At 73.4% G+C, this 57,435-nt stretch carries 47 protein-coding genes, 1 tRNA gene and 1 pseudogene (1 of these 49 running past the window's edge); 16 read left to right on the top strand and 33 right to left on the bottom strand.

What is annotated here, in order from left to right; translation table 11 throughout:
- The 3 genes in view from ABD324_RS35505 to ABD324_RS35495 are tightly spaced (at most 8 nt apart) and all read right to left on the bottom strand, a layout consistent with a single transcriptional unit that may run on beyond the window.
- Window positions 1–2,228: the 5' portion of an ATP-binding protein gene (locus ABD324_RS35505; RefSeq protein WP_344427739.1), read on the bottom strand. Its footprint begins 901 nt before the window's first position; 2,228 of the gene's 3,129 nt are visible here — the first part of the coding sequence; its start codon is at window positions 2,226–2,228; its stop codon lies off the left edge, out of view.
- On the bottom strand, window positions 2,215–3,039 hold the full coding sequence (locus ABD324_RS35500; RefSeq protein WP_344427737.1) for a hypothetical protein: 825 nt from the start codon (window positions 3,037–3,039) through the stop codon (window positions 2,215–2,217). The genes ABD324_RS35505 and ABD324_RS35500 overlap by 14 nt, the downstream gene beginning before the upstream one ends.
- 8 nt (window positions 3,040–3,047) lie before the next feature.
- Window positions 3,048–3,311, bottom strand: coding sequence for a hypothetical protein (locus tag ABD324_RS35495; protein WP_344427734.1), 264 nt, complete (start codon window positions 3,309–3,311; stop codon window positions 3,048–3,050).
- Between the two features lie 427 nt (window positions 3,312–3,738).
- On the opposite strand from ABD324_RS35495, the pseudogene ABD324_RS35490 reads away from it, so the two are divergent.
- Window positions 3,739–6,015 (top strand): annotated as a pseudogene (locus ABD324_RS35490) ((Fe-S)-binding protein); the annotation flags it as partial.
- 2,097 nt (window positions 6,016–8,112) lie between these two features.
- Here the strand turns inward: ABD324_RS35490 and ABD324_RS35485 are convergent.
- The 3 genes from ABD324_RS35485 to ABD324_RS35475 form a co-directional block, all read right to left on the bottom strand.
- The gene (locus ABD324_RS35485; protein WP_344427731.1) at window positions 8,113–9,744 is read right to left on the bottom strand and encodes a hypothetical protein; all 1,632 of its coding nucleotides are present in this window, start codon (window positions 9,742–9,744) and stop codon (window positions 8,113–8,115) included.
- A gap of 328 nt (window positions 9,745–10,072) precedes the next feature.
- The gene (locus ABD324_RS35480; protein ID WP_344427727.1) at window positions 10,073–10,687 is read right to left on the bottom strand and encodes a response regulator transcription factor; all 615 of its coding nucleotides are present in this window, start codon (window positions 10,685–10,687) and stop codon (window positions 10,073–10,075) included.
- A complete protein-coding gene (locus ABD324_RS35475) occupies window positions 10,684–11,832 on the bottom strand; it encodes a histidine kinase (protein ID WP_344427723.1) in 1,149 nt (382 codons plus the stop codon). The genes ABD324_RS35480 and ABD324_RS35475 overlap by 4 nt, the downstream gene beginning before the upstream one ends.
- Window positions 11,833–11,968: 136 nt before the next feature.
- On the opposite strand from ABD324_RS35475, the gene ABD324_RS35470 reads away from it, so the two are divergent.
- A complete protein-coding gene (locus ABD324_RS35470) occupies window positions 11,969–12,862 on the top strand; it encodes an ABC transporter ATP-binding protein (protein WP_344427720.1) in 894 nt (297 codons plus the stop codon).
- 1 nt (window position 12,863) lies between these two features.
- Window positions 12,864–13,574, top strand: coding sequence for an ABC transporter permease (locus ABD324_RS35465; RefSeq protein WP_344427717.1), 711 nt, complete (start codon window positions 12,864–12,866; stop codon window positions 13,572–13,574).
- 90 nt (window positions 13,575–13,664) lie between these two features.
- On the opposite strand, the gene dcd is transcribed toward ABD324_RS35465, so the two are convergent.
- Window positions 13,665–14,246 carry a dCTP deaminase gene (gene dcd / locus ABD324_RS35460; protein WP_344427714.1) on the bottom strand — a complete coding sequence of 194 codons (582 nt, stop codon included), beginning with the start codon at window positions 14,244–14,246 and terminating at the stop codon, window positions 13,665–13,667.
- 80 nt (window positions 14,247–14,326) lie between these two features.
- Here dcd and ABD324_RS35455 point away from each other — a divergent pair.
- Window positions 14,327–14,397, top strand: a tRNA-Gly gene (locus tag ABD324_RS35455).
- A 265-nt stretch (window positions 14,398–14,662) separates the two neighbouring features.
- On the opposite strand, the gene ABD324_RS35450 is transcribed toward ABD324_RS35455, so the two are convergent.
- The 3 genes from ABD324_RS35450 to ABD324_RS35435 form a co-directional block, all read right to left on the bottom strand.
- Window positions 14,663–14,971: a VOC family protein gene (locus tag ABD324_RS35450; protein ID WP_344427711.1), complete on the bottom strand. Its 309-nt coding sequence runs from the start codon at window positions 14,969–14,971 to the stop codon at window positions 14,663–14,665.
- 372 nt (window positions 14,972–15,343) lie between these two features.
- Window positions 15,344–16,159 carry a class I SAM-dependent methyltransferase gene (locus ABD324_RS35440; RefSeq protein WP_344427708.1) on the bottom strand — a complete coding sequence of 272 codons (816 nt, stop codon included), beginning with the start codon at window positions 16,157–16,159 and terminating at the stop codon, window positions 15,344–15,346.
- 43 nt (window positions 16,160–16,202) lie between these two features.
- Entirely contained in the window at window positions 16,203–16,517 is a 315-nt protein-coding gene (locus tag ABD324_RS35435) for a hypothetical protein (protein ID WP_344427705.1), read from the bottom strand.
- A 137-nt stretch (window positions 16,518–16,654) separates the two neighbouring features.
- Here ABD324_RS35435 and ABD324_RS35430 point away from each other — a divergent pair, with 137 nt between their 5' ends.
- Entirely contained in the window at window positions 16,655–17,161 is a 507-nt protein-coding gene (locus tag ABD324_RS35430; protein WP_344427702.1) for a hypothetical protein, read from the top strand.
- On the opposite strand, the gene ABD324_RS35425 is transcribed toward ABD324_RS35430, so the two are convergent.
- From ABD324_RS35425 to ABD324_RS35405, 5 genes are all read right to left on the bottom strand, one after another.
- Window positions 17,100–17,438, bottom strand: coding sequence for an MmcQ/YjbR family DNA-binding protein (locus ABD324_RS35425; RefSeq protein ID WP_344427699.1), 339 nt, complete (start codon window positions 17,436–17,438; stop codon window positions 17,100–17,102). The two genes, ABD324_RS35430 and ABD324_RS35425, sit on opposite strands and share 62 nt — an antisense overlap.
- A 50-nt stretch (window positions 17,439–17,488) precedes the next feature.
- Window positions 17,489–18,202 carry an alpha/beta fold hydrolase gene (locus ABD324_RS35420; protein WP_344427696.1) on the bottom strand — a complete coding sequence of 238 codons (714 nt, stop codon included), beginning with the start codon at window positions 18,200–18,202 and terminating at the stop codon, window positions 17,489–17,491.
- Window positions 18,203–18,230: 28 nt separating this feature from the next.
- Window positions 18,231–19,061 carry a hypothetical protein gene (locus tag ABD324_RS35415; protein ID WP_344427695.1) on the bottom strand — a complete coding sequence of 277 codons (831 nt, stop codon included), beginning with the start codon at window positions 19,059–19,061 and terminating at the stop codon, window positions 18,231–18,233.
- A gap of 59 nt (window positions 19,062–19,120) precedes the next feature.
- Window positions 19,121–19,405, bottom strand: a complete 285-nt coding sequence (locus ABD324_RS35410; RefSeq protein WP_344427693.1) for a hypothetical protein — start codon at window positions 19,403–19,405, stop codon at window positions 19,121–19,123.
- A 298-nt stretch (window positions 19,406–19,703) separates the two neighbouring features.
- A complete protein-coding gene (locus ABD324_RS35405) occupies window positions 19,704–21,770 on the bottom strand; it encodes an Hsp70 family protein (RefSeq protein ID WP_344427690.1) in 2,067 nt (688 codons plus the stop codon).
- Between the two features lie 290 nt (window positions 21,771–22,060).
- On the opposite strand from ABD324_RS35405, the gene ABD324_RS35400 reads away from it, so the two are divergent.
- The 4 genes from ABD324_RS35400 (at window position 22,061) to ABD324_RS35385 (ending at window position 27,419) form a co-directional block, all read left to right on the top strand.
- Window positions 22,061–22,912 (top strand): IniB N-terminal domain-containing protein, encoded by an 852-nt coding sequence (locus tag ABD324_RS35400; protein ID WP_344427687.1) that lies wholly within the window; start codon window positions 22,061–22,063, stop codon window positions 22,910–22,912.
- Between the two features lie 209 nt (window positions 22,913–23,121).
- Window positions 23,122–23,955 (top strand): IniB N-terminal domain-containing protein, encoded by an 834-nt coding sequence (locus ABD324_RS35395; RefSeq protein WP_344427684.1) that lies wholly within the window; start codon window positions 23,122–23,124, stop codon window positions 23,953–23,955.
- 126 nt (window positions 23,956–24,081) lie between these two features.
- Window positions 24,082–25,908: a dynamin family protein gene (locus ABD324_RS35390; RefSeq protein ID WP_344427681.1), complete on the top strand. Its 1,827-nt coding sequence runs from the start codon at window positions 24,082–24,084 to the stop codon at window positions 25,906–25,908.
- Window positions 25,905–27,419, top strand: coding sequence for a dynamin family protein (locus ABD324_RS35385; RefSeq protein ID WP_344427678.1), 1,515 nt, complete (start codon window positions 25,905–25,907; stop codon window positions 27,417–27,419). The genes ABD324_RS35390 and ABD324_RS35385 overlap by 4 nt, the downstream gene beginning before the upstream one ends.
- Before the next feature lie 95 nt (window positions 27,420–27,514).
- Here the strand turns inward: ABD324_RS35385 and ABD324_RS35380 are convergent, their stop codons facing one another.
- Complete coding sequence (locus ABD324_RS35380) at window positions 27,515–30,337, bottom strand: helix-turn-helix transcriptional regulator (RefSeq protein WP_344427675.1); 2,823 nt, start codon at window positions 30,335–30,337, stop codon at window positions 27,515–27,517.
- A 256-nt stretch (window positions 30,338–30,593) separates the two neighbouring features.
- Window positions 30,594–31,673, bottom strand: a complete 1,080-nt coding sequence (locus tag ABD324_RS35375) for a peptidoglycan recognition protein family protein (protein WP_344427673.1) — start codon at window positions 31,671–31,673, stop codon at window positions 30,594–30,596.
- A gap of 181 nt (window positions 31,674–31,854) precedes the next feature.
- On the opposite strand from ABD324_RS35375, the gene ABD324_RS35370 reads away from it, so the two are divergent.
- Complete coding sequence (locus tag ABD324_RS35370) at window positions 31,855–33,687, top strand: acyl-CoA dehydrogenase (protein ID WP_344427670.1); 1,833 nt, start codon at window positions 31,855–31,857, stop codon at window positions 33,685–33,687.
- A gap of 148 nt (window positions 33,688–33,835) precedes the next feature.
- Window positions 33,836–35,269, top strand: coding sequence for an MFS transporter (locus ABD324_RS35365; RefSeq protein WP_344427667.1), 1,434 nt, complete (start codon window positions 33,836–33,838; stop codon window positions 35,267–35,269).
- Window positions 35,270–35,288: 19 nt separating this feature from the next.
- On the opposite strand, the gene ABD324_RS35360 is transcribed toward ABD324_RS35365, so the two are convergent.
- The 4 genes from ABD324_RS35360 to ABD324_RS35345 all read right to left on the bottom strand — a co-directional run bounded on the left by ABD324_RS35360 (window position 35,289) and on the right by ABD324_RS35345 (window position 40,261).
- Window positions 35,289–35,714, bottom strand: a complete 426-nt coding sequence (locus tag ABD324_RS35360) for a CBS domain-containing protein (protein ID WP_344427664.1) — start codon at window positions 35,712–35,714, stop codon at window positions 35,289–35,291.
- A gap of 117 nt (window positions 35,715–35,831) precedes the next feature.
- Entirely contained in the window at window positions 35,832–38,498 is a 2,667-nt protein-coding gene (locus tag ABD324_RS35355; RefSeq protein WP_344427661.1) for a VanW family protein, read from the bottom strand.
- Between the two features lie 42 nt (window positions 38,499–38,540).
- Window positions 38,541–38,837, bottom strand: a complete 297-nt coding sequence (locus ABD324_RS35350) for a GroES family chaperonin (protein ID WP_425565978.1) — start codon at window positions 38,835–38,837, stop codon at window positions 38,541–38,543.
- 233 nt (window positions 38,838–39,070) lie between these two features.
- Window positions 39,071–40,261, bottom strand: a complete 1,191-nt coding sequence (locus tag ABD324_RS35345; protein ID WP_344427656.1) for an AAA family ATPase — start codon at window positions 40,259–40,261, stop codon at window positions 39,071–39,073.
- Window positions 40,262–40,497: 236 nt separating this feature from the next.
- Between ABD324_RS35345 and ABD324_RS35340 the strand changes: the two genes are divergently transcribed.
- Together ABD324_RS35340 and ABD324_RS35335 are read left to right on the top strand one after the other, a co-directional pair.
- Window positions 40,498–41,139 carry an SIMPL domain-containing protein gene (locus ABD324_RS35340; RefSeq protein ID WP_344427653.1) on the top strand — a complete coding sequence of 214 codons (642 nt, stop codon included), beginning with the start codon at window positions 40,498–40,500 and terminating at the stop codon, window positions 41,137–41,139.
- Between the two features lie 86 nt (window positions 41,140–41,225).
- Window positions 41,226–41,441, top strand: coding sequence for a hypothetical protein (locus ABD324_RS35335; RefSeq protein WP_344427650.1), 216 nt, complete (start codon window positions 41,226–41,228; stop codon window positions 41,439–41,441).
- A gap of 157 nt (window positions 41,442–41,598) precedes the next feature.
- Here the strand turns inward: ABD324_RS35335 and ABD324_RS35330 are convergent, their stop codons facing one another.
- The 5 genes from ABD324_RS35330 to ABD324_RS35310 form a co-directional block, all read right to left on the bottom strand.
- Window positions 41,599–42,081 (bottom strand): FxsA family protein, encoded by a 483-nt coding sequence (locus ABD324_RS35330; protein ID WP_344427647.1) that lies wholly within the window; start codon window positions 42,079–42,081, stop codon window positions 41,599–41,601.
- A 121-nt stretch (window positions 42,082–42,202) separates the two neighbouring features.
- Window positions 42,203–43,807, bottom strand: coding sequence for a dihydrolipoamide acetyltransferase family protein (locus ABD324_RS35325; RefSeq protein ID WP_344427645.1), 1,605 nt, complete (start codon window positions 43,805–43,807; stop codon window positions 42,203–42,205).
- Window positions 43,808–43,883: 76 nt separating this feature from the next.
- Entirely contained in the window at window positions 43,884–44,849 is a 966-nt protein-coding gene (locus tag ABD324_RS35320) for an alpha-ketoacid dehydrogenase subunit beta (protein ID WP_344427643.1), read from the bottom strand.
- A gap of 1 nt (window position 44,850) precedes the next feature.
- The gene (locus ABD324_RS35315) at window positions 44,851–46,065 is read right to left on the bottom strand and encodes a thiamine pyrophosphate-dependent dehydrogenase E1 component subunit alpha (RefSeq protein ID WP_344427640.1); all 1,215 of its coding nucleotides are present in this window, start codon (window positions 46,063–46,065) and stop codon (window positions 44,851–44,853) included.
- Window positions 46,066–46,356: 291 nt separating this feature from the next.
- Window positions 46,357–46,605, bottom strand: coding sequence for an antitoxin (locus ABD324_RS35310; protein ID WP_344427637.1), 249 nt, complete (start codon window positions 46,603–46,605; stop codon window positions 46,357–46,359).
- Window positions 46,606–46,775: 170 nt separating this feature from the next.
- Here ABD324_RS35310 and ABD324_RS35305 point away from each other — a divergent pair, with 170 nt between their 5' ends.
- Complete coding sequence (locus ABD324_RS35305) at window positions 46,776–47,276, top strand: hypothetical protein (protein ID WP_344427635.1); 501 nt, start codon at window positions 46,776–46,778, stop codon at window positions 47,274–47,276.
- Window positions 47,277–47,281: 5 nt separating this feature from the next.
- Here the strand turns inward: ABD324_RS35305 and ABD324_RS35300 are convergent, their stop codons facing one another.
- Entirely contained in the window at window positions 47,282–47,860 is a 579-nt protein-coding gene (locus tag ABD324_RS35300; protein WP_344427633.1) for a peroxidase-related enzyme, read from the bottom strand.
- A gap of 67 nt (window positions 47,861–47,927) precedes the next feature.
- Between ABD324_RS35300 and ABD324_RS35295 the strand changes: the two genes are divergently transcribed.
- A complete protein-coding gene (locus ABD324_RS35295) occupies window positions 47,928–48,257 on the top strand; it encodes a DUF3024 domain-containing protein (RefSeq protein ID WP_344427631.1) in 330 nt (109 codons plus the stop codon).
- Window positions 48,258–48,323: 66 nt separating this feature from the next.
- Here ABD324_RS35295 and ABD324_RS35290 read toward each other — a convergent pair whose 3' ends face one another.
- The 6 genes from ABD324_RS35290 to ABD324_RS35265 form a co-directional block, all read right to left on the bottom strand.
- Complete coding sequence (locus tag ABD324_RS35290) at window positions 48,324–50,165, bottom strand: hypothetical protein (RefSeq protein ID WP_344427629.1); 1,842 nt, start codon at window positions 50,163–50,165, stop codon at window positions 48,324–48,326.
- A gap of 228 nt (window positions 50,166–50,393) precedes the next feature.
- Complete coding sequence (mctP, locus tag ABD324_RS35285) at window positions 50,394–52,049, bottom strand: monocarboxylate uptake permease MctP (RefSeq protein WP_344427914.1); 1,656 nt, start codon at window positions 52,047–52,049, stop codon at window positions 50,394–50,396.
- On the bottom strand, window positions 52,049–52,318 hold the full coding sequence (locus ABD324_RS35280; RefSeq protein WP_344427627.1) for a DUF3311 domain-containing protein: 270 nt from the start codon (window positions 52,316–52,318) through the stop codon (window positions 52,049–52,051). The genes mctP and ABD324_RS35280 overlap by 1 nt, the downstream gene beginning before the upstream one ends.
- A 153-nt stretch (window positions 52,319–52,471) precedes the next feature.
- Window positions 52,472–54,298, bottom strand: a complete 1,827-nt coding sequence (locus ABD324_RS35275) for a phosphoenolpyruvate carboxykinase (GTP) (protein WP_344427626.1) — start codon at window positions 54,296–54,298, stop codon at window positions 52,472–52,474.
- A gap of 353 nt (window positions 54,299–54,651) precedes the next feature.
- On the bottom strand, window positions 54,652–54,990 hold the full coding sequence (locus tag ABD324_RS35270; protein ID WP_344427624.1) for a hypothetical protein: 339 nt from the start codon (window positions 54,988–54,990) through the stop codon (window positions 54,652–54,654).
- A gap of 679 nt (window positions 54,991–55,669) precedes the next feature.
- The gene (locus ABD324_RS35265; protein ID WP_344427621.1) at window positions 55,670–56,365 is read right to left on the bottom strand and encodes an alpha/beta fold hydrolase; all 696 of its coding nucleotides are present in this window, start codon (window positions 56,363–56,365) and stop codon (window positions 55,670–55,672) included.
- A gap of 53 nt (window positions 56,366–56,418) precedes the next feature.
- On the opposite strand from ABD324_RS35265, the gene ABD324_RS35260 reads away from it, so the two are divergent.
- Window positions 56,419–57,396, top strand: a complete 978-nt coding sequence (locus tag ABD324_RS35260) for a helix-turn-helix transcriptional regulator (RefSeq protein ID WP_344427618.1) — start codon at window positions 56,419–56,421, stop codon at window positions 57,394–57,396.
- The last annotated feature ends 39 nt before the right edge of the window (window positions 57,397–57,435 follow it).

Genomic DNA, 57,435 nt, shown 5'->3' with positions numbered 1-57,435 from the left:
GAGAGGAAGTGCGTCTCGTCCAGGGCCACGCCCTTTCGGAGGTTGCGGTCCGCGTCGTAGATCGTGCGTTGGGTGAGCCAGCTGGCCAGGTTGAGCAGCTCGACGGCGAGGGCCTCGTTGTCCGTCCACTCCTCGCGCGGGCTGCCGGGGCGGGGCAGCGTCATGCCCTGCATGGTCAGCACGGTGAGGCGGTAGTCGCGGTCCGCGGCCCACGGGTCGTCCCGGCTGGTGTCCGGGAACAGCAGCGCGGCCTGCGGGAGCTCGCGGCGTTCCTCGAGGAAGTCCGCGACCACGCCGGAGTGGTCCTCGCCGTCGCGCTGGTGGCGGCGCAGGGCGTCGATCACCAGGCCGGGATGGCGGTCGGGGGCGCCGCCGACCTCGCGCACCGCCCTGAGCAGCACGATCCGGGTGTGCGGCAGGCGTGCGACGTCGTACGGGAGCAGGCCGGTGAGCACGTCGAGCACCAGGCGGCGGCGGGTGGCCGCGGCCAGGGACTTCTCGCGGCGCCAGGAGCGCTCGGGGTCCTCGTCGTCCAGGAAATGCTCGGGGCGCGGCTCGGCGACCACCCGGTACGGGTTGAGGATGCCGGGATCGGCGCGGAGCAGGTTGATGTGCCGGCTGAAGCTCGCCAGCTCGGGCAGGCGGGTGAGCTCCGCCAGCGGGCCGGACGGGTCGAGCACGGTCCAGCGGGCGCCGGCCCGGAGCGTCTTGTAGACGATCAGGCCGGTCAGGAACGACTTCCCGGAGCCCAGCCCACCGACGACGGCGGTCAGACCGGAGGCCCGCCGGACCTCCTGCGCCAACCAGGGATCCCACGCCACCGGCCGTCTCGTCGCGGTGCAGGTCTCGCCCAGCATGATCCCGCGCCGGTCGCCCACGGACGCGGTCGCGGCGGGTACGCCGGCGGCAGCCCAGGTCACCGAGCCGCGGCGGCGGTAGGCGCTGGACGCCAGCTGCTCGCCGGGGATGAACTCGCGGGCGTAGCGGTACTGCGCCTCCGGGTGCTCGATCTGCACCTTGGGCGAGTAGAGGTCGAGCACCTGCTGGGCCTGCAGGATCGCCTCCGACTCGTCCCGGCCGGAGACGGCGATCCGCCACCAGCCGTAGAGCCGGGTGTTGAGCTGGGTGAGCCCGCTGGTCAGCTCGTCCTCGACCTCGAGCACCCGGTCCGCCTGGCGGGCCAGCGACATCGGGGGATCGAGGTCGTGGTCGTGGGTGTAGTGGCGGATCTGGCTGCGCACCTTGCCCATCTGGCGCTGCAGCTCCCCCGTCACCTCCTCGGGCTTGCGGACGTACATCCGCGCCGACCACTCCACGGGGAAGGGGAGGCGGTCGCTGTGCTGCATCCACGGGTCGTCGATCTCCGGGATGCGCAGGCCCTCCATCAGCCCGATCGACAGGACGGCGACGTGCCGGGACACGGCCTGGCCGCGCACCCGGCCGGTGACCTGCACGGTCGGGGCGTAGGGCTCCTGGTGGAGCTCGACGCCGTCGGTGAAGGCCGCGAGGTCCTCCTCCTCCCAGCGGGTGACGCCGACGGGGACGTTGGAGAGGCTGCGCGGCGCGGGCAGGCCGAGGGCGACCGAACGGTGCATCAGCCAGGACATGTCCGTGGCGCTCGCCGGGACGCCGTCGAGGCCGGGGCCGGAGACCAGGGCGTCGAGGTGGTTGAGCTCGGACTCCAGCGCGGAGAGCTCGGCCCGCACCGCCGCGGGCACGACCCTGCCGAGGACGGGTGCGGCACGCTCGACCCAGCGGTCGATCATGCTCCGCCCGGACACCTCGACGCCGAGGAAGACCTCCTTGTCGCTCATGGACAGGCCCATGAGGTGGCGCTGCTCGCCCTCGAGGAAACCGTCCCAGCCCAGGGCGCCGGGGACGTCCGGCATCCGGCCCAGGGCGTTCTGGTCGAACGACTCGGCCCACATGTGGACGGGGTAGGGCCGGGTGGTCACGCGCAGGTGCAGCCAGCGGCCCTGCAGCTCGCCGAGCTGCGCCGCGATCTGGCGGATGAGGATCTCGCGCTGGCCGTCGGAGCGGAAGCTCCAGGCCTGCGGGGAGAGCCGGTACCAGGCCATGACCTGGGTGCCGGTGCGGGTGACGTGCCCGTCGATGCTGCGCAACGCGATCGTCGGGCTGAACTTCGGGAGCTTCCCCTCGCCGCTCAACGCGCGCCCGGCCGGGCGGCGGCCGTCGCGGTACGGATCGCGCGTGTCACGCGACGCCATCGCGGCGGTCCTTTCCGGTGGCCCGCCGCTCGGCGGAGGTCTTCCACGGCTGGGGCGCGGGGCCCTGGTCGCGGCGCCGGACGGGGGTTCGCACGGGCGGGGGCTGCCGGCGCCCGGTCTCCTGACGCCCCGTGTCCTGGCGGCCCGTGTCCTGGCGGCCCGTGTCCTGACGACCCCAGTCCTGGCGCCCCGACTCCTGGCGGCCCATGCCCTGGCGGCCCATGCCCTGGCGGCCCGGGTCCTGGCGGGAGGGGTCCTGGCGGGACGGCGCCCGGTGCGGCGCGGTCTCGCGGGCGGGGATCCGGCGCGGGGTGGCGCGGGGACCTGCGGCGCGCTCCCGGTCCTGGACGTCCGCCCGCACGACCGGGCCCTGAGCCGGGACCGTGGTGACGACGGGGACCCGCTGCTGCGGCTCCGGCCGGGTGGGCGGGCCCGACGCGCCGCGGCGGCCGGGCAGTCCCCGCCGGCTCCGGACGTGGGCGAAGCGCACCGGACCGCCGGCCGGGGCGCGACGCCGCCGCGGGCCCGTCACCTCGTGCCGGAACAGGGCTGCGACCTGCCCCAACGGGCGTTCGTAGTCGATCCGCTTGCCGAGGAACCGGGTGAGCACCACGGTGAGCACCAGGGACCAGGCGACCGAGAAGAAGTCCAGCCCGATGCCGATCCGGCGCTGCAGGAACATGATCACGACCATGACGAGCAGGCCGAGGCCGTAGCTGACGTACCGCGCGCGCCACGGGAAAGTGGCGCGCGGCGGCCCCAGCCATACCGAGTCGACCCGGTAGACCTCGTCATCGGTGCGGACCAGCATCGCCTGCGTCAGCCCACGATGAGGTTGGCGAGGAAGGCGCCCACCCGGGGCCCGTTCCCGGACACCGCGATGCCCAGCGCGACGAGCCCGATGATCAGTCCGATGCTGCGTCTGGCCACGCCCGCGTTGTCCCCGCGGCCGCCGATCCAGAGCAGGATGATGGCGATTCCGAGCAGGATCAGCGGAACGATGTTGTTCTGGATCCAGCCCTGTAGGCCGTTGGTCGTCAGGTCCTGGGCGTACCAGAGGGCCGTCGCCCCCGGTCGGCTCATGACGGCTCCTTCTCCTACCGTGGTCGACGGCCTCGTACCCAGCCGCCCACCTTACGGACGCAACCGCACCGCACGGTGCTGGCGAGCAGCATGGCACCCGAACGGCTCCGGGTGACCACCGACCGTGAAGACGTACCCCTTGATGGGTGAGGGTGGCGTGAAACACAACCCCGTGTGACCGATTCCTCCCCGGCGCGGTGATCCCGCTCTCAGAAGGTAAGCCTCACTCGCCCGCCCCACGAGCCCTTCCACGATTCGGGTGTGCCACGTTGGTGCTCGTCACGACGCGAACGCCCTCGTGGATGACCTATTCTCCGCGCACGCAGTCGTATGTCGCGGAACCGCCAACGAGGCCTCGCACGGACCTACTCTCCAGTAACCGGCGGCCGGCCTCCGGTCGGAGCCATGACAGGGAGGTTCGGTCCGCATGACCTGGGTGCAGTGGGTGCTCGGCATCATCACGCTGGCGTCGCTGGTGGTCGCCGTGGTGCTGGTGTCCCGCACCGTGGCGAGGATGATCGCGATCATCAGGCTCGGCCAGCCGGACTCCTCGCGCAACGGCCCGTTCGGCGCGCGCACGAGGACCATGCTGAAGGAGGTCCTCCTCCACACCCGGATGATGAAGTGGACGCACGTCGGCGTCTTCCACTGGCTCGTGATGGTCGGCTTCGGCGGGCTGATCCTGGCGCTGGTCGAGGCCTTCGTCGAGGTGTGGGACCCGCACTTCCACCTGCCGATCATCGGCGAGTGGGGGCCCTACTCGCTGTGGGTGGAGATCCTCGGCGTCGGCACCATCGTCGGCATCGTGCCGCTGATCATCTACCGGCAGGTGCAGAACCCGCGCCGGCTCGGGCGGGAGTCGCGGTTCTACGGCTCGCGGATGGGCCGGGCGTACTTCGTCGAGTTCATCGTGTTCCTCGAAGGCGCCGGCATCCTGATCGTGCGCGGCGCGAAGGACGCGCTTGGCTACTTCGACGTGCCGTTCTGGTCCGCCCCCGTCTCGATGGGGCTCGGCGCGATCCTCCCGGCGTCGACCACGCTCGTCAGCGTCTTCGCCGCGGTCAAGGTCCTCTCGGCCATGATCTGGCTGATCGTCATCGCCGCCAAGCCCACCATGGGTGTGGCGTGGCACCGGTTCACGGCGTTCTTCAACATCTACTTCAAGCGCGAGGCGGACGGGCGCAAGGCGCTCGGCAACGTCAAGCCGATGACGTCGGCCGGTGTGGTCCTCGACCTCGACGAGGCGGACCCCGAGAAGGACGTCTTCGGCGTCGGGCGCATCGAGGACTTCTCCTGGAAGGGCCTGCTCGACTTCACCACCTGCACCGAGTGCGGGCGGTGCCAGTCGCAGTGCCCGGCTTGGAACACCGAGAAGCCGCTCTCGCCGAAGCTGCTGGTCAACGCGCTGCGCGACCACGCCTATGCCAAGGCCCCGTACCTGCTGGCCGGCGGCCGCACGGACGTCTCCGGCGAGGAGGTCGGGATCACGGGCGACGGCGCCGAGGCGCGCCTCGCCGCGATCCCCGCCGCCGCCCGGGCCGAGGCCGAGCGCCCGCTGATCGGGACCGCCGAGGCGCTGGGCGTCATCGACCCGGACATCCTGTGGTCCTGCACCAGCTGCGGCGCCTGCGTGGAGCAGTGCCCCGTGGACATCGAGCACGTCGACCACATCGTCGACATGCGGCGCTACCAGGTCATGATCGAGACCGAGTTCCCGTCGGAGCTCAACGGGCTGTTCAAGAACCTGGAGAACAAGGGCAACCCCTGGGGCTTCAACCAGAAGGACCGCCTGGCCTGGGCCGAGGAGCTGCCCTTCCCGGTGCCCGTCTACGAGGGCGAGCTCTCCGCGGACACCGAGTACATCTTCTGGGTCGGCTGTGCCGGCGCGTTCGACGACAACGCCAAGAAGACGACGAAGGCGACCGCCGAGCTGCTGCACCGCGCCGGCGTGAACTACGTGGTGCTGGGCTCCGAGGAGACCTGCACCGGTGACCCGGCCCGGCGCGCAGGCAACGAGTTCCTGTTCCAGATGATGGCGCAGCAGACCGCCGAGATGCTCAACGCCGTGTTCGAGGGCCGCGAGCCCGGCACGCGCAAGATGGTCACCACCTGCCCGCACTGCCTCAACTCGCTCTCGCGGGAGTACCCGCAGCTCGACGGGCACTACGAGGTCATCCACCACACGCAGCTGCTGAACAAGCTCGTCCGCACGGGCAAGCTCGTCCCCGTCGCGGACCCGGACTCGTCCAAGCAGGTCACCTACCACGACCCCTGCTACCTCGGCCGGCACAACGAGGTCTACGAGGAGCCGCGCGAGCTCGTCGCGGCCGTCGGCACGCTCACCGAGATGCCGCGCCACGCCGACCGCTCCATGTGCTGCGGCGCCGGTGGCGCGCGCATGTGGATGGAGGAGCGGATCGGGCAGCGGATCAACATCACCCGCACCGCCGAGGCCATCGACACCCTCGACTCGGTCGGCGGCGCCGGCACCATCGCCGTCGGCTGCCCCTTCTGCCGCACCATGATCGGCGACGGGCTCACGGCCAAGCAGGCCGAGGGCGTCGGTGAGGGCGTGGTCGTCCAGGACGTGGCGCAGATGCTGCTGGCGTCGGTCCAGCGCGGCGACTCGGCCGTCACGGTCGGGACGCCCCCGGTCACGGCTGGGGACGCGTCGGTCACGGCCGGGGACGTGGAGCAGACCACGGCCACACCACTGACGGAGAACACCCCGGCGACCGCCGCCTCCGCGGGGGCGGCCGGTGCGGCGGGGGCCGTCGCGGTCGGTGCGGCAGCGGCCGCTGCCGGTGCCGCCGCCTCCGGGACGAAGGCTCCCGAGGCCTCCGAGGACGAGGTCACGACCGCGGCGAACGATGCCGCCGTCGAGGCCTCGGCTCCTGCTGCTCCTGCCGCTCCGAAGGCCGCGCCGCCGAAGTTCGCGGTGCCCAAGGCGGCGAAGGCCGGCGCTCCCGCCTCCGCTGAGGAGGCCCCGGCCACGTCGGGTGGGGCGACGTTCTCGGTGCCGAAGGCCGCCAGGCCCGGCGCCGCCAAGGCGGCACCGAAGTCCGCGGGGGCCGAGGAGTCGGCTCCGTCGGAGGCGGCTGCTCCGGCTGCTCCGGCCAAGGCACCGGGGGCGAAGTTCGCCATCCCGAAGGCGGCGAAGGCGGGGGCGGCCACGCCGGCCCCGGAGTCGTCCTCGTCCGATGCGCCGTCGGAGGTCGCTCCGGCCGAGGGCGCTCCGGCCAAGGCTGCCGGGGGCAAGTTCACGATCCCCAAGGCCGCCAAGCCCGGCGCGGCCAAGCCGGCGGCCGCGGCTCCAGCCGACACCACGGACGCTGCTGCGGGTGCCGCTCCGGCCGCGGAGACGGCGGATGCTGCTCCGGCCGCCGAGACCACGAACGTTGCTCCGGCCAAGGCCGCGGGCGGCAAGTTCACGATCCCCAAGGCCGCCAAGCCCGGCGCGGCGAAGCCGGCCGCCGCGGAGTCGGCCGCGTCCGGCACGCAGGCCCCGGAGGCATCGGCGGCCGACGCTCAGGGCGGTACGGCCCCGGCGGAAGCCGCGCCGGCGAAGGCCTCGGGTGCGAAGTTCACGATCCCCAAGGCTGCCAAGCTCGGAGGGGCCAAGCCGGCCGAGCCCGAGCCGGCGGCGACACCGACCGAGGCCGCGCCTGCCGAGGCTGCGTCGGGCGGGGCTGCGTCAGGCGGGGCTGCGACGGACGGGGCTGCGACGGGCCAGGCTGCGGCGGCCAAATCGGCGACCGCAGCGTCCGACGCACCCGCCGCCGAGAAGCCCGCCGCTCCGGAGCCGGTGCCGGGTCGCCTCACTCCGAAGTTCGCCCTGCCCAAGAAGGCAGTTCCGGGGAAGGCGAAGCCCGCGGCGGCCCCGGCCGCTGCGGCATCGTCCGAGGCGAGCGAGGCGTCGGCGACCGCTGACGCCACGGCGTCCCGGAGCGACGCGGCGGACGCGGCGCCGTCCCCGGCCGCGTCCGCAGGCGCTCCGTCGACCAGCGCTGCGTCGACCAGCGCTGCGTCGACCAGCGCTGCGTCGACCAGCGCTGCGGCACCGGAACGCGGAGAGCCGGAGCCCGCGGCGGCGGACAGCGCTGGCAACGGAACCGCGACGACGGCGGCCGAGCCGGCGAAGGCAACCTCCCGTGCCGAGGCCCCGCCCGCTGTCCCGGGCCGCCTGACGCCGAGGTTCGCCCTGCCGAAGAAGGCGGTGCCCGCAACGGCGAAGCCGGCAGCGGCGCGGGCCGAGACCTCGCCCGCCGACTCCGCACCGTCGGCCGCCGAGGCCGCACCCCCGGCGGACGAGTCCACTCCGGCGGCAGCCGAGCCCCCGTCAGCGACCGCCGAGGCCGCATCGCCCGCCGCCGACGCCGCGGGGGCCGCCGGGGCCGCGGGAGCTGCGTCGTCGGCCGCGACCGGGGCGACAGCTGCCGAGCCGGGCGAGGCATCCGCCGGATCGGCGAGCACGACGCCGGAGACGAGCACGAACGGCTCCGGGGCCGCCTCGGAGAACGGTGCCGCGGCGTCCCACGGGAAGCCCGCCGGGGCCGCGGACTCCACCACGGAGAAGCCCGCGGCCAAGGAGGTCCCGCCCGCTGTGGAGGGCCGCCTGACCCCGAAGTTCGTGCCCGCGCGCAAGGCCGTCCGCAAGTCCGGCTGACGGTTCCTCGTACGGCCACGGCCCCGCGACCGCCCGGTCGCGGGGCCGTCGTCGAGAGATTGCGAGCGAGCCGCTCCACAGCGCCCGATGCACCGCAACCAACGTCACGGCGCCGCGCACCCTGCCGACCCGGTTTCAGGGCGTGGTGCAGGGTTTGAAGCCCGCGACCCGCCAGATGACCTTGGACGGCTCGTCGGTACGGACCGTCTCGATCACGCCCACGGTCGGGACGGCGCGGCCCCAGGCCGTGGCGCAGCCGTTGACCTCGAGGATCGTGCCGGAGGGTGGGGGCGGGCCGTTCGAGCCCGTGGCACGCGGGGTGGCGGTCGAGCTCCCCGCGGGGACCTTCGCCGAGGCGGCGGCCACCGCGGCGGTGCAGTCCGCGGTGCCGGTGGCGGCGGTGAGCTGGGCCTGGGCGGGGGCGTCGAGGAGGCGGCAGATCGCCTGGGTGTCCAGCGGGCTCAGGCCGTCGTTCAGCTTGCTCAGGACGAGATCGGGGCGGTCGTAGCCGAAGCCTTCGCGCATCTGGGTGCCGGCCTGTTGGGCGATCTCGGCCTCCTGCTGCCGCACCTCCGACGCCCGGAACTGGTACCCGACGAACGAGACGATGCACAGCACGACGCCGGCCACCGCCACCGGCCAGCGGGGCAGCCGCAGCAGCCCGGCGAGCAGCACGCCGATGCTCACTGCGAAAGCCCAGGACCAGGGGTTGTCGCGGGTCTCCAGGACGAGCCCGGCGAGGACCGCCAGGCCGGCGATGTGCCAGGTCCAGCCCTTGGTCAGGCGGTCGAGCCGGAGCAGCGCCAGCAGCACCAGCACGACGAACCCCGCCGCGAGCGGGAGCCACCAGCGGCCCTGCGGGTCGACGTAGAGGAAGCCGTAGAGCAGCAGGATCGCGGCGGCGATGCCGAGCCCGACCGCACCGCGCAGGCTGCGGGGCCGGAAGCGGGCGCGCTGCTTCCGTTCGGGCTCGGGGACGCGCCGCCGGTCGGCGCGCTCGCCGGGCGGTGGAGGGGCATCGGGTTCCCGGGCCGCGAGCTCCCTGCGGGAGCGACGGGTGCCCTGCCGCCAGGCGGGGAAGGTCCCGGGGCCGTCCTGCCGGCGGGCGAGGCCGGCCTGGCGCCCGGCCCCGGCGGTGTCGGCGTCGCTGTCGAGGTCCGGATCGTCGTCCCACACGTCCGGTCGCCGCCGGCCGGACCGCCCCTCCCGATCGGCGAGGCCACGACCGGCACGGTCCTCATCACTCCGGTGCCCGACGGCCCGGCGCTCGTCGGCATCGTCCTCGGCGGCCCGGCCACCGTCGTGGTCGACGTCCCCGAACTCGTCGTCGTCCAGGTCCGGGACGTCCTGCTCAGCGGCGTCCCACCCGTCGTCGTCCCACCCGTCGTCGCCCGGGCCGGAGTAGCTCCGGGCGGAGGTGCGGTACCCGGGACGGTCCGGCACCGGATCCTCCCGGCCGGAGTGCTCCCGGGCCGAGTGCTCGCGCGCTGCGGGGCGGTAGATCTGCTCGTCCGGGTCGTCGACCCAGCTGTCGTAGGCGGGGTTCTCGCGCTCCTGGCGCGTGCTCCCTCGACGCCAGCCCTGGAATGGCTCCTCCGGCGGCACCTCCACGGGACCGCTCTTGCCGTGACGGAAGACCGGGAAGGAGTCGTCGCGGACTCTGCGGGAGTCGAGCGGGATGATCTCCGCGCCCTCGTCCGGGGAACGCCCGTGCCGCCCTCGCTCCCAGGCGGAGGGCTCGTCGTCGGACGGGTCGCGGCGCACCATCGCGAGCCAGGGTAGCCATTCCGGCCCGGGACCGGGGCCGAACGCGCGGATCCCACCCGGCGAACGTCCCCCGTCCCGCGACGGCTGCGCAGCACCGACGGCCCGACGAGCGGCGCCGACCCCGCCCGAGTACCGGATCGGTGGCACGACGCGGGCAGGACCACGGACCGGGCCCACGGCCGGTGTCGCACGGTCGAGCGACCGACACCGCCGCCTCGCGAGAGGTCGAGGGAGACCCGCACCCGACCGGCCGCGATCTACCGAGATCGCACATTCGGCCTACCGAAAGTGCCGACTCGCGGGGAGGGGGCGGTGAGGGTGGGGTCGGTCAGAGCCAGCCGTGGTCGCGGGCGTGTTCCAGGGCCTGTTGGCGAGTGGGGGCGCCCAGCTTCTGCATGGCGGAGGACAGGTAGTTGCGGACGGTGCCGGCGGAGAGGTGGACGCGGGCGGCGATGTCGCTCGCCGTGCCGGACGGGCCGACGTCGCCGACGCTGCGGAGGACCTCCAGCTCTCGGTCCGTCAGGGGGCAGTCCTCCGTGGTCAGGGCGGTCATGGCGAGATCGGGATCGACGTAGCGGCCGCCGCCGTGGACGCGCCGGATGATGTCCGCGAGCTCGGCCGCGGGGGCACTCTTCGTCACGAAACCGCGGGCGCCGGCCGCGAGGGCGCGGCGCAGGACTCCGGGGCGGGCGTGCCTGGTCAGGATGATGCAGCGGACCTCGGGGGCGTGCCCGGCGACCCACTGGGCCACCTCGGCGCCGTCGAGGCCGGGCATCTCGACGTCGAGCACCGCGACGTCCGGGACGTGCTCCCGGATCGCCGCCACCGCCTCGTCCCCCGTCCCCGCCTGCGCGACCACGCGCAGGTCCGCCTCCAGGTCGAGCAGGGCGCCGACCGCGCCGCGGGTGAGCGACTCGTCGTCCGCCAGTACGAGACGGATCACGCGCCGAGCACCGCTTCGAGCCGGTAGCCGCCGTGGCCGTCGGAACCCGCGGCCAGGCGGCCGGTGTGCTCGTCGAGGTACCGCTCCAGGCCGGCCAGCCCCGTGCCCGTCCCGTCGCCTGGTGAGCCGACCCCGTCGTTGGTGACGACCAGACGGTCCGCGCGGATCTCGATGGTGCAGCGGGTGGGCTGGGAGTGGCGCAGCACGTTCGTCATGGCCTCGCGGAGCACCCGGCCGAGGACGTTGCGCGCCGCCGGATCGACCGCCGACGGGTCGCCGCGCACCTCGAGAGCCACTCCGGCGGACCCGAGGACGGCCCGGGCGCCGGCCAGCTCGACGGTGAGGTCGGTGTCGCGGGTGCTCCGCACCAGGGCCCTGACCTCAGTCAACGACTGCCGGGCCACCTGCTGCACCTCCTCCATCTCCGCCTTCGCGCGCGCGGGATCGGCCTCCTGCAGCCGTGCGGCGAGCTCGCTCTTGAACGCGACGACCTCGAGGGCGTGGCCGAGGATGTCGTGCAGGTCGTCGGCCAGGCGGAGGCGTTCGCGGGTGGTGGCGAGCTCGGCGGCGGTGCGGCGGGAGTCGTCGAGGTCGCTGACGGCCTTGAACCACCAGAGCCGCTCGACGTCGAGCACCCACATGCTGGCGACGTAGAACGCGGCGAGCCCCGCCCCGATCCACGGCGACACGGTCCCCCCGGAGACCCGCGGCGCGACCTCGACCCCCACGAAGTAGCCCGCGACGAGCACGACGGCGGTCGCGCCGAGCACCCATACGGCGATCGCGCGGGCCCGGCGGGCGACCACGACGTCGCCGAGCAGGATCCCGGACGCCACCGCCCACACCCAGCCCGCCCACGCCGACGCGATTCCCACCAGCGCCAGCGCCAGGCCGACCGCGCAGGCGGCGACCGTGAACGCCGTTGTCGCGGGGACGCCCGACGCACGGATGTGCTGGCGCATCCGCAGCACGTGCAGCGCCACGGCGGCGAGGAACAGCGGGATCAGCGCGGCGAGCCAGCCGGGCCCCGGGAGCCCCGCGAAGACGATCATCGCGGGCGCGAAGAGCAACCACGCCGCCGTCAGCACCAGGCCGATCCGGGCGAACCGGCGTGCCGCCCTGACCTGCCGTTCATCCCGGTCCACGCCGGAACCGTAACCGAGCTCCGGGCAGACCGCCGGAAACGGATGACAGCTGTCATGCCGGGCGGTGCGGGTGTCAGCCGGACCCGTGACGGCGGCGCCTACCGAGGGGCGCCCCCGGATCGGCACGGTGGGAGCCATGACGCAGACAGCCATCAGGACCGAGACCGCCGTGACCGTCCGCGATCTGCACGTCCGCTACGGGGACTTCGAGGCCGTCCGGGGGGTCGACCTCGAGGTCCGGCGGGGGGAGGTGTTCGCGCTGCTCGGCACCAACGGCGCGGGCAAGACCACCACGCTCGAGGTGATCGAGGGCTTCCGCAGGCGCAGCTCGGGCACCGTGTCCGTCCTGGGATTCGATCCCGGCACCCAGCGCGGCCCGCTGCGCGACCGGATGGGCATCCAGCTGCAGGAGGGCGGGTTCGTCGAGGAGATGACGGTCTCCGAGACGCTCGACCTGTGGGGGCAGCTCTCCGCGCGCGACGACCGGACCGGCCGCCTGCTCGACCGGTTCGATCTCGCGCATCGCAAGGACGTGCGGGTCTCGGCCCTGTCCGGCGGGGAGAAGCGCCGCCTCGACCTGGCGACGGCGGTGTGGGGCAGCCCCGATCTCGTGATCCTCGACGAGCCGACGACCGGGCTCGACCCGGGCGCCCGCCGCCGCACGTGGGACGCCATCCAGGAGCTGCAGGAGGCCGGCCGCACGGTGCTGCTGACCACGCACTACCTGGAGGAGGCCGAGGCGCTCGCCGATCGCGTCGCGATCATGCACGAGGGGCGGCTGGCGGTCTCCGGGACACTCTCGGAGATCCTCGCGAGCCGCCCGGCGGGGTTCTCGGCGACCCTGCCTCCCGGCGTCACGCCCCCGCCGGGCGTCGACGGACCGCACGTCCAGATCCACACGGACGACCTCCAGCGGGACCTGACGGCGTTCCTGACCTGGGCCGCGGCGCACGACGTCGAGCTCACGGACCTGCGCGCCGCGCCGGCCTCGCTCGCCGACATCTACCACGCGATCCGGGAGGAGAGCTGACATGAACCGAGTCGCCGCACTGACGTTCGCGGAGCTGAAGCTGATCGTCCGCAACCGGACACTGCTCGTCTCCACCCTGATCATCCCGCTCGGGCTGGGCCTGTTCATCACCTTCACCGGCGGGGTGAGGGACGCCGGGCCCTACCTGCTCGCGATGCAGCTCGTGTTCGTGCTGGGCATGGGGATCTACGTCTCGGCCACCCAGACCCTGGTCGCGCGCCGGCAGTCGCAGGTGCTCAAGAGGCTCCGGACCAGCGGGATCTCCGACTCCGGCCTGGTGACGGCCACGATCGCCCCGACCGCGATCCTCGCCCTGGTGCAGTTCGTGGTCTTCGCCATCTTCGACGTCGCCGCGGGCGTGCCCCTGCCGTCGTCGCCCTGGTTGATCCTGCTGGCGCTGGTGGGCGGCCTCGCGCTCGTCATCACCGCGGCCCTGGCCACGACGATCGTGACGCCGGCCGCCGAGCGCGCGCAGATCACCACGCTGCCGCTGTTCTTCGTGATGATCGGGACCGGGATCGTGCTCGCGATCCTGCCCCTGGAGGGGTGGTTCCAGGCGCTCGCGCTACTGCCCGGCGGCATGATCGGGACGTTCGTCCAGGCCTCGTTCGGCGGCGGGTTCCCGCTGCTCGCGCTGGTGTCACTGGTGCTGTGGCCGGTGCTGTTCGGGATGCTGGCGAGGCGGCACTTCCGCTGGGACGCCCGGGCCTGATCTCCGGCGGCCGTCCTCGAGAGGGTCCTCCGGGGACATCGTTCGAGATCTGACCGTCAGATGCCCTGACGGTCAGGTCTCTGCGCTTTCCTAGCGAGTGGTGTCGGCCCGGTGGAAGTTCTGCCAGGCCCGGCTCGGCGTCGGGCCACGCTGGCCCTGGTACTTCGAGCCGACGCCCTCGCTGCCGTAGGGCCGCTCCGCCGGGCTGGACAGCCGGAACAGGCACAGCTGGCCGATCTTCATCCCGGGCCACAGCGTGATCGGCAGGTTCGCGACGTTCGACAGCTCGAGCGTGATGTGCCCGGTGAAGCCCGGGTCGATGAAGCCCGCCGTGGAGTGCGTGAGCAGCCCGAGCCGGCCGAGGCTCGACTTGCCCTCCAGCCGCCCGGCCAGATCGTCCGGCAGGCTGACCTGCTCGAACGTGCTGCCCAGCACGAACTCACCGGGATGGAGCACGAAGTTGTCGCCGTCTGCCGTCTCGACCGCGCTGGTCAGCTCGTCCTGCTGCAGCGACGGATCGATGTGCGTGTACTTCGAGTTCTGGAAGACGCGGAAGAAGCGGTCCAGCCGCACGTCGATGCTCGACGGCTGCAGCATCGCCTCGTCCCAGGGATCCAGCCCGAGGCGCCCGGACTCGATCTCCTTGCGCAGGTCGCGATCGGACAGGAGCACGGGAGAACCCTAGCCGGGAAGGTCTCCGGGGAGGTCGAGAGGGGCACGCAGGCGGGGTGCTAGAGTCGCTCAAGCGCACTGCGGATGTAGTTCAATGGTAGAACATCAGCTTCCCAAGCTGAATACGCGGGTTCGATTCCCGTCATCCGCTCTCCACGCAAAGGCCCAGCTCAGAGTGTGTCCACACCGGAGCCGGGCCTTCGTCGTTCCTCGATCGACATGGCTCGCGTGCCCTCAGCCCGTTCCGTGCTCCTCGACGAGCTCCGCGAGCCCCTCGGCGATCCGTCCGGCGGCCTCGGTGTGCGCGACGTTGTAGGAGATCAAGGCGCCGCCACCCTGCGGCGTGGGCGGACCACGCCGGCACCGTTCGGCTCACCCGCTCCTGCCTGCGGTCCGCTCGCGGCCGGCGGCACCAGCTATCCGGCCCTGCCCACCGTGACGACGACGATCCGACCGTCGGGATCGGTCAGCTCGTGCTCACCTTCGGACAACCGGGCCGAGGCAGGCACGGTCAGCCCGAGCCGCAGACGTCCGGTGCTCCGCTCAGCGGTCGCCGGATAGATCTCCAGCACGAAGCCGCGCTCCAGCTCCGCGGCGTAGTGCACCGGCCCTGAGCCGTGCTGCTCTCGCACGAGATCCAGACCGAGCGCCGCGTAGAAGTTCCGACAGTCGTCGAGCCGCTCGGTGTAGCAACAAGACCGAGCTCGGCGGGCCGGATGCGCCACTACTGCCCGAGGAGAGCATCCCCGCCGTCGTCGATGTCCTGGACGCCCAGGCCGGCGCGCCGGGCCTGCAGTTCCTGGACCGCCACGGCGATGTGGTGCCCTGGTAGACCCGGTCAGCAGCACGCGGGATCGAGGATCGTCCCCCGCCACCCGGTACGGCCCACATCCCGCCGCGACGAGCCAGGGCGTGGTGCTCGTGCCACACGGTTCCGGCCCCTCGCCGGACGACCCAGGTCGCGGCGACGTCGTCGTGGACGTCGTCGTGGACGTCGAACGCGACCGCGGCGAAGCGTCCCCGCCGGGACAGCCGCACAGGATCGGCCGTGAGACCGCGCTCGATCAGCCGGACGCCCGGGAACGGCGATCGTCAGGTCAGCGGCGCGCTCGGACCACCCAGGCCGCGGAGTCGTAGCGGACGCCGTCGGGGCCGTGGTGGGCCTCCATGTCCTCGCGCAGGGCGGCGGTGGCGGTGGCCGGGTCGTCGAGGGCGGCCAGCATCCCGGCGAACTGGCCGGCGATGAAGGTCGCAGCGGTGTCGGGGTCCGGGCCGAACCACATCGGCTCGGCGACGGCGTCGAGCTCGACGTCCCGCAGGCCCGCGGCGCCCAGGACAGCGCGGACGCGGGCGGGGTCGCCGAGGGAGAAGGCGCCGGGCTGGGTGGGGTCGACCTCGCGGCCGGGGGCCAGGACAGCGCGGAAGGTCCGCATCCATTCCTGCTGCTCGTAGGCCTGCCAGACGAGCAGGGCGAGCCGGCCGTCGGGGCGCAGGGCGGTGGCGAGGTTCGCGAAGGCGGCCACCGGGTCGTCGAAGAACATCACGCCGTGACGGCTGACGATCACGTCGACCGAGCCCGGTGCGAAGGTGTGGGTCTGGGCGTCGGCCTGCAGGAACATCGCGTTGACCACGCTCTCGCGGGCCGCGCGCTCGCGGGCGAGCCGGATCATCCGGCGGGACAGGTCGACGCCGGTCGCGGTCGCCGCGTGCCGGGCGACGTCGCGGGTGGTGCGGCCGGTGCCGCAGCCGACGTCGAGGACGTGCTCACCCGGCCCGATCTGCGCCCCGGCGAGCAGGTGCGGCTGGTAGGCGGCGACGCAGGCGTCGTAGCGGTCCGCGTTGGCGACCCAGTAGTCGCCGGTCTCGCCGTCCCACTCCTGGCGCTGGGCGGCATTCGCTCCGGGCTCGATCACGACGTCGAGTCTGCCGGGTCGCCGGGCCGCTGTCGTGACCCGGTCAGGCCGCGGCCACGACGGCGCTCAGGGCGAGCGCGTCGAGGACCTCGACATGGGTCCCGGGCACACCCACCTCCACCAGCACCTCGCCGTCGATCCGGCACACCGTGAAGGTGAAGAAGGAGCAGCAGGCGGACTCGCGGGCCGTCAGGTCCCGGGCCGCGGCCTCGGCGTCGCCGTCGAGAACCAGGAGGAGACGGTCGGGGGCCGCGCGTTCCACCGACCGCAGCGACGCGGCGAACAGGGCGTCGAACTCGGCGAGCCGCAGGGGCTGCGCCGGGACCGGGAGGGTGCAGGACTGCGGGACCCAGGACATACCTGGACCAACACCGGGGCGTGCCCGATGATTTCCGCCGCCCGTCGCGGGGGCGTGGCCGGGCCTGACATCCGTCACGCCCGGATCGTGACGGGCGGGCCGGGCCGGGCCGCGCTCGCCACCCCACGCTGGGAACCATGAACACCACGGCGCACCCGCCCCGCGAGCTGCAGCGCGTGATCACGCTCCTGCTGGTCAACCTCGGCCTCAGCACGATCCTCGCGCTGCTGTTCCTGGTCTTCCACAACGCCCTTCTCGACCACCAGATGGCGCACCTGGGGCTGCCGGCCGGCGCGGACGTCGAGGGCGTCCGGGCAGGGCTGAGCGCGGGGCTGTGGTCGCGCGTGGCCGGCGTCGTGATCATCGGCATCGTCTACGTGTTCCTGCTGCGCCGGATCCGCGAGGGCCGGCGCCGGGCCTACATCCGGGTCCTGATCATCTCGGTGGTCAGCCTGGCCGGCATCGCGTACCTGATGACGAGCGGGCAGTACCCGGTGTGGGTGGACGTCGAGCAGGCGATCCAGGCGGTCGTGCTGATCGCGCTGCTCTGGGCCGTCACCCGGCCGGCCGTGCGCGCCCACTTCAGCTCCGGTCGAACTCCTTCCGCAGGCGGACCGGTGCCCGGTCCCGCCACGCGTCGGTGATCATCTCGGTCAGCCGCTCGCGGTCGATCCTCGTCAGGTCGACGAGGATCGACCCGTGGCCGTCGTAGTGCGGGGTGGTGAAGAAGGCCGGATCGCCGGCGGCGAGCAGGGCCTCCTTCTCGTCGAGCCCGCAGCGCAGCATCAGCCCGCACTCGGCTTCGGTGCGCAGCCGCGCGAAACCCTTGCCCTTCACCTTCAGCGCGGGCGTGCCGTAGGAGGTCGACACCTCGACCCCCGGCAGCCCCGATGCGATCTCGACGACGTCGTCCCAGGTCATGGCCCCATCCTGACGGCCGGTGCGTCCCCCTGTCGTGGACGAAACGGATCTCAGCCGGGGGTGTTCGCGGCGAGGAACTCCGCGACGGCCTTCTGCGCGAGCGGGATCGAGTCCTCGTCCTTCCACTGCTCGACGAGCGTCGCGCGCGGGGCGACGCGGGCCAGGGTCCGCGAGGCGACCTGGGGATGGAACTCGTCGTTGCCCATCAGGACCAGGATCGGCACGGGGAACTCCGCCGCCTGCGCCTCGGAGACGGACCACAGGACGTCGTCGCCGCCGTAGAGGTTCTCCCGGAACCCCGCCAGGTCCTGCGCGTCGGCCTGCTGCTCGGCCGCCCAGCCGTCGAACATCTCGTGGAAGCGGTCCCGGTTGCCGTCGAGGCCGATCGGCTGCAGCGCGACGGCGGAGGCGATCCGTCCGGGCGCGGTGCGCAGCAGGTTCGCGATGAACGCGCCGCCGATGCACATGCCCATGACGTGCGCGCTCTCCACGCCGAGATGGTCGAGCAGGGCGAGCTGGTCGGCGGTGTAGGTGTCCCAGCCGTCCGTCGCGCGGATCGGGCCGGTGCTGCCGCCGCCGGCGTTGCGCTGGTCCATCGCGATCACCCGGTACAGCGGGGAGAGCGCGTCGACCGGGTTCCACGGGGCGCGCTTCCAGACGTCGATCGTGGACCGCATCCCGCCCGGGGCCAGCAGCAGGACCGGGAAGCCCGACCCGCTCTCCTCGTAGTGGATCGTGCCGCCGGGATGGTCGAACGTGGGCATGGGGGCGCTCCTCAGCGAACTGGTCGGCTCAGCGAACGGGACGACGTCGCCGACGACGATGCCCGACCGGCGGTGCGGGCGCATTGGCGAGCACGACGACGCCGGCCACCGCCACCGCCAGCCCGGCCCCCAGCGGGATCCACCATCCCGGCCGCACGGGGTCGCCGAGCAGCACGATCCCGACCAGGCCGGGCGCCAGGACCTCGGTGGTCGCGAAGACGGCGGTGACGCTCGACAGGGAGCCGAGGACGAGCGCGCGGGAGTACGTCGAGATGCCGATGATCCAGAACAGCGCGATCAGGTAGGTGGCCGGCTGGACGGCGAGCGCCGCGACGTCGAACCCGTCGGGGGTGCGCAGCGCGCGGACCGACAGGGAGGTCCCGCCGAAACCGAGGCCGGCGATCAGCGAGAGGGGCCAGGCCGCGGCGAGCCGCCAGACGGCGATCGCGGCCACGGCGAGCACCGCCACCGCGGCCCCCAGGACCACGGACACGACGCCGGTCAGGTCCGACGCGGCCTCCCCGCCCGCGCTGGCGGCGACCGCGGCGAGCCCGAGGACGCAGGCCCCGACGGCCACCCGGTCGATCACCCGCAGCCGGACGCCGTAGAGCAGCCAGGTCGCGACGGCCGTCAGCGCGATCGCCCCGCCGATCAGCGCCTGCACGGCGAAGACCGGCAGGTGTCGCAGGGCGACGACGGTGCAGGCCCAGCCCACGCCGTCGATCAGCAGCCCGGCCAGGTAGAAGGGCCGCAGGACCAGATGGCGCGGCGAGCCGTCGTTCGCCGCGGCCGACTGGAGCAGACCCGCGCCGCAGTTCAGCACCATCGCGCACAGCGCGAAGAGCAGACCCGTCAGCACGGGCGCGGCGCGGTCACGGGCACCTCACCACCGTGTCACGGCGGCGGGCGCCGGGCAGCTCACGTCCGGGCGTGATCCGCGGCGGGCTTCGACTCGCGCTGGGTGGGGACCTCGTAGAAGCCGCTCATCAGCCCGCCCACGGCGGGGCCCTCCACGTAGCGGGACGCGCGGGTCTCGGCGAGCCGGGCCCGGGGGCGCTCCGACAGGTGCACGGCGAGCAGGACGAGCCCGGTGCCGAGCAGCGCGGGCACCCCGAACACCAGCACGGGCCAGTCGAAGGCGAGATACGCGACCACCACCGCCGCCGTCTCGAGACCGATGACCAACCCCGCCAGCCGACCCACAGCGGACCCTCCTCGCACGAACGACGGGCACCCCCTGCGCCCGCCCCGACCGACTATCGGTGCGGGAGGCCGAAGCGTCACGCGGAGTGCGCGAGCCGAGACGCAACCGAGACCCGGACCGGGTGACGGGCACACCGGGATGAACGGGAGGTGTCACGCGGGCGGACGAGATCAGCACCAGTGCTGTCGGGGACGATCGGAACAACAGTGGTGCTGATCGAAGCCCTCGCGGGTGAGATGAACGTCAGCCACGTCCGGGTGGGGTCAGGACGTGGCCGAGGTTCATCTCGGCGGTGGGTCAGGTGGTGGAAGGGACGCCGGCGGCGGAGGACGGGCCGGATGCGGTGCTCGGGCCCGAGGCGACGGGGGGCGAGCTGGCGCCACCCGCGGGGGGCGTGGTGCCGCCCTCCGTGGTGCCGGTCCCGGTGCCCGTGCCGGTCCCGGTGCCAGTTCCGGTGCCGGTCCCGGTGCCCGTGCCGGTCCCGGTCCCTGTCCCGGTGCCAGTTCCGGTGCCAGTTCCGGTCCCCGTCCCCGTCCCCGTTCCGGTGCCCGTGCCCGTGCCTGGGTCGGTCGTCCCGGTGCCGGTGCCGGCGGGAGGAACGCTGCTCGTGCCACCGGCCGGAGGCGGGACGACGGGGGCCCCAGCAGACGGAGCGACAGGAGCACCAGCGGCCGGGGCGGGCTTGGCCCCTGCGGCCGGTGCCTGGGCGGGGACGCGGCCGTTGCCTGCGGTGGAGCCCGGGTTGGTGGCGGCCCCACCACCCGTGGCGGCCTGGGTGGGGTCGGCCGGCGGTGCTTCCGCGGAGGGCGCGGCAGGGGCGTCGGAGGGCACCGAGACGGTGTTCATCCCCCCGACCCCGCTGGTGGTCGTCGGGGTGGCGGCGGGCCAGAACACGGCGGCCAGGACCACGGCGGCCGCGGCGAGGCCGCCGCCGATCCCGACCAGCAGGCCGACCGGGAGCCGGCGCGGCGGCGGCTCCGACTCGTACTCCCAGTCCGGGACCACGGGGCCGTAGGAGGGCATCCCGGGGCGGGGCGGGGGGCCTGCGGGGCGACCCCCGGCGGGGCCCCCGAAGCCGCCGGACCCACCGGGCGGAGTGAGTGTGGTGGTCGAGGAGGAGAAGGCGGACGTGGCGGCGGCCATGTCGACCGGGGCGCCGGGCGCGAGCGGCAGCGACCCGCCGCCCGCCAGGGCCGTGGCACCGGCGAGGGCGACACCCCCCGCCCGCGCGGGCGCCGCGGCGGCGGTGCCCGGGATCGGCGGGATCACCACGGCCGGCCAGGAGGCGCTGGGCCGCGGCGCGACGGCCAGCGCCGCGCCCTTCGCGATCGCGTTCTTGGGGTCCGTGTCCACCGCGACCGGACGGCCGATCTGCTCGGACACCAGCTGCGCCACCAGCGGGACCCGGGAGGACCCGCCGACCAGCAGCACGCGGTCCAGGGACTCCGCGGTGAGCGCGGCGGAGGCGACGGCGCGGCGCAGGGCGTCGACCGTCTCGTCGATGCGGTCCCGGATGCCCTCCTCGAACTCGCTGCGGTGCATCCGGACCGAGCCCCGGTAGCCCGGGAGCAGCACGGGGACGGTCACCTCGGTGTCCGAGGAGAGCGCCTCCTTGGCCTCGGTGCACTCGCGGCGCAGCCGGCTGACGGCGGCGAGGACGGCCGGATCGGCGTCGTCGAGCTCGGCGAACGCGGCGGGCGCGCCGGCCACGACGTGGTCGAACACGACCTGGTCGAAGTCCACGCCACCCAGGTGCTCGAGCCCCTCGGGCCGCCCGCGCAGCCCGAACAGCGCGCGGTCCCCCTTGTGCACGACGGCGGCGTCGAACGTGCCCCCGCCCAGGTCGTAGACGGCGATGGTGGAGCCGGCCGGGACCCGCTCGGCGGCGGCGTACTGCATCGCGGCGGCCTGCGGCTCGGCAAGGAAGGTGACCGTGAGGCCCTGGTCGGCCAGCGCGCCGGCGAGCAGCTCCTGCTTGTGGCTGCCCCAGGACGCGGGATGGGTGACGGCGATCCGCTCGGCGGGCCCGCCCTCCTGCGCGGCGACCTTGTCGACGATCCAGCGCACCAGCCGGGCGCACAGCTCCTGGGGGGTGAAGGAGCGGCCGCCGACGACCACGGGGGTGGAGTCGCCGACGCGGCGCTTGAACTCGCGGACCACGCGGTCGGGGTCGGTCACGGCGCGGCGCTCGGCGGCCTCACCGACCAGCACCGAGCTGTCGGGGCCCAGGTAGAGGACGGAGGCGACGTCCATGCCGCGGCCGGAGAGCGCGACCATCTCCGGGGCCACCCAGCCCTCGCCGGAGCGGACCACCGCGGCCGCGCTGTACGTCGTCCCCAGGTCTATGCCGAGCTGGTAACCCATGCTGTGTCCCCCCGAACAGTCCGGCAGCCGCGCAGGTGCCGTCCCCCAACGCATCGGCGTGGACCGACGCGGCGTTATCAATGCTCCCGCGCGTACCCGCGACACGATCGGGTGACCGGGGGTCCGGCCCCGTCGCCCGTCCCCTAAGCCCCCACCCCGGAACCCCCAACGGCCCCGCCGGGAACCGTGGGCGTTCCCCGATGGCGACCGGCGCCCCCGGCCCTAACTTTCTCGTCAACGCACCGCGGGGCCTCCGCCTCCGGCACACCCACAGACACACGGAGCACCTCATGACCCTCCTCGAGTTCATCCTGAAGCTGGTCGGCAACGACGCGGACGCCGCGGACCTGCAGGACGCCTTCAAGCACAACCCGGAGGCCACGCTCAACCAGGTCGGCCTCGGCAACCTGACCGCCGTCGACGTGCACGACGCCATCGCGCTGGTCCAGGACAACGACACCGTGTCCTTCGACCGCAACTACGACTCGGGCTTCAAGGGCCTCGCGTCGCTGCACGCCCCGGCCCCGGAGGCGCACCACGAGGCCGCCGGCCACAAGGGCGCGGTCGAGTACATCAACAAGTACGTCACCCACACCTACGTCGACGACCGCGACACCACCGTCGACAACTCGGTGAACCAGAACATCGACACGCACGGCGGCGACCTGCGCCAGCACTTCGACAACCACTCCGTCACCGCCTCGGGCGACGGCGCGGTCGCGGCCGGCGGCAACATCTCCGCCCCCGTCACCACGGGAGACCACAACGTGGTCGGCAACGGCAACCAGATCTCGGGCGAGGGCTCCACCACCGCCTTCGGCTCCGGTGACGCCACCAGCACCAACGTCGGCCACGACCTGACCATCGGCCAGGGCGCGGCCTTCGCGACGGGCGGCACCGCCGGGGTCGACAACTCGGACAAGTCCGTCCACGACTCGTTCAACTCGAAGTCGGACTCGAGCATCAACAACTCGGGCAACGACTCCAGCGACCACTCGAGCCACACGTGGACGCACGACGAGAGCGACAACAGCACCCACTTCAAGCTGGACGACCACTCGGACAGCAGCCAGCACACGCACGTCGACACCACCACCGACAACTCGGTGTCGGACTCGCTGAACACGCACATCCACCTCTGATCCCCACGGCCGGGCGGCGGGTTCCCCGTCGCCCGGCCGGGTGATCCCCCCGCCGCCGGCCCCCGTACGGGGCGGTTGCGGACCCTGGACGATCCCCGATGACCCATCCGGCGGAGCGCCCTAGCTTCTTCCTCAGCACCAGCGACGCCGGCGGACCCAGCACTCGGGAGCCTCGGCGAAGGCCACTCCCGACCTAGGAGACGTACGACATGTCCTCCCCCTCCGCCCTGATCCAGGTCCTGCTCGACCTGCTGAGCGACCCGGCCACCGCCGCCGAATTCCAGGCGAACCCGGCCGACTTCCTCGCCAAGTGCGGCATCACGGACGTCTCGGCCGAGCAGATCCACGACGCGATCGCGCTCATCGACGACGACTCCGCCCCCCACAAGGGCGGTCACGACGCCCCGCACCACGGCGGCCACACCACCCCGCCCCCGCCCCCGGCGGACCACTCGCACGAGGCCGCGGTCAAGTACCTCAACACCTACGTGTCGAACTACTACGTCGACGACCGCGACACCACGATCGACAACTCGATCAACCAGAACATCCACACGGGTGGCGGCGACGTCAACCAGAACTTCGACAACCACTCGGTCGTCGCCTCCGGCGACGGCTCCGTGGCGGCCGCGGGCAACATCTCCGGCCCGGTGACCACCGGCAACGGCAACGTGGTGGGCGACAACAACCACATCTCCGGCAACGGGAGCACCACGTCGTTCGGCGACGGCGCGGCCACGAGCACCAACGTGGGCGGCAACGTCTCCGTCGGCGACGGCGGCGCCTTCGCGACCGGCGGCACGGCGCGGGTGGACAACTCGGACTCGAGCGTCCACCACTCGGGCAACGTGTCGACGGACAGCTCGGTGCACGACTCGCTCAACAACTCGAGCGACCACTCCATCACGACGGCCACGCACGACGAGTCGGACCACAGCACCCACGTGGACGCCGACAGCCACGCGGACAGCAGCACCCACACCACGGTGCACTCGGACGTCGACAACAGCATCGACCACTCGGGCAACTTCATCGTCCACTGATCGACGCCGCACCGACCGGCCCCGCTTCCCCCACCCGGGGGACGTGGGGCCGGTTTCGTCGTGTAGGCAGGTAGGGCACAGAACGGCCCGCCCGGTATCCGGGCGGAGGGGGGAGGCGGGGCGCCGGTGGCGGATTCGGCTGCGGTCGATCTTGTCGATCTCGCGGTGAAGGCGACCGTCGCGTACGAGCGGCCGGACCTGGAGGCACGCCTGAAGGCGACGCGTACCCGGCTGGCCGACCCGAACGTGCGGGTCCTGATCGTGGGGGAGTTCAAGCAGGGCAAGAGCCAGCTGGTCAACGCGCTCGTCAACGCCCCGGTCTGTCCCGTGGACGACGACATCTCCACCGCCGTGCCCACCGAGGTGCGCCACGGCGAGGAGACGACCGTGCGGATCGTGCGCGGCCGCCCCGGCGCGGAGGCGAGCGAGGTCGTCCAGGAGAAGACCGAGGTCGACGTCAGCCGCCTCGCCGAGTACGTCTCCGAGGCCGGCAACCCCGAGAACCGCGCCGGCCTGCACCACGCCGAGGTCACGCTGCCGCGCAAGCTGCTGGCCAGCGGGCTCGTGCTGGTCGACACCCCGGGCGTCGGCGGGCTCGGCTCCGCCCACGGCGCGGCCACGATGTCCGCGCTGCCCACGGCCGACGCCGTGATCCTGGTGTCGGACGCCGCGCAGGAGTACACGGCGCCGGAGATGGAGTTCCTGCGCGCGGCGATGGCGCTGTGCCCGAACGTGGGCTGCGTCGTCACCAAGACCGACCTCTACCCGCACTGGCGGCGGATCGTCGAGCTCGACAAGGGGCACCTGGGGCGGGCCGGCGTCGAGGCCGAGCTGTTCCCCGTGTCGTCCATGCTGCGGTTGCACGCGGCCGAGTCCGGGGACGCCGAGCTGATGGGCGAGTCCGGGTTCGCGCCGCTCGTCGGGTTCCTGCTGCGCAAGGTCGTGGCCCGCGCGGACGACCTCGACCGGAGGTCGACCAGCCAGGACGTGCGGGCCGTGGCCGAGCAGCTGAACGCCTCGTTCAGCGCCGAGCTCCGCGCGCTCGAGGACCCGGGTGGCGCCGAGGCGCTGGTCGTGGAGCTGACCCGGGCCAAGGAGCGGGCGGACGAGCTGCGCCAGCGTTCCTCCCGCTGGCAGGTCACGCTGAACGACGGCGTCGCGGACCTGATCTCCGACATCGAGTACGACCTGCGGGACCGGCTGCGCGCCGTGGGCCGCGAGGCCGAGCAGCTGCTCGAGGACGCCGACCCGGCGGACACCTGGGACCAGTTCGCCGAGTGGTTCCACCAGCAGGTCGCCCAGGCGACCTCGGCGAACTTCGTGTGGACCGCGCAGCGCGCCCGCTGGCTCGCCGAGCAGGTCGCCGAGCACTTCTCCGAGGCCGCGGACGCCGCGATCCCGGACATCCAGCTCGACGGCAGCCGGGTCTCCGGGTCGGTCGAGGCGCTGGAGAGGCCGGAGGACGGCGAGAAGTTCGGCATCGGCCAGAAACTGTTCATCGGCATGCGCGGCGGCTACGGCGGCATGCTCATGATCGGGCTGGCCACGAGCCTCGCCGGGCTCGCGCTGCTCAACCCGATCTCCATCGCGGCCGGCCTGCTCTTCGGCGGCAAGACCCTGCGCGACGAGCGGAAGCGGCTCAAGCAGCGCCGCCAGGCCGAGGCGAAGCAGGCCGTGCGCAAGCACATCGACGAGGTGACGTTCCAGGTCGGCAAGGACTCGCGGGACACCCTCCGCCGGGCCCAGCGCCAGCTGCGGGACCATTTCACCGTGCTTGCCGAGGAGCTGTCCCTGTCGCTGGCCACGTCGGTGGCCGCCGCGCAGAGCGCCGTGTCCACGGACTCGTCGCAGCGCAACCAGCGGATCGCCGACCTCAGGGCGGAGATCGGGCGGGTCGAGGCGCTCGGCGCGCGGGCGATCGCCCTGGCCGAGCCCGTCAAGGCGGTCTCGTGACCGTCCACGAGCCGACCGTGTCCATCGGCGCCCCGCCCCGGCCCGCCGGGCTCGGGGCCGAGGTGCGGCTGCTGCTGCGCCGGGCGATGGAGGTGTACGCGGACAGCCCGCAGGCCTCCGGCTGGCTGCGCCACCACCTCGGCCGGTTCGAGGAGCCGCTGCGGGTGGCGATCGCCGGCAAGGTCAAGGCGGGCAAGTCCACGCTGCTCAACGCCCTGGTCGGCGAGGAGATCGCGCCGACGGACGCGGGCGAGTGCACCCGCGTCGTCACCTGGTACCAGGACGCGCCGGCCCCCCGGGTGCAGATGTACCCGCGCGCCGGGGCGGCCCGCCAGCTCACCCTCGCCCGCTCCCGCGGCGCGCTGCAGCTCGATCTGGGTGGGACGCCCCCCGAGCAGGTCGACCGGCTCGTCGTCGACTGGCCCTCGCAGTACCTGCGCAGCACCACGCTGATCGACACCCCGGGCATCGCGTCGCTGTCCGCGGACACCGCCGCGCGCGCCGGCGCCTTCCTCGCCCCGGAGGACTCGCCGTCGCAGGCGGACGCGGTGGTCTACCTGATGCGCCACCTGCACTCGTCCGACGTGCGGTTCCTCGAGTCGTTCCTGGACCGTGGCGTGGCCCGGGCCGCACCCGTCAACACCATCGCCGTGCTCTCCCGGGCGGACGAGATCGGCGTCGGCAGGCTCGACGCGCTCAGCTCGGCCCGCCGCATCGCCCGCCGCTACCAGGGGGACGAGAAGCTGCGCGGGCTGTGCCAGACGGTCGTCGCGGTCGCGGGGCTGCTCGCCCAGACCGGCCGCACCATGCGGCAGGACGAGTACGCCGCCCTCGCCGCCCTCGCCGGGTTGGAGCGCGGCGACCTCGATCCGCTGCTGCTGTCCGCGGACCGCTTCGCCCACCGCGACCTCGAGGGCGCGCCCAGCCCCGAGATCCGGGAACGGCTGGTGGACCGCTTCGGGCTCTTCGGCGTGCGGCTCTCGACCACCCTGATCCGCCAGGGCATGACGGACCCCTCCGCGATCGCGACGGAGCTGGTGCGCCGCAGCGGGCTGGAGGAGCTGCGTTCGGTGCTCGCGACGCAGTTCTCGGAGCGCCGGGACCTGCTGAAGTCCCGCTCGGCGCTGCTCGCCATCGAGATGGTGCTGCAGCGCGAGCCGCGGCTCGGGTCGGCGCCGCTGGCCGCGGACATGGAACGGATCCTCGCCGGGGCCCACGAGTTCGTGGAGCTGCGGATGCTCTCCGCGATCCGCGCCGGCGCCGTCCGCTTCCCCGCGGACGCGGTGGCGGACGCGGAGCGGCTCCTGGGGGGCGGCGGTGGCGCCCCCTCGGCCCGCCTGGGCGTGGACCCCTCCGCGGGCCCGCAGGAGCTGCGTGCGGCCGCGATGGAGGCCGTGGTGCGCTGGAAGCGCCGCGCGGAGAGCCCCCTGGCCAGCCGCGCCACCGCGGATGCCGCCCGGGTGGTCGTCCGCAGCGCCGAAGGCATCTTGGCGGCCCTCACCCGCTACTGACCAGCTGCGCTTTCGATGGCCGGTGAGTGCGTTATGGAACCATAACGCGAATTCGGGGGCCGTTTTAGCGCGTTATGGTTCCATAATGCGCTGGGTCAGGTCACGATCTGCTTGAGCTGGGCGATCAGTTCGCCCCTGCTCGTCGAGCCCAGGCGCTGGCGCATGCGGGCGACGTGGTGTTCGACCGTCTTCGCCGAGATGAAGAGCTTCTCGCCGATCTGCTTGTAGGTCAGGCCCTCCAGCACCAGCGCGGCCACCTCGCGTTCCCGGTCGGAGAGCGGGCCCTCGGTCGGCTCCTCCACCGGCTCGTCGAGGAGCTGCTCCGACGGCGGGGGCGCCGGCTGGCTGCCGGACAGGCCCCGCGCGCAGGTCAGCAGGGCGCTCATCGCGCGCCGGTCGTCGGTCCGGATGGCCGCCTGACCGGCCAGCTTGCCGCCGTCCCACGAGAGCCCGACGGCGTGCAGGCCGCGGGCCGCCGCCTCCACCGGCTCGGGATCCACCCGGCCGTGCACGAGGCCCACCCAGTGCGGCGCGGCCACGGCCATGGCGTGCACGAACCGGCCCCCGGTGCCCTCCGCGTCCGCCGCCTCGAGGGCCGCGGCGTGCACGGCGGCCTCGTCGGCGTCCTCGGCCAGGATCGCGGCGTGCATCCGGGACCAGTGCAGGGGGGCCGCCCACAGCGCCGGTGAGCCGAGCCGCGCCAGCAGCGCGGCGGCCTCGTCGAGGTGCGGACGGACCCAGCTCGGCTCCCGCAGCCGGGTCGCGGCGATCGCGAGCTCCCCGAGGGGCTGGAGCACGAACAGGTCCACCGGATGCCGGACGATCGCCTCCCGCGCCCGCCCCCACAGCGGCAGGAGCGTGCCGAGGTCCCCGGAGCGGCGGGCCAGCGCGACGTCCAGGGCGGCGGCGAGCAGCTCGTCGCGCGGCTCGAGGCGCGCCCCGCCGGGGGAGACGGCCTCGAGGTGGGCCCGCGCGGAACCGAACGAGCCCCGGTTCAGGGCGATCCAGCCGAGCAGCAGCCGGTGCCGGTGCACGGCCGCCGGGCCGCCCAGCCGGACCGCGACGGCCCGGTCGAGCAGCGAACGGGCGACGTCGAGCTCCCCGGTCTGCACGGCGACCAGCGCGCCGAGCGCGGCCGGGGTGTCCGGGAGCAGGGCCGCACGGTGGGAGGACTCCAGCAGCGCGGAGGCCCGCGCGAGCTGCGACAACGCCCGGGTGGGGGAGCCCACCACGGAGTCGACGACGCCGTGGGCCGTCAGCTCCTCGGCTCCCGCGAGCAGGGTCGGGGGCCGGGCCGCCCCGCCGCGCCCCCCGCCGAAGCCGGGAGGGGCACCGAGGACCGATGCCGCGGACCCGCCGTAGCCACCCGGCCCGGCCGGGCCGCCTGCCCCCGTGGGGGCGTCGACGCCACCGTTTCCCGCGCTGCCCGCAGATCCGTCACCGCCGTGGCCGGGCCGACCCCCGAAACCGGCTCCGAAACCGGCTCCGCCGTGTCCGGCCCGGTCCCCGGGATCGGAGTACCCGCCCGGACCGGGCTCGGGCGCCGGGGGCGCGACGATCGCGCGGGCCTCGTCGAGCGCCCCCGTCCCCACCAGCGCCGGGACCCCCAGGGGCGAGGCTTCCCCCGTCCCCGCCATCCAGCGGTAGAGCTCGGCACTGCGGGCGAGCATGCCCCGGTGGGCGAGGACCGCGGCGGCGACCGTGCCCGCCCGCAGGGCGTCCTCCAGGTCGACCTGGTCGACGGCCGAGAGCACCTCGTCCGCGCCGGCGAGGGCGTCGTCGAGGCGGCCGGCGCGGATCGCGGCCTCCGCCCGGCGCGCGGCCAGCGGCAGGGCCGGGGCGCCCGCGGCGATCGCGGCCTCGTAGAAGGGGCCCGCGTCCTCGACGTCCGCCGAGCCGGCGGAGCCCGCGGACCCGCCCGTGCGGGCCAGCTCGTCCCCGGCCGCGACGAACACGTCCGCCGAGCGCGAGCCGGTGGCCCCCGTGCCGAGCATCCCGTGGGCCGCGGCGAGCACGCTGCCCCCGCGGTCGAGCTCGATCTCGGCGAGGGTGCGGCGGATCTCCAGCCGGCGCGCCTCGGGCGTGTGCCGCACGACGGCCGTCTCCACCAGCGGGATCAGGGCGCCGGTCGCGGTGAACAGGCCGGCCGAGCGAGCCTGGTCCACCAGCTCGTCGACCTCGTCGATGCCGCCGCCCGCGGAGTCGAGCAGCCCGAGCAGCGGGACGAGCACCTCGGTGTCCAGGGGCGCCCCGAGCGCGACGGCGACCGTCAGCTCCCGCACCCGCGGGTCGAGCGCCCAGAGCCGGTGGGTGATCTGGTCGAGCAGCGCGACCGGCACGGCGACCCGCAGCGACCCGGGTGGCGCGTCCCGGGTGAACCGGGCCCGCCCGTCCGGGCCGGCACGCTCCACCAGCTCGGTGAGCATGCGGTCCACCAGCAGCGGCAGCCCGGCGGTGCGGGCGTACACATGGTCGACGAGCTGGGTGGCCGCGGGCCCGCCCAGGAGCCGGGTGGCCCGGGCGGCCACACCGGCCGGGTCGAGCGCCCCCAGCACGAGCGGTGCCCGGGCGGTGCTCAGGGCGGCGCCGAGGGCCGCCAGGGCCGCCGTGCGGGGCCACGGGCGCCGGGCCACGACCAGCCGCGCACCGGGCTCCCCGGCCCGCTCCCGCAGCCCGTCGAGCTCGGTGTCGGGGAGCTCGTGGGCGTCGTCGACGAGCAGCACGGCGGAGGGGTCCACGCCGGCGGCGCTCCAGGCCTGCCGCAGCGCCCCGAGCACGGTCGTCTTGCCGCACCCGGCCGGGCCGACGACGTCGACCACCACGCCGGCTCCCGGATCGGCGACGACCTCGCGGACCAGCCGCCGTGCCGCCGGGGACCCGGCCAGCACCGCGTCCGCCTGCCCTTCGGTCACGTCCATCACGCGGCCCCCCTCCGAGCTGAGGCGAGCCTACTGACGGCGGTCGGGGGACGGGCCGGGCGCCGCAACGGGCGAGGGGGATCCACCGATCGGGTCACCCGGGAAGGCGTGGAGCACGGCTACACGGTCCCGGGGGATCCGGGGAACCTGCACGTCACCACGCCCGAGGATCTCGCGGTGGTCGAGCGGCTCAGCTGACCCCCGCGCCGAGATGAACCTCAGGGCTGTTCCGGAAGGGCCCAGATCGCCCTGACGTTCATCTCGGCGGGCCTTCGGGGTCGACGGCGGTGTTCGTGGGGGTGCCGGTGGTGCCGAGGAGGCGCTGCCAGGCCGGGTGGTCCACCTCGTCCGGGACCGCCTCGACGTTCCGCCCGGCGGCCAGGGTGTCGACCGCGCGGTCGGCGTCCGAGCCGTCGCCGCGGGTGACCGTGCGGGCCAGGACCGGCCACGACTCGCCGCCGAGGATGCCGTTGGGGTCCTCCGCACCCGTCGTCACCTGGTAGCGGCGGACCGCGTCGGCCATCGCCGGGGTGAACCGGCCGTCCGTCGCGACGGGGACGCCGGCGTCGCGGAGCAGGTACTGGGCGGCGAGCACGGTGTCGCCGGCGTCGCCGGGCTGCAGCAGCGGCCAGCTCGCCTTCTGCGTCTGCGCGCCCTCGACCCGCTGCCCGAGCAGGCCCGCGACCTCGCTGCGCAGCTGCGGGAGCATGCCGTAGAGCCGGTCACCGGGGCAGGCGGTGTTCTTGAAGTCGCGGTGCCCGTAGAGCTCGGTGGGCGCGATCCCGTACTGCGTGCAGATGTAGGCGCAGGTGGTGCGCAGGGACTCCCACAGCGCCTGTGGCGGGTCCTGGTCGATGTAGGTGCCCTCGTTCTCGATCCCGACGGCCACCACGTTCTGCCCGGTGCAGTGCGCGCCCTCGACCTGCCGCTTCCCGAGCCGCAGCACCTCGAGCGAGCGGTGCCGGCCCTCCAGGACGAACCCGCCGCGGCTGATCGTGAAGTGCTGGCCGGTGTCGAGCCAGCCCCGGACGTCCATGTGGAAGTTCTGGATCGCGCGGGCCAGCCCGTCGGCCGCTCCCCGGCCGACGTCCGCCTGGTTCGCCGACGCCGTGTGGTGCACCAGGATCTTGACGGGCCGCTGGTTCCAGATCGGCACGATGTCGCTGTTCGGGCGGGCGGCCCAGCCGGCGCAGTCGATGATGTCCGGGCCGGCGTCGGTGAGCGGGCCCCCGGTCGGCGCGGAGGCCCACGCCGGCGAGCCGAACGCCAGCAGCGCCCCCGCGGACAGCCCGCCGAGCACGAAACCCCGCCGCGTCACCGAAAGCCGGCGTGCCATGAACCCCTCCAGGTGACGAGTGTCCCGTGCGTCACAGGAGGACTCTCGCGTCACGCACTCTCCGTACACAAGGCCCGTCAGCCCAACGGGGGTCGCCCGAAGTACCCGGTACTGCTTGCACCGGTTACCAGTGAGTAATACCCTGGAGCCAGTTACTCGCCGGTAGGAAAGGAGCACCGCGATGGGCCACTACAAGAGCAACGTGCGTGACCTCGAGTTCAACCTGTTCGAGGTGTTCCGCATCCAGGAGCAGCTGGGGCAGGGCGCGTTCGAGGGCGTCGACCTCGAGACCGCCAAGGGCATCCTGTCGGAGCTGAACTCCCTGGCCACCGGCCCGCTGGCCGAGTCGTTCACCGACGCGGACCGCAACCCGCCCGTCTACGACCCGGCGACCTTCTCCGCCACCCTGCCGCAGAGCTTCAAGGACTCGTACAAGGCACTGTGGGACGGCGAGTGGTACCGGCTGACCCTGCCCGTCGCGCTGGGCGGCTTCGGCGTGCCCCCGTCGCTGCAGTGGGCCGCGTCCGAGCTGATCCTCGGCGCCAACCCGGCGCTGTACATGTACATGGCCGGCCCCAGCTTCGCCGCGATCGTGCACGACAACGGCACCGACGAGCAGAAGCACTGGGCCGAGATCATGATCGACAAGGGCTGGGGCGCCACCATGGTGCTCACCGAGCCCGACGCGGGGTCCGACGTGGGCGCCGGCCGCACCAAGGCGGTGCTGCAGGAGGACGGCTCCTGGCACATCGAGGGCGTGAAGCGCTTCATCACGTCCGGCGACCAGGACATGACCGAGAACATCATGCACCTGGTCCTGGCCCGCCCCGAGGCTCCCGGCGTGGAGCCGAGGGCCGGCACGAAGGGCCTCTCGCTCTTCCTGGTGCCGAAGTTCCACTTCGACCCGCAGACCGGTGAGCTGGGCGAGCGCAACGGCGCCTTCGTCACCAACGTGGAGCACAAGATGGGCCTCAAGGTCTCCACGACCTGCGAGCTCACCTTCGGTGCCCACGACGTCCCAGCCAAGGGCTGGCTGCTCGGCGACACCCACGACGGCATCGCGCAGATGTTCCAGGTCATCGAGTACGCCCGGATGATGGTCGGTACCAAGGCCATCGCCACCCTCTCGACCGGCTACCTCACCGCGCTGGAGTACGCCAAGGAGCGGGTGCAGGGCCCGGACCTGACCCGACAGACGGACAAGACCGCGCCGCGCGTCACGATCACCCACCACCCGGACGTGCGCCGCTCGCTGATGACGCAGAAGGCGTACGCCGAGGGCCTGCGGGCGCTCTACCTCTACACCGGCACGGTCCAGGACCGGATCCGCTCCGGCGGGGACACCGCGGCCGCCGAGGCGATCAACGACCTGCTGCTCCCGCTCGTCAAGGGCGTGGGCTCGGAGCGGGCGTCGGAGCAGCTCATCCAGTCGCTGCAGACGCTCGGCGGCTCGGGCTTCCTGCAGGACTACCCGATCGAGCAGTACATCCGGGACTCGAAGATCGACTCGCTGTACGAGGGCACCACGGCGATCCAGTCGCTCGACTTCCTCTTCCGCAAGATCGTGCGCAACAACGGCACCGCGCTGATGGCGGTCGCCGGCGAGATCCAGCAGTTCCTCGAGAACGAGACGGGCAACGGCCGGCTCAAGGAGGAGCGCGCGTTCCTCGCGACCGCGCTCGCCGACGTCCAGGCCATGCTGGGCTCGCTGACCGGCTACCTGTTCGCGTCGCAGCAGGACGTGGCGGAGCTCTACAAGGTCGGCCAGCACAGCGTCCGGTTCCTGCTGGCGGTCGGCGACCTGCTCGTCGGCTGGCTGCTGCTGCGCCAGGCCGACGTCGCCCAGAACGCCCTCGCCGGCGAGGTGAACGCCAAGGACAAGGCCTTCTACGAGGGCAAGGTCGGCGTCGCCCGCTTCTTCGCCCGCGAGGTCCTGCCCCGCCTGAGCGCCGACAAGGCGATCGTCGGTGCCGCGGACAACGCGCTGATGGAGCTGGACGAGGCCTCCTTCTAGACCCCCCGCTCACGACCAGGCGCCCCCGGACCCCGGGGGCGCCTGTCGTGTGTCCGGAGCGGGGCATCGGTCACACCTGGCCCCGGAAGTCCGGATCGACCGTTATAGTTGCCATCAACAACCATTCTGTCCGGCAACCGGAGGATCCGTGTCGCTGACCGCCCCGTCCCCCACGGCGACGGCGACCTACCCGGTACTCGAGGAGCGGCGGAACGATCGCGCGCTCGTCGCCGTGCTGTCGCTCGCGGGGACCATGGCCTCGATCCAGCAGACCATGGTCGTGCCGCTGGTCCCGCAGCTGCCGACGCTGCTGGGGGTGAGCCCCGCGGACGCGTCCTGGGCCGTCACCGCCACGCTGCTCACCGCGGCGGTCGCCACGCCGATGGTCGGCCGGCTCGCCGACATGTACGGCAAGCGCCGGATGCTGCTGGTCTGCCTGGGCTTCGTGATCCTCGGCTCGGCCGTCGCCGCGGTCACCACCGGCCTCACCGGCCTGCTCGTCGGACGGGCCATGCAGGGGATGGGCATCGGCGTCATCCCGCTCGGCATCAGCGCCATGCGCGACCACCTGCCCGTCCGCGCGCTGCCGCGGGCCACGGCCCGGATGAGCGCCTCGCTCGGCGTCGGTGGCGCGTTCGGCCTGCCGCTGGGGGCGTTCCTCATCGAGCACGCCTCCTGGCACGCCATGTTCGTGGTGTCCGCGGTCATCGCGGCGGTCATGATCGTGCTGGTGCTGCGGTTCGTCCCCGAGTCGCCCGCGCCGGGCGGCCGGTTCGACCTGCCCGGCGCCGTCGGGCTCTCGCTGAGCCTGCTGGCGTTGCTGCTCGCCCTGTCCAAGGGCGGCGGCTGGGGCTGGGGCAACCCGCTGACGCTCGGCCTGTTCGGCGGGTCCGCGGTGCTGCTGGCGCTGTGGGGGCTCTGGGAGCTCCGCACCGCCCACCCCCTGGTCGACCTGCGGGTCTCCCGCCGCCGCCAGGTCCTGCTGACCAACCTCACCGGGCCGATGTTCGGCTTCGGCATCCTCACGAGCTCGCTCGTCTTCCCGCAGCTCCTGCAGCTCTCGGCCGAGACCGGCTACGGGTTCGGGCAGACGGTGCTGGTCGCGGGCCTCCTGCAGGCGCCGGGCGGCATCGCGATGATGCTGATGTCCCCCGTCTCCGCCCGGATCACCGAGCGGGCGGGCCCCCGCGTCTCGCTGATGGCGGGGGCGCTGGTGACGGCCCTCGCGTACACGTTCGCGGTGTTCTGGCACGGCGAGCTGTGGCACATCGTCGTGGCGGTCACGCTGGCGTCGACGGGCGTCGGCATCGCCTACGGGGCCATGCCCGCGCTGATCATGGGTGCGGTGCCGCTCGGGCAGACCGCGACCGCCAACAGCGTCAACAACCTCAGCCGGGCGATCGGCACGTCGCTGGCCAGCGCCACGGCGGGCATGGTGCTCGCCGGGATGACCACGACCGTCGCCGGGCACGCCCATCCCGCGGAGGCCGCGTTCGTGCTGGTGCTGCTGATCGCGGCCGTCGCGTCGGCGGTCGCCGCGGCCGTCGCGGCCTTCCTGCCGCGCGGTGCCCGGGCCCGCTGAGCGAGCCCGGGCCCGGCCGCTACTGGGCGATGTAGGACGCCAGCTGCTCCCGCTCCACCTCGAGGGTGTCGATCCGCGCCTTCACCAGGTCGCCGATGCTGACGATCCCGCGCAGCTGCCCGTCCACCACCACCGGCAGGTGCCGCACCCGTCGTTCGGTCATGACCTGGGCGAGGTGCGCCACGCCGTCGTCCGGCAGGCAGGTGGCGACCACCGTCGTCATGATCTCCGAGACGGGCCGTTCGAGCACCGCGGCGCCGTCGGCGTGCAGCCGGCGCACCACGTCCCGCTCGGACACCATCCCCATCAGCGCGCCGTCCCGGACCACCGGGACCGCGCCGTAGTTGCCTTCCGCCAGGCACGCGAGCAGCCCGGCCACGGTCATGTCCGGTTCCACCGTCACGACGGCGTCACCCTTGTTGCGCAGGACATCGGCGATCCGCATGCACGCCCCTCCGTTCCTTCGACCTCGTCGTCGGGCAAAGGGTACGAAGCGTGAGGCGGGTCACGCGACTCCTGACACCCGAACGCGGAGGAACGGCCCGAACGGCCCCGGGGTGGCTCAGCCGCAGACCACGTTCGGTGAGGGGTTGTACTTCACCGAGCGCGTCTTCCGGGTGACCTCGCCCGTCTCCAGGTTCCGCATCACGCGCGTGTCGGTCGTGGTGAAGCCCGGCGCGCCCTTGCTGGCCGTGCAGCCCGCCCCGGCCGGGAGGTTGATGGTCTGGGGCTCGGTCGGGTTGGTGCGGGCGCCCGTCTCCGAGGTGACCTCGTAGCGCTTGGTGCCGAACATCTTCACCGTGAGGCTCGAGGGCGTCCAGATCGTCTGGATCAGCACGCCCGTCGGCCCGTCGTTGCGGAACTTCAGGTCGATGATGTCGTCGAAGACGGTCGCCTCGCGCGCCGCCGGGTAGCGGCTGATGTAGAAGCTGTGCTCCTTGTGCGCCACGTCGACCATGCCGGCGAAGTACGCCGCGTTGTAGAGCGTGGTGGCCACCTGGGAGACGCCGCCGCCGATGCCGCGCGCGGAGTGGCCGTTCTCGATGATGCCGGCCTCGACGTAGCCGTTGGCCGCGTTGCGCGGGTTGGTCCTGGCGTTGAGGCTGAACGTCTCGCCCGGGCCCACGATCGTGCCGTTGATCTGCTCGGCGGCGCGCTTGATGTTGCGCCCCGAGTCGGCCGCGAAGCCGCCGGTGGTGAAGGAGCTGATCTCGCCGGTGATGCCCAGCGCGGTCAGCTTCTCGGTGGTCAGCTTGGCCGGCTGGTCGGCGTAGACGGCGGTGACGGTCCGGCCCGGGCCCGCGGCCGTCAGCGCCGGGACCAGGGACTGGAAGGTCTTCTCGTAGTCGACGCCGCGGCCGTCCTGCGAGGGCACGATCACCGGCGCGCCCGAGGCGAAGTCGAGCGAGGCGTCCCGGCCGGGCTTCTCCGTCGACGCGAGCTGCGGCGACGCGACGTCCTTGAGCGCCTCGTCGTTCACCTCGGGGACGAGCTTGGGCGACGCCGCCGGGTCGGCCCGGAAGGTCAGCGCACCGGCGATGTCCTTGGGCTGCAGGGTCGCCGCGGCGCCCTCGCCCTGCACGGTCAGCGGGGCGGAGACGGCGGGCGTCGCGACCTGCTGGATCGCCTGCGCGACGTCCGCGTCCGTGGTGGCGGTGGGCTTCGGGATCAGCGGCAGCGAGACCGGCGTGCCGGACGCCCAGTTCTGCTCGAGCGCGACAGCCGCGGCCTGCAGGTCGAGCTCCTGGCCCGCGACCGGGGCGACGGCGACCGGCGTGGTGCCCTCGAACTTCACGTTGCCCTCGGCGGGCGCCTTGTCGACGACCGGCTTGAGCTGCTCGAGCGCGGTGGCGACGGACCGGGAGTCCGCCTTGTTGACGACGCCGACCTCGCGCGTGGTGAAGAAGGACGTGATCCGCGTGATCGGGTTCAGCGGCTGCGCACCCGCCTGGTCGATGGTCGCGGTGTAGTCGACGGCCAGGCCGGCGGCCTTGGGGTCGACCTCGCTGGTCACGGACCCGGCGACGACCTTCACGGGCGCGGTGGAGCGGGGCTCGACCGCCGTCTGCAGGCGCTGGCGGGCGTCCGCCTTCGACAGCCCGCCCAGCTGCAACCCGGCGACCGTGACGCCGCGGGGCACGTTGCCGGTGGAGGTCACCAGGTCCACGACGTACAGCACGGCCAGCACCGCGACCAGGCCCGCGACGATCAGCAGGGGCTTCTTGCGGCCACCCCCGGACTTCGGGGCCTCGACCCCGGCGGGCGGGGTGGGCGGGCCGGCCTGCGCCGGCGGGACCGGTGGGGGACCCGGCGGGACGATCGCCATCCGCTCGGTGGGCGGGTCCGCCGCCAGCCGGTCGGTGGGCCGGTCGAGCGCCGCGGCGACCGGGATGACCTGGGTGTCCTCGGCGCCGGGGGAGAAGGTGCCGGCCTGCGGGGCGGCGGCCGGGACCGCGGTGGTCCTGTCCGCGGTAGGGCTGTCCGTGGGGGCGCTGTCCGTGGGGGCGCTGTCCGTGGGGGCGCTGTCCGTGGTGGTCGGGTCCGTGGCGGCGGGATCCGCGGGTGGCGGCGACGCAGGGTCCGCGGCCGACTGCGGGGTGGGCGACAGCGGGGTGGGGGTCTGCGCGGTGGCCGGCCGGGCCTCGGGGGCCGGCCGAGCCGCGGTGCTCGGCTGTGTCGGGGTGGTCGACGGCGCCGCGGGGGATGTGCGCTCGGCAGCAGGCTGTGCCGCGGGCGCCGGTCGGGCCGACGTGACCGGGTGGACCTCGGTCGCGTCGGCCTCGGCGGCGATGTCCGCGGGCTCCGGTGCGGGAGCCGGCGCCGGTGCACCGGTGGTCGCGGCCGGCTGGTCGCCCGCGGCGCTCTCGGCCGCGGGTGCAGCCGGCTCGGCGCCGCTCACACCGACTGCACCCGATGTGGCAGCACCGGACGCAGCTGCAGCGGGTGCGGCGGCGCCGGCCGGGGAGGACGTCTCCTGGCCCGCCGTCGCCGCGGGACCGTCCTCGGTCCGTGGCCGCGGGCTCGGCCGCAGCTTCACCGTGGCCTCGGTCTCCGGGGCGAACAGCGCGGCGCCCGAGGGCCCCGGGGCGATCCGGCCGGAGGACCCGTTGCCGCCGGAGGACCCGTTGGCGCCGGGCGCGTCGTCGTGAGCGTCGTGGTGAACGTCGACGGCCGGCTCCTCGCCGGACGCGCGCTCGTCGGTCGCCCCACCGGGCTGCCGCTCGGGCATGAAGCCGTGTTCCTTCCCCACCGAGGTCCGCGACCAGCGGACCTACAGGTACAAGCCGGTCCCGCCGCTGTCCGAGCGCGCGCTCGCGACGGCGTGCAGGTCCCGTTCGCGCATGACGAGGTACGGGGTCCCCTGGACCTCGACCTCGTACTGGTCGTCCGGGGCGAAGAGCACGCGGTTGCCGACCTGCACGCTGCGCACGTGCTGCCCCGTCCCGAACACCTCCCCCCACACCAGGCGCTTCGCGACCTGCGCGGTGGCCGGGATGACGATGCCGGAGGAGCTCAGCCGCTCGCCGTTGCCGTCGACGATCTTGATCATGACGCGGTCGTGCAGCATCTGGATCTCGAACTTCGACTCCGGCACGCGCGTGATGCTACGGGCAGGGGAACCGCGATCACCCGGCGGTGTCGAACCGGAGGAACCGGACGAAAGAGAAGACCCCGCGGGGCTGCCAGGTCGGGGGTCCGACAGCGCCGCGGGGCTACACCTGGATTCGTCTCCCCCGGGCCCGGCGTTACGGGCCCCGCCGGAAAACCCGTTGTTCACTCTTTCGGAGCAGCAACACCCGTTTACGTGTTGGCGAGCAGGTATCGCCCGAAGTGCGGCACGGTGAAGGCGATCTGGCCCCGTTGTGCGGAGTAGACCAGGCCCTTCTTCAGCAAGCTGTCCCGCGCGGGGGACAGCGAGGAGGGCTTGCGCGCGAGGTGCTGCGCGAGCGCGGAGGTGACGACCGGATCGTCCGTCCCCTCCGCGATCTCGGCCATGGCGCGCAGGTACTCGCGCTCCGCCGGGGTCGCCCGCTCGAAGCGGGAGCCGAAGAACCCGACGGCCAGCTCCGCCTCCGCCTCCGGGGCCGCGAGGGCGACGTCCTCGGCGCGGATCGGGCTGGTCGGCGCCGCGTCCCAGGCCGCCTTGCCGTAGGCCTGCACGAAGTAGGGATAGCCGCCGGAGCGCTCGTAGAGCTGGTCGAGCGCGTCGGAGTCGAAGGCCGCGTCCTCGCGCTCGGCGGGGGCGATCAGGGCGAAGTCCGCGTCCTTGCGGTCCAGCTTGTCGATCCGGGCGTACTTGAAGAGGCGCTCGGAGTACGACTTCGATGCCGACAGCACCGCCGGCAGGTGCGGCAGCCCGGCACCCACGACCACCAGCGGCATCCGGGACTGCGAGAGCTCGTGGCAGGCGGCGCAGAGGGCCGAGATGTCGTCCGGCTGCAGGTCCTGCATCTCGTCGATGAGGATCGCGATGCCCGTCGAGACCTCGCTCGCCAGCTCCGCGACCTCGGTGAACAGCTCCACGAGATCGATCTCGATGTCGCCGGAGTCCGCCCGCCCGCTCTTCACGGGCACGTCGATGCCGGGCTGCCAGCGCTCCCGCATCCGGGCGCCGTCCGGCGAGGCCCGCAGCGCGAAGGCCTTCAGCACCCCCAGCACCTCCGCGACGCGCTCCTCCCGCGGGTGCTGCACGGCGAGGTCGCGGATCGCGCGGTGCAGCGCGGCGGACAGCGGCCGGCGCAGCTCGGCGTCCGGGCGTGCCTCGATCTTCCCCGAGCCCCAGCCGGCCCGGACCGCCATCGAGCGCAGCTCGCCCAGCAGCACCGTCTTCCCGACGCCGCGCAGCCCGGTGAGCACCAGGCTCCGCTCCGGGCGCCCGCGCGCGACCCGCTCGAGCACGATCTCGAACGCGTCGACCTCCCGGTCCCGGCCCGCGAGCTCCGGCGGGCGCTGACCTGCGCCGGGGGCGAACGGGTTGCGCACCGGATCCATGCCTCGCACGGTATCCGGGCGTCTCGCCGAAACCGTAGATTTGCGTGACGTGTCGGCGATTCTCCGACTCTCTAGTCTTGCTCCGAGAAAACGGTAGATCACGCTCGACGCCGGGCGGCGTCGGCACACCAGGAGAGGCCGACGGCCCCGTACCCCGGCACGGCTCGTGTTTTCTGCACCTGTCTCGCACGAATCCGATACGACGTGATACGCCCCGATCTGGGACTCTCGATCTCGTGGCAGACACGAGCGGACCGGAGATCGTGACCGAGGGCAGCGGCTGGGTCGAGCGCACGGCGGACCGTGCGGAGCTCGGCGTGGTGTTCGACGCGCGCGGCCGCACCCGCGCCGCCGCCGTCGAGGAGCTGGGGCGGCGCGTCGCCCGGGCCGAGAAGGCCCTCGGCCTGAGCGGGCTGACCGTCCGGAGCCGGCGACTGTCGGTGCACACGGAGTACCGCTCGTCGAAGCCCTCGGGCTGCCGGGCCAGCGAGTTCTTCCAGATCGAGGTGGACGACGTCGCGGTCCTGGAGGAGGCGTTGTCACTGCTCCTGGGCGCGGAGCCGGCCTCGGTGTCGGGGCCGTCATGGTCGCTGGCGCACCCGGAGGAGGTCGTGGCCCAGGCGCAGCAGCGCGCGGTGGCAGACGCCCGGCGCCGCGCGGAGGGCTACGCGGCGGCGCTCGGCGGCACCCTCGGCCCGCTGCGCCGGCTCTCCGAGGCCCCCGAGCACGGCGGCGGTGCGCCGATGTACGCCATGCGCGCGTCGGCCCGCGCGGAGGGCGGCCCGGACGTCTCCGACCTGGGCCTGGAGCCGGAACCGGTGCGCGTCTCCGCCCGGTGCACCACCAGTTGGCAGCTGAATGGCAGTTCCAACGGGTGAATCAGTGCGTCCCTGTGGCGCAATTCCTCCTCGAGCGCCGACACTCGTTCGGAGCAGTCGTAGTTCCGTTCGACGGGAGGACCGACGTGAGTACTCGAGGGGGACGCCACCGCCTGAACCGCCGCACCCGCCAGGAGTTGCGGATGCGGCCGGGGCAGCGGCGGCGAGGCCTGCGGGCCACCGCCCGGGCGGTGCTGACCGCCGCGGTGGGCCTGGTGCTGGCAGGCGGTGGGGGAGCCGTCCTGCACAACAACGGAGTGGTGGTCCCGGCCGCCTTCGCCAGCGAGGACCATTCGCGGTGATCGCCGCCAGCGTGCCGTAGGGGTTCCCGGCGGAGCCTCACGGCACCGCAACGACGATCACCGGCGACCGTGCCCGCCACGCTGATGATCGCGGTTCCCGTGTCCGGGCGGCACACTCGAGCGCCCTCGGCACACCCGATCGGCGATCACGGCGAGCTCAGCGCTCGTCGATCACGGTCCCCTCGATCACCATCGGGCCGCCGGCCCGGCGCGGGGTGGGAGCCGGCTCCGGCTCCACCACCTCGGCGTCGATGATCGGGCCCTCGCTGCGGATCCGCGCGGTCTTCAGGTCGGGATGGCGCCGCTCGGCGTCCCTCACCAGCCGGCGGCGCACCAGCGCCCGGGTCGGCGGCAGCAGGAGCAGCAGCCCCAGCACGTCCGTGACCAGGCCCGGGACGAAGAACAGCAGGCCGCCCGCGGCGACCAACATGCCGTCCGTCGCCTCGGAGGTGGCCACACGCCGGTTGCGCGCGGCCTCCGCGAGAGCCCTCGCGGCCCGCACCCCCTCCCGGCGCGCGAGCCACAGGCCCAGCAGGGAACCCGCGAGCAGCACCAACAGGGTCCACCCGGCTCCGATCCAGGAGCCCAGCGCGACCACGGCGACGATCTCGACCACCAGGTACAGGAACACGAACGGCATACCCGGAGAACGCACGACCCGCCGAATTCGTGCCCGCCCGGGTCCCGCCCACCCCCACAACGCCGAGATGAACCTCAGGCACATTCGGAGAGGTCTCCGGAGTGCCTGAGGTTCATCTCGGCTACCAGAGGATGGCGCGGGCGGGGTCCTCCAGGAGGGCACCGACGTCGGCGAGGAAGCGGGAGCCCTGCTCGCCGTCGACCAGGCGGTGGTCGAAGGAGAGCGCGAGCTGGCAGACCGTGCGCACCGCCAGCTCCCCGTCGACCACCCACGGCGCCGGCTTGATGGAGCCGACGGCGAGGATCGCCGCCTCGCCGGGGGAGAGGATCGGGGTGCCCGTGTCGACGCCGAACACGCCGACGTTGGTGATCGTGATCGTGCCGCCGACCAGGTCGGCGGGCGCCGTCTTCCCCGAACGCGCGGTCTCCGTGAGCGCACCGAGCGCGCTCGCGAGGCCGTGCAGGTCGAGCCGGTCCGCGTCCCGGATCTTGGGCACGATCAGCCCGCGCGGGGTCGCCGCCGCGATCCCGAGCCGCACGTGCTCGTAGTAGACGATCTCGCCCGCCCGCTCGTCCCAGCTCGCGTTGACGGCGGGGGTGCGCCGCGCGGCGAGGCACACCGCCTTGGCGACGAGTGCGAGCGGCGTGACCCGGACGTCGGCGTAGGCCTTGTCCGCGCGCAGCCGGTCCCGCAGCGCCATCGTCTCGGTGACGTCGACCGTCAGGAACTCGGTGACGTGCGGTGCGGTGAACGCGGACTGCACCATCGCGGCCGCGGTCGCCTTCCGGACGCCGCGGATCGGCTCGCGCCGCACCCCGTCGACGAACGCGGCGGGGGCGGCAACAGCGGCCCCACCTGCAGCGGCGCCGGATCCACCTGCGCCACCCACCGCGACGCCACCGACCGCCACAGACACACCGCCGACGCCATCGCCCGGGGCGGAACCGGACGCAGCACCTCCGGCGTCGGTCGCGCCGGCGAGCGCCGCGGACCCGTTCCCGGCCACCGCGGCCTGCACGTCCTCCCGCGTGATCACCCCGCCGGCCCCCGAACCGGTCACGGTGCGCAGGTCGACGCCCAGGTCCTTCGCCATCCTCCGCACCGGCGGCTTGGCGAGGGGCACCAGCGAGTGATCACCGTTCGTGGGGCGTTCCGCGTGCTCCGCGGGCGTTCCGCCCCCGTCACGCTGATCACGGGCCGAGTCGGCCGCATGCTCCGCCGCCTCGGCGGCAGCCGGCCCGACCTGGGCCGCGGCCTGCTCACCAGCGACGATCTCCGGGGCGACGGCTGCGGGGGCGACCCCGCCACCACCGCCGGGCGCACCGGACGCAGCCGCCCGGCCCTTGCGGGGTCGGCGGGTCGCCGTCCCGGGGCGCGGCCCGTACCCGACGAGCGTGGCGATCCGCCCGTCCGCCCCGGCCTCCCCGATCTTCGCGCCGCCCTCACCGGCCGGCGCGCCCCCGGAGGAACCGCCCGACGCCGACGGGGCACCCGTCTCGATCGCGATGATCGGCTCGCCCACCGCCACCGTGGCGCCCTCGGCGACCAGCAGCTCCCCGACCGTCCCCGCGTACGGGGAAGGCAGCTCCACCAGCGCCTTCGCCGTCTCGATCTCCACGAGCACCTGGTTCACGGTGACCGTGTCCCCGGGCGCCACGTGCCAGGTCGCGATCTCCGCCTCGGTCAGCCCCTCGCCGACGTCGGGCAGACGAAAGACGTCGCTCATCGCTCTCCCTCGCTGCGCTCGGTCGGCGCTGCGCGCAGGCACTGTGCCGACGATTCGCTCGCAAGCTCGCTCATGCTCAGTACTCCAACACGCGGTCGACGCCGTCGAGCACGCGATCGAGGTCGGGCAGGAAGTCGTCCTCGCACTTCGACGGGGGATAGGGGGTGTCGAAGCCGGTCACCCGCAGCACCGGGGCCTCCAGGGAGTGGAAGCACTCCTGCTGCACCCGCGCCGCCACCTCGGACGTCACCGACGACTCCGGCGGCGCCTCCGACACCACCACCAGCCGACCCGTGCGCCGGACCGACTCGAACACCGGCCCGAGATCCAACGGCGACAGCGCCCGCAGGTCGATCACCTCGATCGAGCAGTCCGCGGCGGACGCCGCCTCCAGACACGTCTTCACGAGCGGCCCGTAGCAGGCCACCGTCACGTCGGAGCCGGTTCGCAGCACGCGCGAGGCGAACAGGGGCGCCGGCGCCGAGTCCGACACCTCGCCCTTCTCCCAGTACCGCCGCTTGGGCTCGAAGAAGATCACCGGATCGTCCGAGGCGATGGCCTGGCGGATCATCCAGTGCGCGTCGTCCGGGTTGGAGCAGGCGACCACCTTCAGGCCCGCGACGTGCGCGAACAGCGACTCCGGGGACTCGGAGTGGTGCTCCACGGCACCGATCCCGCCGCCGAACGGGATCCGCACGACCACCGGCATCGGCACCCGGCCCTGCGAGCGGAAGCGCACCTTCGCCAGCTGCGACACGATCTGGTCGTAGCCGGGGAACACGAAGCCGTCGAACTGGATCTCGCACACGGGCCGGAAGCCGCGGATCGCGAGCCCCACCGCGGTGCCGATGATCCCCGACTCCGACAGCGGCGTGTCCAGGACGCGCTGCTCGCCGAAGTCCTTCGCGAGACCGTCGGTGATCCGGAAGACGCCGCCGAGCTTGCCGACGTCCTCACCCATCACCAGGACCTTCGGGTCCTCCTCCATCGCCGCCCGCAGCCCGGAGTTGAGGGCCTTGGCGATCGTCATCGTGGTTGCCATGTCACGCCCCTCCGGCGCTCGGGCCCGCGAGGGACCCTTCGGCCTCGAACGAGGAGTGGTACTCGAGGTACGCGGCCTCCTGCGCCTGCAGCTGGGGCGAGAGCTCGGCGTAGACCTCGGAGAACATCCGGTCCGGTGCCGGGTCCGGCATCGCCAGGCAGAAGGCGCGGAACCGGGAGGCCAGCTCGTCCGAGTCGGCCTGGACACCGTCGAAGAAGTCCTGGCCCACCCCGTGCTCGCGCACCAGGTTGACCCGCACGCGTTCGATCGGGTCCTTCAGCTTCCACAGCTCCAGCTCGTCGGCGAGCCGGTAGCGGGAGGGATCGTCCGAGGTGGTGTGGGCGTCCATCCGGTAGGTGAAGGCCTCGATCAGGACGGGGCCGTTGCCCGTCCGGCACTCCTCGAGCGCCCAGCGGGACACGGCGAGGCAGGCCAGCACGTCGTTGCCGTCGACCCGGACGCCCGGGAAGCCGTAGCCGCGGGCACGCTGGAACAGCGGCACCCGGGTCTGGCGCTCCAGCGGCACGGAGATCGCCCACTGGTTGTTCTGGCAGTAGAAGACGACGGGCGCGTCGTAGGCGGCGGCCCAGACGAACCCCTCGTGGACGTCCCCCTGGGAGGTGGCGCCGTCGCCGAAGAAGCACATCGTGGCTTCGGAGTCGGGGCCCTCGCCGACCTTGCCCTCGAACTTCTGGCCCATCGCGTAGCCGGTCGCGTTGAGGCACTGGTTGCCGATGACGATCGTGTAGAGGTGGAAGCGGGCCGCGATCGGGTCCCAGCTGCCGTGGTCCGTGCCGCGGAAGATCCCGAGCAGGTCCGTCGGGTCGATGCCCCGACACCAGGCGACGCCGTGCTCGCGGTAGCTCGGGAAGATCATGTCGCGCGCCGTCGCGGCCCGGCCGGCGCCGATCTGCGCGGCCTCCTGGCCCAGCAGCGGCACCCAGATGCCGAGCTGCCCCTGGCGCTGCAGCGCGTTGCCCTCCCGGTCGAACCGGCGGACCAGGACCATGTCCCGGTAGAAGCCCTTCAGCTCCTCGACGCCGATGTCGTCCGCCCAGGACCCGAAGCGCTCGTCCGTGGTCCGCACGCCCTCGGGCGTGAGGAGCTGGACGAGCTCGGGGCCGCCCTCGTCCGTGCCCTTCAGGCCGGACAGGACGTGCTCGCGGGTGGGGGCGGATCTCGGATCGATCGGGACCCAGCTCTGTGGATCGGACACACGTGCCTCCTCGTGCTCACACCCGGCGCGGGAGGTTCGTGGCCCCGCGCACCGGACGACGCCGGCGGCGGTCCACTCGGGTAGGTGGCCGCCCCGCGCCGGACGTCCTCACTGGTGCCGATAGTGGCACGTCGCGGGCTCGCAGGGGGACCACGCGGAACCACACGATGGGCCCGCGGTTCGTGCCGGCGGCAACAGCTCCGTAGGACGTCCGATCCTCGGACGCGCGACGGCCCGGCCTCCCCGCGAGGGGTGGCCGGGCCGTCGTGGCGCGGGTCAGGTCGTCCCGGATCAGGCCCTCTCGTACGGGCCGGGCGGCGGTTCGCCGTATCCGCGGCGGTCGTGGATCCCCGCCGCACCCTTGGCCTTCTGCGTCGCGCCCCGGATCTGCCCGGAGTACTTCCCCTTCGTCTGCTTGTCGACGAACTGGGCGGCCTGGTCGAGCAGCTTCCCGGCCTTGTCCGGGTTCTTCTGCGCGTACCGGCGCGCCCCTTCGGCCGCCACCGCCAGCGCACCCAGCTTCTTGAACATTCCCGCCATGGCGATTCCTCCGTCTCGGCGTTCCCCTGCTCAACGCGCGAGGGGTATGTCCGGGTTCCCGGCCTCCGTCGCGCCCAACCACCCGGGCCGCAACGGCCACTGCTCACCACTCTTGACGATCACGGGCGCGGGACCGTTGCGGTCCGAACCGGACGACCGACACATCGGACGTGACCCGAACGCTCCCCGGCAGGATCGGCGCCGTCGCCGCCCTGCTCGCCCTCGCCGCGCTGGCCGGCTGCTCCACCCCGTCCGAGCCCGTCTCGCTGGCGTCCGCGCCGGTCCGGAGCGTGCCCACGAGCACGTCCGCGGCAGCGACCACCACCGCCACCACCACGACCGCGCCGCCGGTCGTCGTCACGCAGCCGCCCGCGGTGGTCGCGCAGGCTCCCGCCGCCACCCGGACCACCACCACGCGCGCGACCACCACCAGGCCGGCGCCCGCCGCCGCGCCCGCCGCGGCCCCGGCCGCCGCGCCCGCGCGGGCTCAGGTGCAGTCGCAGGGCTCGGGCTGCGACCCGAACTACACCCCCTGCGTCCCGATCGACTCCGACGTCGACTGCGCCGGCGGGAAGGGCAACGGCCCGTCGTACGTCAAGGGACCGGTCCGCGTCGTCGGCAAGGACATCTACGCCCTCGACGCCGACCACGACGGCATCGGCTGCGAGTAGGGCCGTCAGCGGGGGAGGCGGCCCATCAGGAAGAACTCGGGATTGGGGCTCAGCGCCGTCAGGTGGGCCATGCGGTTGGAGAGGGCGAACAGCGCGGTGATCGCGCCGACGTCCCAGATCTCGTCCTCCGACAACCCCGCCGCCCGCGCGTCGTCCAGCTCCGCCTCCGTGAGCGCCGCGGAGTCCGCCGCGATCAGCAGGGCGAGGTCCACGATCGCCCGCTCCCGCGGGCTCAGCTCCACGGCGTAGGGGTTGGTGGACACCCGGTCGGCGATCTCGGCGTCCTTCGCCCGCACGCGCAGGATCGCGCCGTGCGCCACCACGCAGTAGGTGCAGTGGTTCGCCGCGGACGTGGCGACCACGATCAGCTCGCGCTCCGCCTTGCTCAGCCCGTCGCCGGAGTCCATGAGGGCGTCGTGGTAGTCCAGGAAGGCGCGCAGCTCGCGCGGGCGGCGGGCCAGCGCGAGGAACACGTTGGGCACGAAGCCGGACTTCTCGGCGATCGCCCCGATCCGTTCCCGCAGGTCCTCGGGCATGTCCTCCAGGTCCACGTGGCCGAACCGGCTGATCGCGTGCTCTCCCATGCGCTCGACCGTACCGGCGGGGAAGGGGTCTTCCGTGGGCACGCGGGGGCCGTCATCATCTGCGGGCATGGCGGTGACCGAGGAGTTCCGTACCCGTTTGTCCGACTGGTGTGCGGAGTGCGTCCCGCAGGATGCGCGGGGCCGCCGCCGGATCGCCTACACGACGGTCGGCGGCACCGTGACCATCCTGGACCGCCGGCCGCCGGTGTTCCCCGAGCTGGGCGCGGTCTGGTCCTCGACTCCGCTCGCGCAGCTGCGCGAGGACGGCGACACGGGCCGCTGGGTGCTCCACATCCCGACCGTGGACGGCGGGCGATGGGAGCGGCAGGAACCCGCGGCGGACGATCCCTTCGTCCTCCTGGGCCGCATCCGCTCGGCCGTCCTCGCGGCCGGCTGAGCTCTCCGTCCCCGAGGTCACCACCCGACCGCACGCACCGACGCGCGCACCGTCCGTGTGCCCGGCCTACGCCCCCGCCTGCTGCCGCGAGACCACCTCGGGCCGCCGCGCCGCGGGCAGCGCCACGACCCGCGCCGGCGTCCGCGGCACCGCACGCCCCGACCGGATCACCGGCGCCGCGGCCTGCTCCAGCACCCCGAGCAGGGTCGCCACCCCCGTCGCGGGGCGGGCACCCCGCCCGCTGACGGCCACCAGCCGGGGTGCGGCGGCCGCGACCAGCAGCCGCTCCACGCCGAGCTCCTCCGCCCCGAGCAGCACCACGACGTCCACCAGGTCGGCCGCGGGCAGCGGGTCCAGCACGGTGTCGAGGGCCGCGACCCGGACCGATCCGGGCTCCCCCGCCTCCCAGGCCTCGGCCTGGGCCGGGTCGCCCGCGGCCAGCCGGAGCAGCAGCTCGTCGCACCGGAGCTGGTCCTCCTGCTCGCGGCGCGCCGCGACCAACCCTCCGACCGCGGCGGCGTAGGCCTCCCCGTCCCGGCTCCGCAGGGCCGCGACGACGGCCTCGTGCTCGGGGGCGTAGGCGTCGACCGGACCGTCGCTCACCAGGCCGGCGGTGATCTCGTCGAGCCGGCGCACGGCCTCGGCGGCGGTGCCCTTCGCGGCCACCACCGCGACGGTGTCCGCGATCTCGCGGGCGGTCCGCAGGTCCGGCACCGAGATCGGCGATCCGGCGTGCAGGAACAGGACGTCGTGCCGCAGCTGGGCGACCGCGGTCGCCGCCGCGTCGATCTCCGTCAACCCGCCGACCAGCGCCCGCAGGTCCCCGACGTCGTCCGGGGTCGGGATGCCGAGGATCCGGCAGCCCCGGTCGACCGAGGTGAGCCGGCGCGCCAGCTCGAGGTGGCGCAGCGCGGCGAGCACCGCGGTGGAGTCCCGCGGCACCTCGCCGCCGACCCGCAGGACCTCCAGCACGGGCTCGACGTCCCGCTGCACGGCGCTGCGGAAGCGCCGCCGGCTGCGGCCACCGCCGTCGAGGTAGGCGAGGTACTCCTCGAGCGCGTCCTCCGCCCACCCGGGCAGCGGCCCCCCGACGGTGACGGACGGGAGGTCGCGGGACCGGTCGGCGACGGCGAGGGCCTGGGCCGAGTCGGCGAGCAGGCTGTCCACCGCCGCCCGTTTGAGCAGCAGGACGAGACCGTCGAGCAGCCGCCACTGCCACGGCCGCGACAGCGCGGCGAGGGCCTCCCGGACCTCGGCGGCCACGGCGGCGAGCGAGGCCAGCCGGCCCTCGTCCAACCGGGCGAGGACCACGTCGAGCAGTGCCGCGTCCGGCGCGGGCGTGCCCGCGGCCCGCTCGCACAGCGCCCTGACCTCGGTGGACGGCGGGAGCGCGAGCGGCGGCGGGATGTCCTGGCCGGCGCGCGCCCGGCGGGCGGGCGTGGCGGTGGCGAGCAGCAGCCGGAGCTCGCGCTGTTCGGCCGCGGTGAGCGGGGAGGGCAGCAGGGCGGGGGCGGCGAGCTCGTCGAGCCGGGCCGCGTCCGCGGCGGTGACGACCACGCGCAGACCCTCGGCCGCGAGCCCCTCCGCCACGGCGGCGACCTCGGCGGTGTCGGCGCCCTCGAGCACCACGAACGCGCCCTCGCGCAGGGCCCCGGCGACGGCCTCGGGCACCGGCGACGGCACGGCGCGCTGCTGCGGCACACCGGTTTCCGCCGGATCCGGGTCGGCCGCGGCGTCGGCCAGAGCCTCCGCGAGCAACCGCAGGCCGGCGGGTGGGGCCGCGGCCTCGATGCGGTCGCGGATCGTGGCCAGCGAGGCGGGATCCGCCTGCTCGGCCAGCCGCTCCACGAACCCGAGGAGATCGTCTCCGTCGGGCTCGGAGGCAGCAGCGCGTCCGAGGTCGAGCATCAGCGAGTCACCTCCATCCGGCCGCCGCTCCCGATCTGACGGTCACCGGATGTATCGGTCGCGCACACCCGATGTTCCACCCCGGACGGGCGACACGGCAACAGGAAGGCGACGAACGGTGACCGAGAGCGTCCGTTCCCGCCACGACGGGGTGACGGCCGCCTCCGTCGCAGAGGGAGGGCCCGGCCGGACACCACCCGGCCGGGCCCTCCCGACGACGGTGGGTGATCAGTGCACCGCCACGTCCGCGACCGGGCGAAGTCGCTCCGAGCCCTCGTCCGCGTGGTAGTCCGCGCCGCTCGTCTCGTCCGTGCCCTGGCCGACCTTCATCGCCCGCAGCACCACGGAGACGACCACCGCGATCACGAGGTTGACCACCAGCGCCACGAAGCCGACGTAGATCTGCACCGTGGAGCCCGCGAACGGGTGCCAGCCGAAGACCGTCAGCTTGTCCAGCGTGAGCGCGGAGCCGCCGAAGTGCGACTTGGCCGCCGCCGGGTTCGGGATCAGGTACAGCAGGTACATGCCGTACGCCATGCCCACGACCCAGCCCGCCACCAGCGCCCACCGGTGCAGCCAGCGCGTGTAGAGCGCGATGGCGACGGCCGGCAGCGTCTGCAGGATGATCACGCCGCCGATGAGCTGCAGGTCGATGGAGAACTGCGGGTCGACGAACAGCACGAAGGCCACCGCGCCGAACTTCACGATCAGCGACGCGAGCTTGGCCTGCCGCGCCTCCTGGTGCGGGGTCGCGCCGCGGTGCAGGTACTCCTTGTAGATGTTGCGCGTCCACAGGTTGGCGGCCGCGATGGACATGATCGCCGCCGGCACCAGCGCCCCGATGCCCACGGCCGCGAAGGCGATGCCCGCGAACCAGCTCGAGAACTGGTCCCCGAAGAGCACCGGGATGATCGTGTTGGTGTCCGGGCGCCCGGTGGCCGCGTTGGTGATCGGCGTGGAGCCCGCCGCGATGGCGACGAACCCCAGCAGCGCGAGCAGCCCCAGCAGGAACGAGTACGCCGGCAGCGCGATCATGTTGCGCTTCAGCACGTCCCGGCCGCGGCTCGCGAGCACCCCCGTCAACGAGTGGGGGTAGAGGAACAGCGCGAGCGCCGAGCCGAGCGCGAGGGTGATGTACTGCAGCTGGTTGTTGGCGGTCAGGAAGATCGAGCCCGTCGGCGCCCCCGTCGTCGGGTTCGGGGTGGCCATCTTCTGTTCCGCCGCACCGAAGATCGCGGACCAGCCGCCGAACTTCGCGGGCAGGTAGATCACCGCGACGATGATCACCAGGTAGATCAGGATGTCCTTGACGAACGCGATGAGCGCCGGCGCGCGCAGCCCCGACTGGTACGTGTAGAGCGCCAGGATGACGAAGGCGATCAGCAGCGGGAGATGCCCGGCGATGCCGGACCCGTTGAGCCCCATGGTCCGCAGCACCGACTCGAGCCCGACGAGCTGGAGCGCGATGTACGGCATGGTCGCGACGATCCCGGTGACGGCCACGATGAACGCCAGCAGCGAGCTGCCGTAGCGGCCGCGCACGAAGTCCGCCGGCGTGACGTAGCCGTGCACGCGGGAGACCGACCACAGCCGCAGCACCGGCAGGAAGACGATCGGGTACAGCACCACGGTGTAGGGCAGCGCGTAGAAGCCGAGCGCGCCCGCGCCGAACATCAGCGCCGGCACCGCGACGAAGGTGTACGCCGTGTAGAGGTCACCGCCGACGAGGAACCACGTGATCCAGGCGCCGAACTTGCGCCCGCCCAGCCCCCACTCGTCGAGATGGTTGAGGTCCCCGCCTTTCTGCCAGCGCGCCGCGAGGAAGCCCAGCACCGTGACCAGCAGGAACAGGACGGCGAAGACGATCAGCTCGGTCCAGCGGATCACCGGTGGGCCCCCTCGTCGAGGTCGTCGACGCGGGGATCGGCGTCCGGCAGCGGAACCCCGCCGCCCTTCGTCCTCACGTAGACGATCGCCACGCAGACGACACCGACCGGCACCCACAGGAACTGGGACCAGTAGAAGAACGGCATCCCCCACAGGACCGGGTTCCGTGTGTTGAACCAGGGCGTGACGAGCATCAGCAGCGGGATGAGCAACAGCAGGTTCCAGGCGCTCCAGCGGAACCCGGAACCCGACGACGGGTCGGCCATGACCCCTCCCCCGAAGGTGATCGACGACGATCGGCTGGCGGAATGGTAGGTCCGCGGCGGGGAGTTGTCCGGGTGGAGCACCGGCCCCGAACGACCGGCGGCCCGCCGTCCCCGGTGGGGGACGGCGGGCCGCAGGTCAGCGGGGCGCGGGCGTCAGGCGCCCAGGCGCTGCTTCAGGTTCTCCAGCTCGTCGCGCATCGACGTGGGCAGCTTCTCGCCGACCTTGTCGAACCACTCCTCGATCAGCGGGATCTCGGCCTTCCACTCCTCGACGTCGACCCGTAGGGCCTCGGCGACGTCCTCGGGGGTGGCCTCGACGCCGTCGAGATCCATCTGGTCCGGGGTGGGCACGTAGCCGATCGGGGTCTCGACGGCGGCCGCCTTGCCCTCGATCCGCTCGATGACCCACTTCAGGACGCGGCTGTTCTCGCCGAACCCGGGCCACAGGAAGCGACCGTCGGCGCCGCGGCGGAACCAGTTGACGTAGAAGATCGACGGCAGCTTGTCGGCCGACGCGCCCTTGCCGACGTTCACCCAGTGCTGGAAGTAGTCGCCGACGTTGTAGCCGAGGAAGGGCAGCATCGCCATCGGGTCGCGGCGGACCTGGCCGAGGCCACCGGCCGCGGCGGCCGTCTTCTCGCTCGACATGGTGGCGCCGAGGAAGGTGCCGTGCTGCCAGTCGCGGGCCTCGGACACCAGCGGGACCGTGGTCTTGCGGCGGCCGCCGAACAGGATCGCCGAGATCGGCACGCCGTTCGGGTCCTGCCACTCGGGTGCCACGACCGGGCACTGGGAGATCGGCACGGTGTAGCGGGCGTTCGGGTGCGCGGCCGGGGTCCCCGACTCCGGGGTCCAGTCGTTGCCCTTCCAGTCGATGAGGTGCTGGGGGTCGCCCTCCAGGTCCTCCCACCAGATGTCGTTGTCGTCCGTCAGCGCGACGTTGGTGAAGATCGCGTTGCCCGCGTTGATCGTGTGCATCGCGTTCGGGTTCGACTTCGAGTTGGTGCCCGGCGCGACGCCGAAGAAGCCGAACTCGGGGTTGACGGCGTAGAGCCGGCCGTCCTCGCCGAAGCGCATCCAGGCGATGTCGTCGCCGACGGTCTCGGCGCGCCAGCCCGGGATGGTCGGCTGCAGCATCGCGAGGTTGGTCTTGCCGCAGGCGGACGGGAAGGCCGCCGCGACGTAGTACGCCTTGTCCTCCGGGCTGATCAGCTTGAGGATCAGCATGTGCTCGGCGAGCCAGCCCTCGTCGTGCGCGATGGCGGAGGCGATCCGCAACGCGTAGCACTTCTTGCCCAGCAGCGCGTTGCCGCCGTAGCCGGAGCCGTAGCTCCAGATCTCCCGGGTCTCCGGGTAGTGGACGATGTACTTGGTCTCGTTGCACGGCCACGGCACGTCCGCCTGGCCGTCCGCGAGGGGCGCACCGACCGAGTGCACCGCGAGAACGGCCTTGTCGCCGGCCGGGCCGTCCAGCAGCGGCAGGACCGACGCACCCATGCGCGTCATGATCTTCATCGACACCACGACGTACGCGGAGTCGGTGATCTCGATGCCCAGCATCGGGTGCTCGGCGTCCAGCGGGCCCATGCAGAAGGGCACGACGTACATGGTGCGACCGCGCATGGAGCCGGTGAACAGCGGGTTCAGCGTGGCCCGCATCTCGGTCGGGTCGGCCCAGTTGTTGGTCGGGCCGGCGCCCTCCTCGGTGGCGGAGCAGATGAAGGTCCGCTCCTCGACGCGCGCGACGTCGTCCGGGTCGGAGACGGCGTAGAAGCTGTTCGGCTTCTTCTTCTCGTCCAGCTTGCGGAAGGTGCCCCCCGCGACCAGCTCGGTCGTGAGCCGGTCCCACTCGGCGTCGGAACCGTCCGCCCACACGACCGCGTCCGGCTGGGTCAGCTCGGCGATCTCACGCACCCACGACAGCAGGCGCGCATTGGTCGTGGGCGCATCGTCGATCCCGGGAACGGTCGCTGCGGTCATGCGTGTCTCCTGCCCGGCCGGCCCCCGTCAACCGGCCCGCGGAAATGCTGGAACAACCTCGCCTGGTCGGGACGAGGTTGTAACGGGGAAAGATAGCTACGGAGGTTACCGGCCGTGGCGCCCTCTACACATGGGCGTGAGCTGTCGATTGACTCACAACACCGATCATGGAATCGATACAGATAGCTGCGCCACAGCTCTCACCACCGGATTCCCGAATGATTCGGGCGGCCGTCCGGCTCCGGTGCGGGTCCCCGTGGGTCCGGCCGGAGACGGCGGTATGACAGCGCCGTGACGTCGTCCGGTTGTCTTTACGAATCCGAGATACGTAAGTAGGTATTCTCGAATACGTTTTAAGCGCTGCGCAGGATCCCGCGGGGCCGCTCGTGCACCGGCGCCGGACGCCGAGCCGTCCGGTGGGCGACCGCCGGGAGCAGGATGGGGAGCCGGTGTGCGGTCACCTGCCAGTAGCGCCGCTCCGGATCGGCCGCGCGCCAGGCGTCCGCGAGCCGGGCGGCGGCATCGGCGTCGATCACCCGGCGCGGACGCGGGCGCATCCCGCAACGGTCGCGGATGTCCGTGTCCAGGGCCTGCCACGCCGCGTCCGCCGTGCTGAACACCTGCACGTCGGCCGGGCCCTCCTCGTCACCGACGGCCAGGGTGTACGCGCTCACGGCGTCCAGGGACGACATCCGACCTCCTCGCAGCCCTTCCGCGGCGTCGGCGGCGCGGGCGGGCTGCACATCTGGAAGAACTCCGGCAACTCGGGGTTCAACGCCCATCGTCCCGCCCGGGTACGCCGCGGCACCGCCGACGCGCCGGGCGACGGCCCGGTCCGGTGACCGGATGCGCCGAACGGCTGATCCGGTCACTCGCCGTGAGAGCAGTCCTCCAGGGATCCATCCGGCTGTCACACCAGCGCGCCACCCACCGCGCGGACGTACCCCTCGAAAGGATCACCCGCGCATGATCCAACCGAGTGCGACACCAGCGCTGCCTTCCCCGCAGAGGAGTCACTCCGACGACGATCATCGACCGGCAGTCACACCAGCGCTGTGAGCAGCAACGGGCCGCCATCCCCGGAAAGATCACCCGATGATCCAGCTGCAGTGATCCGGCCGGCCGTCACACCAGCGCGGGCCACACCGCGACGCCGGCACGCTCGCCACGATCATCCGCGGTTGATCGTTCCGAGGACTGCCGGAGCGCGCCGGGCGGCACACCACAGTGCCGCTCGGGAGGATCATCCGGCGCGCCGCAGCGGGGACGGCGGTGCGATGAGGCCGACTCGCAGCGCGGCCGGCCCCCACTGATCCTTCCGGCCGCCACCCCCGCGCGACCGGCGCAGCCCTGACGTGCCGATCGGGTGGATCACCGCAGGCCGGCGAGCAGCTCCGCGAGGCGCACCGGCTCGGAGAACATGGGCCAGTGGCCCGTCGGCAGCGCCACGAAGGACCACTCCGCGCCGCCCATCTCGGCGAAGCCGGGCAGGCCGGCGTCGATGAGCCCGCGGGCCTGCGCCTCGGTGAAGGTGCAGGTGATCACGGTCTTCGGCAGCGTCGGATCCGGTGTGCCGCGGCGGATCCCGGTCGTGATCACGCCGGCGGGCTCGGGGCGCGAGCGCGCGCGGATGCTCTCCAGCAGCCGGTCGTCGAGGCCGTCGGTGCCCGCGAGGCGCGCGCGACCCGGCATCGGCTGGAACCCGTCGTGGGCGGCGAGGTCCGCGCGGGTGGCGGCCTGCGCCTCCGGATCGGTGAACTCGATCTGCGCCATCCCGTCCGGCAGCACCCCCGTGTCCACGAACACGAGGTGCTCCACGAGCTCCCGCGCCCGCTCGGCCGCCGCCACACCCACCGGCCCGCCGCCGCTGTGCCCCACGAGCACCGCCGGACCGACCTTCCCGAGCACCTCCAGCACGTCGTCGACGTGGGACTCCGCGGTTTCCGACGCATCCGCACCGAGCTCGACGGCGTGCACCTCGTGACCGGCGGCGCGCAGCTCCGTGGCCACCTCGTCCCACGCCCACGCACCCAACCAGAACCCCGGGACCAGCACGAATGTCGTCATGAGCAGACCGTAGGGCCGATACAGGGCGGATCCGGTCCTGTTTTACTGACGAGATGTCGGCCGGTCGCGTCCTCGCCCTCCTGGAGCTGTTGCAGGCCCGCCCCGGGCTGACCGGCCCGGAGCTCGCGGAGCGCCTGGAGGTGGACGTCCGGACCGTGCGCCGGCACGTCGCCACCCTCGACGGGCTCGGCGTGCCGGTCGCCGCGACCCGCGGCCGGTACGGCGGGTACCGGCTGATGCCCGGGTACAAGCTGCCGCCGCTGATGCTGACCGGGGACGAGGCCGTCGCCGTCGTGCTGGGGCTGCTCGCCGCCGAGCGCACCGGGATGCACGCCGCCGCCCCGGCCGTCGCGAGCGCGCGGGCCAAGGTCGAACGCGTGCTGCCGGCAGCGGTGCGTGACCGGGTCACCGCGGTCGCCGCCACCCTCGGCTTCACCACCGCCCCGCGCACCGGCGCGGCCCCGGATGCCGACGTCCTGCTCGTCCTGGGCGAGGCGGTGCGCGACCACCGGCGCGTCGAGCTGGGGTACCGGTCGTGGCGGGGCGAGGTGAGCGAGCGGGCGCTCGACCCGTACGGCCTGGTCTTCCACGCGGGCCGCTGGTACGTCACGGGCCACGACCACCGCCGCGGCGGCCTGCGCACCTTCCGCCTCGACCGCGTCACCCGCGCGGTCGCGTCCGGCGAGGGCTTCGTCGCTGCGCCACCGGGTTTCGACCCCGTCGCCCACGTGATCGCCGGCCTCGCCGAGGTCCCCTACCGCCTCGAGGTGGAGGTCCTGGTCAGGGCACCGCTCGACGAGGTCGCCCACCACTGGCCCGCCTGGCTCGCCACCCTCGAACCCCACCCCGAAGGCACCCTCCTGCGCACCAGGGCCGAGGACCCCGACGGCATGGCGAGAGCCCTCGCGAGCCTCCCCTGGGACTTCACGGTGAGGCACCCCGACGAGGTCCGCACCGCCCTGAGATCCCTCGCCACCCGCCTCACCACCGCCCTCACCGACCAACCCCCCGCGAGTCGGCACTTTTCGTAGGCCGAAACACACGCTGACGACGACGTCGTGAACGTGTGT

Origin of the sequence: Pseudonocardia ailaonensis, assembly GCF_039531635.1 — a bacterium.
Classification (GTDB): domain Bacteria; phylum Actinomycetota; class Actinomycetes; order Mycobacteriales; family Pseudonocardiaceae; genus Pseudonocardia; species Pseudonocardia ailaonensis.
The sequence above is the reverse complement of the archived record's forward strand: the minus strand, read 5'-3'. Positions and strand labels throughout refer to the sequence as shown.

Coding starts and splice junctions, on each gene's coding strand:
- ABD324_RS35275 (WP_344427626.1), bottom strand. CDS start 54,298: ATGACCGCAGCGACCGTTCCCGGGATCGACGATGCGCCCACGACCAAT.
- ABD324_RS35470 (WP_344427720.1), top strand. CDS start 11,969: ATGACGCAGACAGCCATCAGGACCGAGACCGCCGTGACCGTCCGCGAT.
- ABD324_RS35485 (WP_344427731.1), bottom strand. CDS start 9,744: ATGGTGCGCCGCGACCCGTCCGACGACGAGCCCTCCGCCTGGGAGCGA.
- ABD324_RS35400 (WP_344427687.1), top strand. CDS start 22,061: ATGACCCTCCTCGAGTTCATCCTGAAGCTGGTCGGCAACGACGCGGAC.
- ABD324_RS35425 (WP_344427699.1), bottom strand. CDS start 17,438: ATGACCTGGGACGACGTCGTCGAGATCGCATCGGGGCTGCCGGGGGTC.
- ABD324_RS35435 (WP_344427705.1), bottom strand. CDS start 16,517: ATGTCCTGGGTCCCGCAGTCCTGCACCCTCCCGGTCCCGGCGCAGCCC.
- ABD324_RS35500 (WP_344427737.1), bottom strand. CDS start 3,039: ATGCTGGTCCGCACCGATGACGAGGTCTACCGGGTCGACTCGGTATGG.
- ABD324_RS35495 (WP_344427734.1), bottom strand. CDS start 3,311: ATGAGCCGACCGGGGGCGACGGCCCTCTGGTACGCCCAGGACCTGACG.
- ABD324_RS35370 (WP_344427670.1), top strand. CDS start 31,855: ATGGGCCACTACAAGAGCAACGTGCGTGACCTCGAGTTCAACCTGTTC.
- ABD324_RS35345 (WP_344427656.1), bottom strand. CDS start 40,261: ATGGATCCGGTGCGCAACCCGTTCGCCCCCGGCGCAGGTCAGCGCCCG.
- ABD324_RS35375 (WP_344427673.1), bottom strand. CDS start 31,673: ATGGCACGCCGGCTTTCGGTGACGCGGCGGGGTTTCGTGCTCGGCGGG.
- ABD324_RS35260 (WP_344427618.1), top strand. CDS start 56,419: ATGTCGGCCGGTCGCGTCCTCGCCCTCCTGGAGCTGTTGCAGGCCCGC.
- ABD324_RS35290 (WP_344427629.1), bottom strand. CDS start 50,165: ATGCTCGACCTCGGACGCGCTGCTGCCTCCGAGCCCGACGGAGACGAT.
- ABD324_RS35430 (WP_344427702.1), top strand. CDS start 16,655: ATGAACACCACGGCGCACCCGCCCCGCGAGCTGCAGCGCGTGATCACG.
- ABD324_RS35395 (WP_344427684.1), top strand. CDS start 23,122: ATGTCCTCCCCCTCCGCCCTGATCCAGGTCCTGCTCGACCTGCTGAGC.
- ABD324_RS35405 (WP_344427690.1), bottom strand. CDS start 21,770: ATGGGTTACCAGCTCGGCATAGACCTGGGGACGACGTACAGCGCGGCC.
- ABD324_RS35355 (WP_344427661.1), bottom strand. CDS start 38,498: ATGCCCGAGCGGCAGCCCGGTGGGGCGACCGACGAGCGCGCGTCCGGC.
- ABD324_RS35380 (WP_344427675.1), bottom strand. CDS start 30,337: ATGGACGTGACCGAAGGGCAGGCGGACGCGGTGCTGGCCGGGTCCCCG.
- ABD324_RS35265 (WP_344427621.1), bottom strand. CDS start 56,365: ATGACGACATTCGTGCTGGTCCCGGGGTTCTGGTTGGGTGCGTGGGCG.
- ABD324_RS35465 (WP_344427717.1), top strand. CDS start 12,864: ATGAACCGAGTCGCCGCACTGACGTTCGCGGAGCTGAAGCTGATCGTC.
- ABD324_RS35310 (WP_344427637.1), bottom strand. CDS start 46,605: ATGGCGGGAATGTTCAAGAAGCTGGGTGCGCTGGCGGTGGCGGCCGAA.
- ABD324_RS35270 (WP_344427624.1), bottom strand. CDS start 54,990: ATGTCGTCCCTGGACGCCGTGAGCGCGTACACCCTGGCCGTCGGTGAC.
- ABD324_RS35330 (WP_344427647.1), bottom strand. CDS start 42,081: ATGCCGTTCGTGTTCCTGTACCTGGTGGTCGAGATCGTCGCCGTGGTC.
- ABD324_RS35320 (WP_344427643.1), bottom strand. CDS start 44,849: ATGGCAACCACGATGACGATCGCCAAGGCCCTCAACTCCGGGCTGCGG.
- ABD324_RS35280 (WP_344427627.1), bottom strand. CDS start 52,318: ATGGCCGACCCGTCGTCGGGTTCCGGGTTCCGCTGGAGCGCCTGGAAC.
- ABD324_RS35295 (WP_344427631.1), top strand. CDS start 47,928: ATGGCGGTGACCGAGGAGTTCCGTACCCGTTTGTCCGACTGGTGTGCG.
- ABD324_RS35300 (WP_344427633.1), bottom strand. CDS start 47,860: ATGGGAGAGCACGCGATCAGCCGGTTCGGCCACGTGGACCTGGAGGAC.
- ABD324_RS35360 (WP_344427664.1), bottom strand. CDS start 35,714: ATGCGGATCGCCGATGTCCTGCGCAACAAGGGTGACGCCGTCGTGACG.
- ABD324_RS35350 (WP_425565978.1), bottom strand. CDS start 38,837: ATGCTGCACGACCGCGTCATGATCAAGATCGTCGACGGCAACGGCGAG.
- ABD324_RS35420 (WP_344427696.1), bottom strand. CDS start 18,202: ATGCCCACGTTCGACCATCCCGGCGGCACGATCCACTACGAGGAGAGC.
- ABD324_RS35325 (WP_344427645.1), bottom strand. CDS start 43,807: ATGAGCGACGTCTTTCGTCTGCCCGACGTCGGCGAGGGGCTGACCGAG.